Origin of the sequence: Gardnerella vaginalis ATCC 14018 = JCM 11026 (assembly GCF_001042655.1) — a bacterium.
In the GTDB taxonomy this organism is placed as follows: domain Bacteria; phylum Actinomycetota; class Actinomycetes; order Actinomycetales; family Bifidobacteriaceae; genus Bifidobacterium; species Bifidobacterium vaginale.
Map to the genome: position 1 here is coordinate 461,372 of NZ_AP012332.1, position 57,671 is coordinate 519,042.

General features: G+C 41.0%; 38 protein-coding genes, 1 tRNA gene, 2 pseudogenes and 1 riboswitch (2 of these 42 running past the window's edge). Of the genes and pseudogenes, 32 read left to right on the top strand and 9 right to left on the bottom strand.

Features of this window, described 5'->3' with window-relative positions; genetic code table 11:
- The 4 genes from GAVG_RS01715 to murI all read left to right on the top strand — a co-directional run.
- Positions 1 to 820 carry the 3' portion of an ABC transporter permease gene (locus GAVG_RS01715; protein WP_004124746.1) on the top strand. Its footprint begins 188 nt before the window's first position, so only the last 820 of its 1,008 coding nucleotides appear in the window; its start codon lies beyond the left edge, outside the window; it ends in the stop codon at positions 818 to 820.
- A 142-nt stretch (positions 821 to 962) separates the two neighbouring features.
- Positions 963 to 2,711 (top strand): ABC transporter substrate-binding protein, encoded by a 1,749-nt coding sequence (locus tag GAVG_RS01720; RefSeq protein WP_009994617.1) that lies wholly within the window; start codon positions 963 to 965, stop codon positions 2,709 to 2,711.
- A 16-nt stretch (positions 2,712 to 2,727) separates the two neighbouring features.
- The gene (locus GAVG_RS01725; RefSeq protein ID WP_009994619.1) at positions 2,728 to 4,353 is read left to right on the top strand and encodes an ATP-binding cassette domain-containing protein; all 1,626 of its coding nucleotides are present in this window, start codon (positions 2,728 to 2,730) and stop codon (positions 4,351 to 4,353) included.
- Positions 4,354 to 4,403: 50 nt separating this feature from the next.
- Entirely contained in the window at positions 4,404 to 5,186 is a 783-nt protein-coding gene (murI, locus tag GAVG_RS01730) for a glutamate racemase (RefSeq protein WP_004115668.1), read from the top strand.
- A gap of 77 nt (positions 5,187 to 5,263) precedes the next feature.
- Here the strand turns inward: murI and GAVG_RS01735 are convergent, their stop codons facing one another.
- Positions 5,264 to 5,968, bottom strand: coding sequence for a vitamin K epoxide reductase family protein (locus GAVG_RS01735; RefSeq protein ID WP_004112337.1), 705 nt, complete (start codon positions 5,966 to 5,968; stop codon positions 5,264 to 5,266).
- Positions 5,969 to 6,049: 81 nt separating this feature from the next.
- On the opposite strand from GAVG_RS01735, the gene GAVG_RS01740 reads away from it, so the two are divergent.
- The gene (locus GAVG_RS01740; RefSeq protein ID WP_004116862.1) at positions 6,050 to 6,937 is read left to right on the top strand and encodes a PHP domain-containing protein; all 888 of its coding nucleotides are present in this window, start codon (positions 6,050 to 6,052) and stop codon (positions 6,935 to 6,937) included.
- 8 nt (positions 6,938 to 6,945) lie between these two features.
- Here the strand turns inward: GAVG_RS01740 and GAVG_RS01745 are convergent, their stop codons facing one another.
- Both GAVG_RS01745 and GAVG_RS01750 read right to left on the bottom strand, forming a co-directional pair.
- On the bottom strand, positions 6,946 to 7,170 hold the full coding sequence (locus GAVG_RS01745; RefSeq protein ID WP_004112344.1) for a DUF3107 domain-containing protein: 225 nt from the start codon (positions 7,168 to 7,170) through the stop codon (positions 6,946 to 6,948).
- 82 nt (positions 7,171 to 7,252) lie between these two features.
- Positions 7,253 to 8,797 carry a phosphotransferase gene (locus tag GAVG_RS01750; RefSeq protein ID WP_004112347.1) on the bottom strand — a complete coding sequence of 515 codons (1,545 nt, stop codon included), beginning with the start codon at positions 8,795 to 8,797 and terminating at the stop codon, positions 7,253 to 7,255.
- Positions 8,798 to 8,948: 151 nt separating this feature from the next.
- Here GAVG_RS01750 and GAVG_RS01755 point away from each other — a divergent pair, with 151 nt between their 5' ends.
- Complete coding sequence (locus tag GAVG_RS01755) at positions 8,949 to 10,532, top strand: ATP-dependent helicase (protein ID WP_004112350.1); 1,584 nt, start codon at positions 8,949 to 8,951, stop codon at positions 10,530 to 10,532.
- 125 nt (positions 10,533 to 10,657) lie between these two features.
- Here GAVG_RS01755 and GAVG_RS01760 read toward each other — a convergent pair whose 3' ends face one another.
- Positions 10,658 to 12,484 carry a zinc-dependent metalloprotease gene (locus GAVG_RS01760; protein ID WP_009994621.1) on the bottom strand — a complete coding sequence of 609 codons (1,827 nt, stop codon included), beginning with the start codon at positions 12,482 to 12,484 and terminating at the stop codon, positions 10,658 to 10,660.
- 219 nt (positions 12,485 to 12,703) lie between these two features.
- Between GAVG_RS01760 and GAVG_RS01765 the strand changes: the two genes are divergently transcribed.
- The 4 genes and pseudogenes from GAVG_RS01765 (at position 12,704) to GAVG_RS01780 (ending at position 23,066) form a co-directional block, all read left to right on the top strand.
- Entirely contained in the window at positions 12,704 to 13,645 is a 942-nt protein-coding gene (locus GAVG_RS01765; protein ID WP_009994622.1) for a S16 family serine protease, read from the top strand.
- Positions 13,646 to 14,311: 666 nt separating this feature from the next.
- Positions 14,312 to 19,783 (top strand): annotated as a pseudogene (locus GAVG_RS01770) (Rib/alpha-like domain-containing protein).
- Between the two features lie 282 nt (positions 19,784 to 20,065).
- Positions 20,066 to 21,718 (top strand): SpaH/EbpB family LPXTG-anchored major pilin, encoded by a 1,653-nt coding sequence (locus tag GAVG_RS01775; RefSeq protein ID WP_048653142.1) that lies wholly within the window; start codon positions 20,066 to 20,068, stop codon positions 21,716 to 21,718.
- A gap of 196 nt (positions 21,719 to 21,914) precedes the next feature.
- Positions 21,915 to 23,066 carry a class C sortase gene (locus tag GAVG_RS01780; protein WP_013399497.1) on the top strand — a complete coding sequence of 384 codons (1,152 nt, stop codon included), beginning with the start codon at positions 21,915 to 21,917 and terminating at the stop codon, positions 23,064 to 23,066.
- 118 nt (positions 23,067 to 23,184) lie between these two features.
- Here GAVG_RS01780 and GAVG_RS01785 read toward each other — a convergent pair.
- Positions 23,185 to 23,258: transfer RNA gene (locus GAVG_RS01785), tRNA-Val, on the bottom strand.
- A gap of 148 nt (positions 23,259 to 23,406) precedes the next feature.
- Here GAVG_RS01785 and GAVG_RS01790 point away from each other — a divergent pair.
- From GAVG_RS01790 to GAVG_RS01815, 6 genes are all read left to right on the top strand, one after another.
- Positions 23,407 to 24,933 carry a DivIVA domain-containing protein gene (locus GAVG_RS01790; protein ID WP_009993812.1) on the top strand — a complete coding sequence of 509 codons (1,527 nt, stop codon included), beginning with the start codon at positions 23,407 to 23,409 and terminating at the stop codon, positions 24,931 to 24,933.
- Between the two features lie 46 nt (positions 24,934 to 24,979).
- Complete coding sequence (gene recO / locus GAVG_RS01795) at positions 24,980 to 25,714, top strand: DNA repair protein RecO (RefSeq protein WP_004112365.1); 735 nt, start codon at positions 24,980 to 24,982, stop codon at positions 25,712 to 25,714.
- A gap of 121 nt (positions 25,715 to 25,835) precedes the next feature.
- Positions 25,836 to 25,938, top strand: a riboswitch (TPP riboswitch).
- A gap of 35 nt (positions 25,939 to 25,973) precedes the next feature.
- A complete protein-coding gene (locus tag GAVG_RS01800; RefSeq protein WP_004112368.1) occupies positions 25,974 to 26,594 on the top strand; it encodes an ECF transporter S component in 621 nt (206 codons plus the stop codon).
- 190 nt (positions 26,595 to 26,784) lie between these two features.
- Positions 26,785 to 27,708, top strand: coding sequence for an ABC transporter substrate-binding protein (locus GAVG_RS01805; protein ID WP_009993809.1), 924 nt, complete (start codon positions 26,785 to 26,787; stop codon positions 27,706 to 27,708).
- Between the two features lie 129 nt (positions 27,709 to 27,837).
- Entirely contained in the window at positions 27,838 to 29,055 is a 1,218-nt protein-coding gene (locus tag GAVG_RS01810) for a phosphotransferase enzyme family protein (protein ID WP_009993807.1), read from the top strand.
- A gap of 104 nt (positions 29,056 to 29,159) precedes the next feature.
- On the top strand, positions 29,160 to 29,954 hold the full coding sequence (locus tag GAVG_RS01815; protein WP_004112377.1) for an isoprenyl transferase: 795 nt from the start codon (positions 29,160 to 29,162) through the stop codon (positions 29,952 to 29,954).
- A 26-nt stretch (positions 29,955 to 29,980) separates the two neighbouring features.
- Here GAVG_RS01815 and GAVG_RS01820 read toward each other — a convergent pair whose 3' ends face one another.
- Both GAVG_RS01820 and GAVG_RS01825 read right to left on the bottom strand, forming a co-directional pair.
- Positions 29,981 to 31,210, bottom strand: coding sequence for a M20 family metallopeptidase (locus GAVG_RS01820; protein WP_004122184.1), 1,230 nt, complete (start codon positions 31,208 to 31,210; stop codon positions 29,981 to 29,983).
- 64 nt (positions 31,211 to 31,274) lie between these two features.
- Positions 31,275 to 31,649, bottom strand: coding sequence for an MTH1187 family thiamine-binding protein (locus tag GAVG_RS01825; protein WP_004112383.1), 375 nt, complete (start codon positions 31,647 to 31,649; stop codon positions 31,275 to 31,277).
- A 170-nt stretch (positions 31,650 to 31,819) separates the two neighbouring features.
- Between GAVG_RS01825 and GAVG_RS01830 the strand changes: the two genes are divergently transcribed.
- The 13 genes and pseudogenes from GAVG_RS01830 to GAVG_RS01890 all read left to right on the top strand — a co-directional run bounded on the left by GAVG_RS01830 (position 31,820) and on the right by GAVG_RS01890 (position 48,649).
- Complete coding sequence (locus GAVG_RS01830) at positions 31,820 to 33,340, top strand: glycine--tRNA ligase (protein ID WP_009993551.1); 1,521 nt, start codon at positions 31,820 to 31,822, stop codon at positions 33,338 to 33,340.
- A gap of 69 nt (positions 33,341 to 33,409) precedes the next feature.
- Positions 33,410 to 34,564 (top strand): tRNA dihydrouridine synthase DusB, encoded by a 1,155-nt coding sequence (gene dusB / locus GAVG_RS01835; protein ID WP_009993550.1) that lies wholly within the window; start codon positions 33,410 to 33,412, stop codon positions 34,562 to 34,564.
- A 226-nt stretch (positions 34,565 to 34,790) separates the two neighbouring features.
- Positions 34,791 to 35,993, top strand: coding sequence for a cell division protein FtsZ (gene ftsZ / locus GAVG_RS01840; RefSeq protein ID WP_004112391.1), 1,203 nt, complete (start codon positions 34,791 to 34,793; stop codon positions 35,991 to 35,993).
- A 24-nt stretch (positions 35,994 to 36,017) separates the two neighbouring features.
- Complete coding sequence (locus GAVG_RS01845) at positions 36,018 to 36,485, top strand: cell division protein SepF (RefSeq protein ID WP_004112394.1); 468 nt, start codon at positions 36,018 to 36,020, stop codon at positions 36,483 to 36,485.
- A 185-nt stretch (positions 36,486 to 36,670) separates the two neighbouring features.
- Positions 36,671 to 36,967: a YggT family protein gene (locus tag GAVG_RS01850; protein WP_004116829.1), complete on the top strand. Its 297-nt coding sequence runs from the start codon at positions 36,671 to 36,673 to the stop codon at positions 36,965 to 36,967.
- A gap of 173 nt (positions 36,968 to 37,140) precedes the next feature.
- Entirely contained in the window at positions 37,141 to 38,457 is a 1,317-nt protein-coding gene (locus GAVG_RS01855; RefSeq protein WP_004112400.1) for a DivIVA domain-containing protein, read from the top strand.
- Between the two features lie 48 nt (positions 38,458 to 38,505).
- Positions 38,506 to 39,002, top strand: a pseudogene (locus GAVG_RS01860) (signal peptidase II).
- Positions 38,995 to 39,927, top strand: coding sequence for an RluA family pseudouridine synthase (locus GAVG_RS01865; RefSeq protein WP_004112404.1), 933 nt, complete (start codon positions 38,995 to 38,997; stop codon positions 39,925 to 39,927). Before GAVG_RS01860 ends, GAVG_RS01865 begins: the two are co-directional and overlap by 8 nt.
- Positions 39,928 to 39,979: 52 nt before the next feature.
- A complete protein-coding gene (gene dnaE, locus GAVG_RS01870; RefSeq protein WP_004137938.1) occupies positions 39,980 to 43,531 on the top strand; it encodes a DNA polymerase III subunit alpha in 3,552 nt (1,183 codons plus the stop codon).
- Between the two features lie 61 nt (positions 43,532 to 43,592).
- Positions 43,593 to 44,288, top strand: coding sequence for a hypothetical protein (locus tag GAVG_RS01875; protein ID WP_004116818.1), 696 nt, complete (start codon positions 43,593 to 43,595; stop codon positions 44,286 to 44,288).
- 153 nt (positions 44,289 to 44,441) lie between these two features.
- A complete protein-coding gene (gene glnA / locus GAVG_RS01880; protein ID WP_004112411.1) occupies positions 44,442 to 45,779 on the top strand; it encodes a type I glutamate--ammonia ligase in 1,338 nt (445 codons plus the stop codon).
- Between the two features lie 399 nt (positions 45,780 to 46,178).
- Positions 46,179 to 47,135 carry a nucleoside hydrolase gene (locus GAVG_RS01885; protein WP_004112414.1) on the top strand — a complete coding sequence of 319 codons (957 nt, stop codon included), beginning with the start codon at positions 46,179 to 46,181 and terminating at the stop codon, positions 47,133 to 47,135.
- A 110-nt stretch (positions 47,136 to 47,245) separates the two neighbouring features.
- On the top strand, positions 47,246 to 48,649 hold the full coding sequence (locus GAVG_RS01890; RefSeq protein WP_004112416.1) for an MFS transporter: 1,404 nt from the start codon (positions 47,246 to 47,248) through the stop codon (positions 48,647 to 48,649).
- Positions 48,650 to 48,749: 100 nt separating this feature from the next.
- Here GAVG_RS01890 and hrpA read toward each other — a convergent pair whose 3' ends face one another.
- Both hrpA and GAVG_RS01900 read right to left on the bottom strand, forming a co-directional pair.
- A complete protein-coding gene (gene hrpA / locus GAVG_RS01895; protein WP_009994825.1) occupies positions 48,750 to 52,817 on the bottom strand; it encodes an ATP-dependent RNA helicase HrpA in 4,068 nt (1,355 codons plus the stop codon).
- Between the two features lie 28 nt (positions 52,818 to 52,845).
- On the bottom strand, positions 52,846 to 53,547 hold the full coding sequence (locus GAVG_RS01900; RefSeq protein WP_004116812.1) for a class I SAM-dependent methyltransferase: 702 nt from the start codon (positions 53,545 to 53,547) through the stop codon (positions 52,846 to 52,848).
- Between the two features lie 169 nt (positions 53,548 to 53,716).
- On the opposite strand from GAVG_RS01900, the gene hflX reads away from it, so the two are divergent.
- From hflX to GAVG_RS01915, 3 genes are all read left to right on the top strand, one after another.
- Positions 53,717 to 55,186: a GTPase HflX gene (gene hflX / locus GAVG_RS01905; RefSeq protein WP_013399502.1), complete on the top strand. Its 1,470-nt coding sequence runs from the start codon at positions 53,717 to 53,719 to the stop codon at positions 55,184 to 55,186.
- Positions 55,187 to 55,319: 133 nt separating this feature from the next.
- Positions 55,320 to 56,282 carry an L-lactate dehydrogenase gene (locus GAVG_RS01910; protein ID WP_004112440.1) on the top strand — a complete coding sequence of 321 codons (963 nt, stop codon included), beginning with the start codon at positions 55,320 to 55,322 and terminating at the stop codon, positions 56,280 to 56,282.
- 158 nt (positions 56,283 to 56,440) lie between these two features.
- Positions 56,441 to 57,671, top strand: the 5' portion of a protein-coding gene (locus GAVG_RS01915; protein WP_013399503.1) for a SufS family cysteine desulfurase. It continues 116 nt past the right edge of the window; the window shows 1,231 of its 1,347 coding nt (coding positions 1-1,231); its start codon is at positions 56,441 to 56,443; the stop codon falls past the right edge of the window.

Here is a 57,671-nt window from a genome sequence, read left to right on the forward strand (position 1 = left end):
GTATAGTCAGCTTTTTAACTATTTGCAGGGTATTTTTGTTGGCCGTACTTTTGGCGATTCTGCATCTGCCAGCGCAATTGTTTGCGCGGCTCCTTGCTTAGGATGGTCTTTTGCGCTTAATGAGCCTGTTACTGGTTTGATTTTTAGTCGTTTTCCAGTTACAGCATCAATCGCCATTGGCGCTGCTGTTTTGTGGATGATAATTGGCGTATTTGCAGGCGTTTTGCAAGCTGTTAAGCGTGATTCGTGGATTGACCGCTTAATTGTAGCAATATCTTCGATTGGTATTTCGTCTCCTACCTACTTAATTGGTTTGCTGGCGATTATTGCTTTTGCGGTTTACATTCCCGTTTTTCCTACGGGTGGATATGTTAGCTTCTTTGCTAATCCTTTTGACTGGGCTTGGCATCTGCTACTCGCTTGGATTGTTTTAGCGTTGATAAATGGCGCTTTTTATGCGCGCATTACTCGTTCTACAATGATTAGGGAATTTGGTAAAGATTATGTGCGAACTGCAAGAGCAAAGGGCATGCCCGATTCACATGTTGTAGTAAATCATGCTTTGCGAAATGCGATTTTACCAATATTTACAATGTTTGGTTTAGATCTTGGCGGTCTTCTTGGTGGAGCGGTTATAACTGAGCGTGTGTTCTCTATGCACGGGTTGGGTTCGCTTCTTTTAGACGCTGTTAAGACTTTTGATTTGCAAGTTTTGGTTGGAGTTACGCTGTTTTCGGCCGCTCTTGTAATAATTGCAAATCTTATTGTTGACGTCTGTTATTGTTTGCTTGATCCTAGAGCGGCTAAAGTCGCCCTTTAAAGTGGTGATTAGTGAGCGATTAAAATCGCCAGCAAAATCGCCATTAAGGTTGCAACTAAAGTCGCTACTAAAGTCTTCTTTAAATCACAATAATAAAAATTTTTAATAACTTTATAACTTTATAAAAAATTAAGGAAAAATCATGCAAAATACACAAAATATACAAAATTATTATCAAATCATCAAAAAATTTAATCGCGGTTTTGCTCTAAATACATTAAGAGCAATTGCTGTAATTCTAGTGTTTTCGCTGGTTTATGCATTTTCTGCTTGCGGAACTGCTGTGCAAAGTGGTCAAAACCTACAAAAAAGACTACCAAATGCTTCTGTGCTTAATGGCAATCCAAAAAAGGGCGGAACGCTTACGATTCTAAGCTCTGAATCAAAAATGGATTTTGATCCTGCAAGAAGTCAGGGTTTGCCAATAACTTCTAATAGCCTAGTTTTCCGCGCTTTAACAACGTGGAAAGTAACGCCAAGTGGCAAAACGCGTGTTGTTGCCGATTTAGCAACAGATACGGGAACTGCTTTAGACGGCGGAAAAACTTGGAAGTACACTCTTAAAAAAGGCATTAAATACCAGGATGGAAGCCCAATAACGTCTAAAGATATTAAATATGGTCTTGAGCGTTCTTTTGCAAACTCGCTTACAGGCGGATTCGGTTACCACAAAGCGCTTTTGGAAGGCGCTAAAGACTATGCCGGTCCGTTTAGTGGCAAATCTTTGGATTCGATTGAAACTCCAGACAATCAAACAATCATTTTTAAACTAAATGCTGCTTTTGCTAATTGGCCTTGGGTTGCGTCTTTGGCGGCCTTTGCTCCCGTTCCGTTAAATTCTGGGAATGCGCAGGATTATGGTAAAAGCCCAGTTGCTTCTGGACCGTACAAAATTGTTGAAAACGAAGTTGGCAAGCAAATTGTTATGGTTAGAAACATTAATTGGGATTCCAGCGCGGATTCAATTCGAGCTAATTACCCAGACAAGATAATTTGGAAGTTTGGTGTTGATCCTTCTGTTGCTGCCCAATCTATGATTCAAGGCAATTCTGGCGCAGACAATGCTATTCTTGCAGATTTTGTGCCTCCAGCTCAACGCGCACAAGCTAAAGCAAGCTACAAGTCGAGCAATCTTTTAGTTACAAGCGGTGACGGAGCGTTGGAATATTTGGCCATGAACAATCGCCGTATTAAAGATGTTAAGATCCGAAAGGCGATTCAGTACGCTGTAGATAAGCAGTCGTATCAGCGAGCAAAGGGCGGTGCGGTTGCTGGCGGTTTTGCAACAACGCTTATTACTCCAGGCGTAAGCGAGCGCAAAGTCTATAATCTCTATTCTGCAAATCCGCGTGGGGACGTAGAAAAGGCTAAACAATTATTAAAGGAATCGGGTAAATCTAAACTAAAGTTTAGTCTTATTGCTCGCCCAGATCAGGCGCAAGTGGCATCTTCTATTCAAGCAAGCTTAAAGCGCGTTGGAATTGATGTTTCTATACGAACTGTGGATTCGCAGATTTTTACCGATATGATTACTGGCGATTCTGGCGACTACGATTTAGCTTTGTCTAAATGGCAGCCTGATTTTCCTTCTGCGTATGCAAATATTGGTCCGCTTTTTGACTCTTCGCAAATAGGCGGCGGCAATTGGAATATATCTCGCTACTCGAATCCAAAAGTGGATTCCTTGATTCGTCAAGCTGTTGGCGTTATAGATAAGTCGCGTGCAGATTTGCTTTGGCAGCATGTTGATAAAGAGATTATGCGCGATTCTCCAATCGTTCCGCTTATTTACTCTAAGAACACTTATATTCACGGAAGCAATGTGGAAAACTTCTTTGTTGGGTCTTTCCCGGCTTATCCAAACTATGCGCGAGTTTCGCTTAGAAACTAGAAAAGGATTTAAGAAAATGTTGGAAAATCGCGAAAACCCAGTGCTTAGCGTTAGTAACTTGTCTATTGCGATTGGCAAAAATCAGATTACGCATAACGTATATTTAAACTTATATGCGGGCAAAATTAGTGCGCTGGTTGGCGAATCTGGTTCGGGAAAGTCCTTAACTTCGTTGGCATTAATGGGTCTTCTTCCAGACGATTTTAGTGTTTCTGGCAAAGCGGTTATTAATACAAGCGCTAATGACAGTTTGGATTTACTAAGCAATAATGCTCCGTATTCTTATATTCGTTCGGGGCTTATTTCAATGGTATTCCAAGAGCCATCTACCGCATTTAATCCAGTTATGCGCATTGGCAAGCAAATTGAAGAGTCATTAAAATATCATCCCGAAAAGTTTGGCAAGACGAGCGCTCGCGCTAAAAAATCGCGAGTTCTTGATTCCCTTAGCGAGGTTGGCCTAAAGGATGTAAATCGCGTTTATAGGTCTTATCCGCACGAACTTTCTGGAGGGCAGCTTCAGCGCGCAATGATTGCAATGGCAATTATTAATCAACCTTCTTTGCTTATTGCAGACGAGCCTACAACAGCTTTGGATGTTACAACTCAGCGTAAGATTTTGCAGCTTTTGCGCGATTTAGCTAAAAAGCATAATATTGCGGTTTTGATTATTACGCATAATATGAGCGTTGTTAAGGCTGTTGCAAACACAGTTTATGTTATGAACAGTGGCAGTATTGTTGAAAGTGGGCTAGTTAAAGATGTGTTTTCTAATCCTAAAAACAGCTATACGCGATCTCTTTTAGACTCTATTGTTGATTTTGATATTAGTAATTTAGCTAGCGAATCAACTAGTTCGGAGGCTGGCGATTTTTGCGTAAACATTCAAAATGTTTCTGCTAAATATGATAAGTATTCTAAAATTTTCAACCCTTCTAAATACGCAATAAGTGATTTGAACCTTAATATTTTAAGGGGGAAAACGCATGCGCTGGTTGGCGAATCTGGTGCTGGAAAAACAACGATTGCAAAGCTTATTTCTGGTCAGCTTAAGCCAGAATCTGGCAGCATAAGCATAGAGGGTCTTAATTTATACTCCGATTGCAAAAAACGCGCAAATCGCAAGATTTTAAGCAATATTGGGTTCATTTTCCAAGATTCTGGCTCGGCGCTAAATCCTTTAAAAACTGTAGGTTGGAGCATTGCCGAGCCTCTTATTGTCAATAAAAGTCTTAGCGAAGAAGAGCGCAAAAAGCGCGTGGAGCTTGTTCTTAATCAAGTGCATTTGCCATTAAGCTTAATAAACAGGTTCCCGCACGAGCTTTCTGGCGGTCAAAAACAGCGAGTTGGCATTGCGCGAGCGTTAATAAATCGTCCTTCTTTGATTATTGCAGATGAGCCAACTTCGGCGTTAGATGCAAATCATTGCCTAAAAATCCTAAATCTTTTAAGTAGCTTGCAAAAGCAGTACAACTTTTCGTGCTTGTTTATAACGCATGATTTGGCTTTAGTAAGCCGCATTGCTAGCCAAGTTAGTGTTATAAAAGGCGGAAGGATTGTTGAGCAGGGAAGCGTTAAAGATGTATTGCGTTTACCTAAAAATCCATACACGCGCAGTCTTATTGATGCTGTTTTGCAATGATTATGTTTGTGCTAAAAAGTACCATTGTAAGAGTTTATTAGGAGGTTTTTATGTCTTCGTGCGCTCCAATAGGTGTATTTGACTCTGGGTTAGGTGGTATTTCTGTAGTTCGTGAGCTTCGAGAAGCAATGCCAAATGAGCGCATTATATACTTTGGGGATTCTGCTAATGCTCCATATGGCATAAAAACTCCGCAAGAAGTGCGTGAGCTTAGTTTTAAGATTGTTGAGCATTTTGCAAGTCTTAATGTTAAAGCTATTGTTATTGCTTGCAATACTGCCACTTCTGCTGCTGTTAAAGATTTGCGTGAGCACTATAGTATGCCGATTATTGGCATGGAACCTGCTCTTAAGCTTGCTTGCGATTTAGGTGGCGGCAAGCCTCAGCGCGTGATTGTTGCTGCTACTCCTTTAACGCTTAAAGAGCGCAAGTTTGCGGAACTTATGAATCGTTTTACGCAAGATCACCAAATTTTTTCTAGACCGTGTCCAGATTTGGTAGAAATTGTGGAAAATGGTGATTTAGGCAATAAAAATATTGTTATGAGTGCTTTGCATAAGTATTTTGATTCTTATGATTTAAACAATATTGATTCAGTTGTTTTAGGCTGTACTCATTTTGTGTTTTATAAAAGTTATTTTCGCGAGTTTTTGCCTGATTGCGTGAAGATTGTAGATGGTAATGCTGGCACTATTCATCATCTTAAAAGCGTCTTAGATTCAATGAATCTTCTTGCGGATAAAGATGACGAGGGGAGTGTTTTGCTCACTAACTCCGATTCAAGCGATCGTATTGCTAAGCTATCGCAATCTCTGCTTAATAGTGACTGCTGATTATAACTTTAATTTAAATTGCAGCTTATAAATATGTGATGAAATATGTGATGAATTTAGTTGTATAAGCTTTTGATTCAACTAAATATAGCATGACCGTATTTGCTTAAAATTAATAGCACGATTACGAATATCCATAGTGAGTCTACGATTAAATCGTAGTTAATTCTGTAATACGCGTTTAGAATTTTATTTTTTAATCCAATTCCTTGCGCGCTAACTGTTGCGTGGCTAAGTGACATGAATTGTATAGTAGTGCAAAACATTAGTACTAAGCACCATGGGCAAAGAACTTGTATTACGAACATTGATTGAGAAAACAGCCAATACGCGTACAAGAGTGCGCATAACCCGCCTACCCAACTAAATATCGCTAGCCATTTTGGAAGTTTTACTTTTGCTATTCCAATTACAGCAAGTGTTACAAATACGCTTTCGGCGGCTATTCCAAAGAAGGCGTTAGGGAAGCTTAGTTCGCCAAATCGTATGAATTCTGCTTGCCATGTTTGAGCTACTTTAGAGCATGATATGAGAGTGTTTATATCGCATCCAAGCGCTTTGTGCGGTGTGCGCGCAAGAGCTAAAGTTTCAGAAGATAATATTAGAGATGTTAGAAGGGCTATTGCAGAAGTAACTAGCATAATAGCGTAAACCCAAGTAGCAGAATGTCTCCAGCCTTTTAATGAGTTTGTTTCGTAAAGTGTTTTTTCGTCTACATTGTTTTCCGTTTTAGATAGCTCATTTATATTAGTGAGTTCTGTTTGTGAATTACAGCTATCCATAAGTACTCCTGTAAACGCTAATAATGTAGGGATTAATCGTTTATAAGATAAACGTTACATGCCACAGTTTACGATAATTGTATGACTGTAACTAGCACTAGCGCTGATATTGATTTTTTTGCAAACCCTGATGAGAATAATTCTGGTTGGGATTTGCATTGTCATACCTTTTATTCCGATGGTACAAAGTCGCCAGAAGATTTGGTAAATGAAGCTAAAACTATTGGTCTTAAAGGTGTGGCTATTACAGATCACGATACTACTGCTGGTTGGAGTGATTTTAAAGAAGCTGCTAATATTGCGGATTTTCCAGTTATTTTTGGATCCGAAATCACATCTGTAGAAGGTAATATATCGGTTCATATGCTTGCTTATCGTTATAATCCAAACGACGAGTGCATTATTGAAATGTTTGATTTAACAAGGAAACGTCGTTTAAATCGTACGCGTAAAATGGTGGAGCTTATGTCGCACGATTTTCCGATTACTTGGCAAGATGTTCTTGATCAAGCAGGTAAAGGGAATCTGACTACGATTGGCAGACCACATATTGCAGATGCATTGGTTTCTGCAGGTGTTTTTGAAACAAGATCTCAGGCTTTTGCAGGGCCAGTAGCGCCTCATGGACCTTATTACATTCCTACGCCTTCTCCCAGCGTTGATGAAGTTATTAAAGTTATTAAACATGCTGGGGGAGTGAGCGTTATTGCACATCCTGCGGATTATAGTAGGAATCCTGTTATTCTTTCAGACTCTCAAATTGCTTATTACGCTAGTTTAGGTCTCGATGGTTTAGAAGTGTATCATCGTGGTAATTCTTTAACGCAAAGACAAAGACTATTTGGATTAGCAAAAGACTTGGATTTGCTTGTTACTGGCGGCTCTGATTGGCACGGAAGCGGGAAACCAAATAGTCTTGGTGAAGAAACAACTAGCGACGAAGTAGTGAGTAAAATCCTAAATCGCTAGTTTTGTAATTACAATGCGTTGAAACCAACAGTGTGTGTTGGGGTATCTCCGATTATTGCATAGGCAAAAGAGTTGCTAGGTACAACAATTTTCCTGTTATTTTTATCTGTAATGGTGATTAATTTTTCGTCTTTGATTGCATTGGTTATAATATTCTGCACGTCTTCTTCGCTTTGTTCTGATTCAAAGCTGATAGTGTCGTTTACGTGTTTAACTCCGATTGTTACCTTCATTTTGTTTCCTTTAATACTTTTGATACTTTTAATAATTGGTTTCTTTGATTTTACTTAATATTTAGCATCTAATATTTAGCATTTACGAATTACTCAGTTTGTCTTTAGCATCTTTAATAGCTTGATCTGCATCTTTTAGCATTGGGATAATAATAGTTGCTGGCTTATCTAAATCTTCATTGTTATTTTTGCCAGTATTTTCTACATTGTTATCTTTGCTTTCGATGCTGTTATTGCTCTCAATCTTGCTTTCGATGCTTCCGTCACTATTCTTGTTACTATTATCGGCGTTATTGATAATGCTATTTATAACTTGTGTTTCTAGATTATCAGCAACAGATGTAGTTTTAGTAGCATTCGTATTATCAGACTCTTTGTAAGAATCTTCTTGCGCTTGTGAATTTGAATAGTTCACTTTTGTAGGGTTTTCACTCGTGCTGTCGTTATTGCTGTTTAAAGCAATTGTCTGACTTTTAGCACTTATATTGCTCTCATTTGTGGCATCAGAAGATTCAATAGTATCGTCTTTAACTATATCTCCTACAGTTAGAGAAGACGCAGGATTTGCGCTTGAATTGTTGTTTTGATTAGCATTTGCGTTTCTAGAATTGTTTATACGCGTAAGCTCGTGAGCAAGACGTTCTACTTGTGCTTTAAAGCGCATGATCCCAGTTGTATCCGCACGCTGCAAAGCTTGAACAAAGTCGCCAACCTGCTCCATTTGAAGCCATAGGTTTGCGCGAAGCATAATCATGCTGTCTAATCTGGCTCCTAGCATTCTTCCGTAAGCGCTAAGAAGTGCATTCCTATGCTGTTCATTAAGTTTTGCAAAAATCCACGCTAAATCTCGCGCAGGATCGTTGATTTGCATGCTCTGCCAATTGGTTATTGCAGTAATCGTAGATCCAGAAAATAGAAAATCTCCATCTTTAAAACCGCCGTGAACAGGGCAAGTGTCAAATGCCCACAATCCATCGGTTTCAAGCACTCTGGACCAGTTATCGGTGATTTCAGTAGGAATGTGACCAGCTTGACGTAGCCTTTTAATCCAAGATGTTAATTGTGCGCGAATCTGACCAGTAGTAAAAGTCGGGTAGCCGCCTTTTGTTAAAAATGCTGGGCTTAGTCGGTGAATCGCGCCCATGGCTGTGCCAGCGTTTACGCAATCGTCTGTTGTAAGAAGGCTTAATTCTCTAGCGCTTCCGTTTAAATGCGGGCAAATCAATACTGTTGGATTATTAAAATCTGCCTGTCCAAGTCTTTCGCCATATAAGCTGTTTGAATCAGATTGGTTATTTTCTTGAGCAGATTGTGTAGATTGTGTAGATTGCGCAACTTTTGTATTTTGCGTATTTTGATTGTTCTGGTTTGAAAGAGAGCCAGGAACAAACTTAAGCATTTCTTCGTGTGCAAATCCAAGAGCTGCAAGTCCTTTGGTTTTTTGCAGCACCCATGCTGCTCTCGCTCTGTCGTGTAAGCGTTTTTGCCCTTTTTCCTCGGAGCTTACAAAAATGTCATAAAGGTTACCAGAAACGTCTTGAATAACGGCATGAGATATTCCCGCAGCGGCATCGGTGGCGTTTGCCTGCTCACTTTGGCGGGTTCCGGCGAATTGTACTTCTGGCATGACCGATGAGGCCAGCGCTACCAACTTGAATCTGCTTATCTGTGTCACAGTTCAACAGTAATACAAAGCAGCGAGATATAGTCAAATAACCTTTAACCACATTTGTGTTTTAATCTTTTATTTTTTCTTTGTTTGCTGTAACAATAGAAATATGATTTCTTCTCCAGAGTCATTATTGAATGATTTAGATGATTCACAGCGTGCAGCAGCCATGGCATTAAATGGTCCTGTTCGCATTGTGGCATGCGCTGGTGCTGGTAAAACTCGCACTATTACACGCAGAATAGCGTATGCGTGTGCTAAAGGAGAATGGGATGAAAATCGCGTTTTAGCGGTAACTTTCTCTGTAAAGGCTGCTAAAGAAATGCAAGAACGTCTTAAAAAATTAGGTGTTAATAATGCGACTGTTGCAACTTTTCATTCTGCAGCATTAAAACATTTACGTAAGGTATGGGATTCAGTGTGCTCAGCTCCTTTTCCAAGAATAATGGATAATCCTAAAGAAGTTACAGAGCAAGCATTGATTCATTACACAGATCTTGCAAATATGACGTCTGTGCAAATAAGAGATATTATTTCAGAAATTGATTGGGCGAAAGTTTCGCTTATTGCACCAGATGATTATGCGAAAGCATATGCTTGTGTTCATAGAGAACTCCCTGCGGGCTTAGATGTTAAACAATTCGTAGAAGTTTATAAAGCGTACGAGATTGAAAAAAATACGCGTAATCTTATTGATTTTAACGATTTGCTCCTTTTAACCTGTCATATTTTAAGATCTTTCCCTAATGCTGCTAAACAGATTCGCAGTTTAATAGGTTGGGTTACTGTTGATGAATATCAGGATGTTTCGCCATTGCAACATGAGCTTCTTGTACTATGGTTGGGCGATAACCGCAATATTTGCGTTGTTGGAGATCCTGCACAAACCATCTATTCTTTCGCTGGCGCTAGTAGTTACGATTTACTTGAGTTTCCAAACGAATTTGCACCAATCTACGCGGATATTAGTTTGAATACGGATTACAGGTCTACAGAACGTATTGTTGGTCTTGCTAATCGTGTTCTTTCACAATCTGCGTGTAGGCGTGATTATTTAAAATTAAAATCAAATATTAGGGGTGGCGCTCGCGTTTCCAAAAGTATTTATAATACTGATTACGATGAGGCTCTTTCTGTTGCTCAGCAGATTTCTAAAGCTGTTAAATCGGGGGATGCGCTTCCTACGGATTTTGCTATTCTTACGCGCACTAATGTTCAGCAGAATATGTTTTGTAGAACATTAGGTAGCTTGGGCTTACATTTTTCTGTTAAAAAAGATGCTGGTCTTCAACCTGATGTGCTCGATAATAATATAGATAATACAGAAGTAAGCAATTCCAATTCATCGGTTGCTGGCGACTTATCCTTTGCTGATACAGATAATAAGTTTGTAGATAATGTTTCCGAAAAGAAGCATGTTGATTTAATTAAAAAATCTTTACTTCCTGTAACTATATCTACAATTCACGCGTCTAAAGGTTTGGAATTTAAACACGTTTTTTTGGTTGGCTGTTCTGAAGGTCTTCTTCCTTTTGGATCTTCTGTTAGTAGAAGTGAAGATGAGGATGAAGAAGAACGCAGACTTATGTATGTTGCAATAACAAGAGCGGAAAAAACCTTGCATATTTCTTACGCTCTTTGCAAGGATTATGGAAGTGGTATGCAAAGAACTGTAAGTCATTTCTTAGAATAATTTGTTTAAAATAATTCTAAGAAAATCGCAAGTTTTTCCGCTCTGTTTTATTATTTCTATTCATTTATTATTCACTTATTATTTATTTATTGTTATTTATTATTTATTTATTTATTATTCACTTATTATTTATTTATATCTGAATCGGGATTTGAATCAGAATCAGTTTCACCGTTATCTGAATCTTCGTCAGCATTGTTGTTTGCGTCATCAGATTCGTAGTCAGACGTGTCATTAGATGCTAACAGTTTGCTTAATTCATCGTCCCAATTCACATCTTTGAGTTTCTTTTCTAAATCTTCACTATTCTTGAAGTCTTCCAAATTAGGCATATTTATGCTTGATTCTTTTGACTCTTTATTTGTTTCAGTTTCCGATTCAGAATTAGACTCAGCATTAATTTCAGCATTAGCCTCAACATTATCATTTTTCTTATTTTCATAAGAATTTTCATGTTCAGACTTGTCGTTATCAATCTTAGAAGCTGACGACTCTTCATTATCTGTAGAATCAGCCTCATAGGATTTGCTTGCCTCATCTTTGTTTGTAGAATCTGCAGAATCTATTTGCTTATTATTATCTGTGCTATTTTCATCTGTAGTATTCGTTTTTTTATCACTTGCGTTTGCCTCATCCTGAGACTCTGGTAAATCAGGCAAAAGATCAGGATGATTCCACATAGAGTCTCGCTCCTCAATGCCTTTTTCGCTTGTGATTGAATCCCATAATGCTGCAGCTTCTCGCATTCTGCGCGGTCTTAATCTCAATCCGATAAGGGATTCAAAAGTTATTTCCGAAGGTCCACCTGCAGCGCGCTCGCGTCTCATCATCTCTCTAAGTTGATCGATGTGTGGAATATGTGCCATTCCAGCACGCCAAATAACGCAATCAACCCAGCCTTCTGTAAGAGCAAGAAGTGTTTCCAATCCTCTAAGAGCCTGTTTTTGACCCTCTGTGTCTGTATCTGCAACTTTAGAAATATCTACCGCTCCAGAAACAGCTTCTGGATCCATTTCTTGAATATCTCTAAGCTGGTCTTCTACAGCATCTAAGTCAATAGAAATACCATCTGCATACTTTATAATCAGAGCTTCAAAACGTGGCATAAGCCATGGTACAGACGCAAACAAGCGAGCGTGTGCAAGTTCACGTAAGGCAAGATAATTCATAACTTCTGTTACGTCTAATCCCCAGGTTTTTGCATAATCTATGCAATTGTACGGAATGAGACCTCCAGCTGGATTGTTAAGTAGTGCTATACCTTGATCGAAGCTTCCATGAACCTCGTGAGATAATGCTCCAGCAGCGTATCCTAGTTGCATCGCAAAAGATGTATTTCCGAGCAATCTCATAAACTGGTCAGGTTGTTTTACCTCATCTGGCATAGGGATTGGCATAATTCCATCGTATATGCCATCCACTTCTGTATCTTGTGAATCGCCAAATTTTGCGGATATTACGCTTGTAAACGCCTCGCACACAGATTTTGCAACAGGGTTCGCGAATTTAACCCACGAATCTATTGTTCCTTCAATCCAATCAGATCTAGAAAGAATATCAGGTGTTCCTGGCGCAGGATTTAAGTTGCAACTTGTGTCTAGCCACAAGTTTGCTTGGCTAAGTGCTCTTCTGGCACAGTCTGCAACTTCAGCGTTTACGGTTCCTCCGTCGCTTGTTGATCTTTGAATAGCGATAGATTGTGCAAGCTTTTTATTTATTGGACCGTCTTCGAGAGTCACTCTCATTTCAAGAGGATTGTTTAATCCTCCTGTAGAAAAAGCTTGCATCATGGCGTGAACTTCGCCTGGTGTCGGAAGTCCTCCAATTCCACACCTTTCCTTGATGTGTTCGCGTATGTCAAAAGGGAGGTTCTCAAAGTTGTGCCATGCTTTTTCGCCTTGTTCAGAACCAAAGCAGTCGACGAGCCACTGGTGAATTTCTTCTTCGCTCATAGTTAAGTCCTTACAGTCTTAGTTAAAAGTCATCTAATATTTTCTACGTTATTTCGTATTCATTTATTAGTGTGACTTTTTGCAGCTTATTACAGATTCTACCTGATATACGGCAATTTTCATTCAATAAATCAATAATTTAAGTAACTTTTTTAATTTAATATTTTGAATGAATCCTAATTCCGTTATGCGTATGGCTTGAGTATAGAATTATTTCTTATGACTAATAAGATATTTGCTGTTTTTAATAATGGATGTATGACTGTTATAAGTTTTACGAGTAGAGTTTTTAATTATTTTGTTAAATATTTTTCTTCAAAATCCGTGCAGTATTTTATTGGACTAATCATTGGTATTCTTGCGATTATTGTGCTTTTTCTTCCTAGCGCATATGTTGTTGAAGAACCAGGACCAACTCAAGACGTTTTAGGAAAATCTTCTGGAAAATATGTGATAAACGTAGATAATCCTAATAATCCTAATAATCCTAATAAAAAAGCTGCTTCAGCTGTTTCGGGTTTAAAATCGCATTCAAAAAGTGGCAAATTGCTTTTAGTCACAGTAAATACATCTGGAGTGCCAGGGTATGAGATTCCAAATATTTACGCTGTTTTATCTTGGTTTGATTCAAAAAAGCAGATTTTGCCGCGTGAGGTGTTAGTACCTGTAAATCAAAATGCAAGTGATTATAAAAAAGAAACAAATAAGCAGATGACTTCCTCGCAATCTTCTGCGCAAGTGGCGGCTTTGGATTATGCGAAGAAACATCTTAATGTGAATGTAAAAAACGTAAAAGTTAAGATGCATATAGACGATATTGGCGGTCCTTCTGCAGGAATGATGTATGCTTTGGGTATTTTAAACAAGTTAACTGGCGTAGATTTGGCTGGCGGCAAAACAATAGCAGGCACGGGAACCATTGATAATAATGGGAAAGTTGGGGCAATCGGCGGAATTCGTTTAAAGATGATATCTGCTAAAAGAGATGGTGCAAGATGGTTTCTAGCGCCAAATAGCAATTGTGATGAGGTGGTTGGCAATATTCCGCAAGGTTTAAACGTAGTAAGCGTTAAGACTTTAGATGATGCGTATAAAGCGTTGGAGAAAATTAAGGCTGGTAAAAGTATAAAGTCTTTTAAAACGTGTAATGCGAAGATGTAGAAGATGTAGAAGATGTTGCTTCATTTTTAACTCTTTATTTCTTTAACTCTTTATTTCTTTAACTCTTTATTTCTTTAACTCTTTATTTCTTTAACTCTTTATTTCTATTATCGAAAATCCTATATTTAGTATGTTTTATTATGCAAAGTGCTGCATATTGTGTTTTAAGACACGCCGAGTGTGATAATTTCGATGCTAAAAGCGAAAAATATAAAGTTTCCAATATATTTTTAACGTATTTTATGGTGATCTTTATAGAATCTAGGAATTTTTACGAATGTTAAAAAATGTGTAGATTTTCCTTGAATTTTCCTATGGGGGGGGGGGTACAACTGTATACGTGCTTTGCAGTAGTGCACTGTATTATTTTGCATTTGAGCGTTTGGCGCGAATTTAACTACTGGTTTTGTGGAAGCTAGGTATGCTTACGTTTATTTAACGCTTGCACGCTAGTTTTCATCGATAGTTTCGAGTCGGCTTACGTTTATTTACGTAACTTGATTGCGCGCTTTTTGCTTGCAATGCAGTGTTCTGCACCCCGGGCAATGCTTGTTGGCTTATAAAACCAACAAGCATGAGTATTCGAGCAGCTTTTAGATTTTAAGAAATCGAGGCGTTAGAATGTCACGGCTTCATGGCTTATTGAACTTGCGTAAGCAGTTTAGAATGCTTAATGCTTCCTCTTCAAATAGTTGCAGCCGTACTCTCTCAAAGCGTTACGTTTTCCGCGCGCTTTTAGCAATGCTCGTTGCCGTCGCCACCATAGTAACCATGCTCATCGTGCCGCCAGTACAAGAAGCTAAGGGTTATGCAGATGGTAAAGCACCGATTCACGCTTGGTGGAATAGTTTTGGTACAGGCTTTGTGTCTGGTTCTGGCTTTGGAATAGGGGATGCTCCTAATCAAATTGCTTCTAACGTTGAAGTTGTGCGCAATGTTTATGACTCTTCTACTGGTAGAAATAGAACTCAGATTAAATGGGAAGTGTTTTTCAATACTTATTCTCAAATGTACGAGAGTATTGTAACAGGTGAACCTTATAGCGGTAAGCAAGAAGATAAAGCGTTTGGTGGTAAAAGACCTCTTCTTATGGCTTGGCTTCCAAAAGGTATTGATAGAAAGAGTATAAGAATTAGTAGAAGGAAGTCTGGTAATAGAGCTGGTTACCGTAACTATGGCTGCTGGCCTGAAACAGACAAGTGGTATAGCGCGTTTCCAAAAGATAAACAGTTTGATAAAACTGATAACGGTCGTGGATGTAGAGCAATCCAGTATCAAGAGCCTATTGTTACAATTAATAAAACATTAGATGAGTTTGTTAACAGTAGTTCTAGATGGGCTCATTCGTTCGATGGTAATTTGTATGAAGGTAAAGCTGGTAAAGAGGGTGCTGGTAAAGATCAACAGCTATTTAACTCTTATTGGGATAATGCTTTAGGTACTTCCAGACTTACATCGTATTGCGATTCGAACGATAAGCATGACATGTGCGAAATTAGAAACTGGAAGAATGATTTCTCTACTGTTCTTGCTGACTGGGAAGTTTCAGGTAATACGGCTTTTCAGTGGAATATCACTGCGTTTGTTGATAGTAGTATGGAAAATCGCTCAGATTTAGTATTGAAGAATCTTCCGTTCTCAGCTGGATGGAACTCTGGCAAAGGTACATATTCCGAAAGCGATTTTGGAGATTTAGAAACGAAGAAAAATGGTGCTGTAGAAGTTAGAAGTAAGTGGACTTTTATTGGACCTTTCGATAGTGATGGCGATGGTATTCCAGATTCTATGGAAGGTTATGACCATAAGAATCCTGATGCTTTGCCTGATTTTAGTAATAGTGATCAGCCGCATACTGTTTTGAATAATATTACTGATCCAAATGGTAAGACTGAAATCAAGTATCCTCAATATTCGTCTAGCATGATGAATGATTATGTAAAGAAATTAAATAATCAGAATTTAAGCTCGGACACTACTTATGGTGGCGTAGAGAATGTGCCTGTTACTACGTATGGTACGCCTGTAACAATTAAGCCGTACGTTAATACTGGTTCTTGGCAGGGGTGGGATTTAGGCGACTGGGACGGTCAATATTCTCTACAAAACCATTATGGCGGTCACTATGTTGCAGGAAAAGATACGGATACTACTACTAATATTCCATCAGATTTTCCTAACGGCTCTAGCATGAAGTACGAGCTTACTTCTATTCCACAAGGTATTACGCAATCAAGTAGTTGTAGTACTGGTAAGAATAATTCTGACAAAGGCTGTGTGAGTATAGATAGTAAAACTGGTTATATTACTTATAATCCAGGAAGGTTGGATCGTAAAACCGAAGGTATTACTTTTAAGGTGAAGATTACGCACCCAACTCCTAGTGCCTACCAATACAACTGTAAGTATACGACACCGATGGTTCAGGAAAATGTACCTATAAAAATCAAGGTTGTTTCTAATGCCATGTTGTACAACCCGCAGTACAAGGAAACTACTGTTGCATACGATCCGAATCAGAAGAAGTTTAACCCTACTGATAGCGAAGAGCCTAAGAGTGTACGAGCTAACAAAAAGCCGTGGGTTAGAGTAGGTAATCTTCCTAAAGGTTCTACCTTTAAGTTAGAGAAGTATGGTAAATACGGTTCTCCTGTGCTTGATTGGTCTAAGATTGATTCGAAAAATACAGGAAACGGCAAAGTGACGTTTAGCCCGTCTAAAACACAAGCTGGTAAAAGTGAAAAGACGCCTGTGCTTGTTACGTACCCAGATGGTTCTACGTCTAAAGATAGTGATGCAGGTAATTATGACAAGGTCGTGTATGCTACTGTTAAAGTTGGTGATTTGCCAATTTCAGGCGGTGACTTGAATCTTGGTTTATATGACGGGAATAGCATAAATAATAATGGTTTCTGGGGCTTTTCCTTTAGAGATAAAACGAATCCTCACGAGATCGATAAGGGTAAGAAAATAGGTCTGTCAGATAAGGATCACAAGAACCCTAATAAGGGTATTGTGTTTGATTCTTGGGCAAAGAATGGTAAAGGTCCTATTACTTTCCGCGTGATATGCCATAGGACGGATGTACCTAATTCTCCGTTCGCGTTGCTTAAGCCTAAAGAAGGAAACAAAGAAGCTAGCGGAGAGATTAACGGCTTGCATTTTGAGGATTTCCGACAGTGGATTCGAGATAACGACAAGCGTTGCAAGGGCAAGGATTGCAGTAACGATAATCTCTACCTTCACTCTAGAGAATACGAAAATGACACTATGGAGCGTTCGCGCGCGATGATTGGTGGCACGCCTAAGGAAGGCGGCTCGTACGAGTGTAAAGTGTTTGCTTTCCACGACAAGCCTGATGATAACAAGCTTAAGGACTATAGTGGTTCGTTGGACACATTTGATAAAGCGGCAAAAAATGGTGGTTCTACTGAGTATTCAATACTTTTTGATAACTATGAAAGTATTAAAGCGGCAACAAAAGGCTCAGAGTGGATTACTGACAGTTTCTACTTTAAAATCAAGCTCAAAGACAACCAAAAGTACAACCCGACTTATGTAAAGATGCCAACTATTCAAGCTGGTAAGTCAATTAAGGATGGTAGGTATAGCAGTCCAACAAAAGACAATATCAGCACTGATCAGCCAAAGAGCACTAAAGATGGAAATGATGTTTCGGAGGATGATCGAGCTAGCATTCTTGTTGGTGACCTTCCTGATGGCACGTGGTTTGAGATTAAGAAGCTACTTAGAAAAGTAGATGACAAAAACCATTCTGATAAGTTTACGTTGCAACAAGAGAAGGAAACTTGGTCTAGGTTTGAAGATAGTGAAGACAACGTTACGCGCGATGAGCACGGCAATACTGTTAAGAAGAGTGGAAAAGTAGTTACTTTAGATCAGCCTAATCGCGAATATGGTTCTGTAACTTTCCACCCAGATAAGTGGCAGTCTGCTGGCGAGTATTGGGCGGAAGTTAGAGTTCACTACCCAGACGGCTCTGTATCAGACGGCGAAGGCTCTGTAAACGAGAAGCACCCTGTGTACGCAAAGGTGAAAGTTACGCCTAAGCCTGGCAATAATAATTTTGGTCTTAACTTGTTTAGGTATACAACGGATTCTCAATACAGAACTATCAGCGTTGAAAATGGCATAAACCTTCATCCAGGAGATTTACTCGCTGGTAACGATCGCCCTATGTTTGATTCTTACTTAACAAACGCTATTGGAAATCTTCATCAGCATATGATTTGCTCAAAGCAAGACAAGAATGGTAAGCAAACCGACTACACGTATGGCATTCTTCCTGGTCATGTTAATAATGAGAAGTCGCAGAAAGATAGCGAAAAAGACGGATTGCGACTTTTGGAACCGCAGACGATTTGGAAGCATTCATCACTTAAGAATCAGTTTGAGTGCAATACTAATGGCAAAAAGTGCAAGTCTGATACTTACTTATACGATGATTGGGTTGATAGCGATAAAAGCTATAACACTTTTGAGCGCACGCACGGATCTTTCGGCGGCGTGGCGCAAAAGACCGGCGACTATGTGTGCAAAGTCTACGTTATAAAGGGCGATCAGAAGAAGTCGGATGCGTTTAAGAAAGCTGTCGAGTCTAATATCAAATCTAAGAAGAACGAAGACCCAGTTACAAGCGTTCTTAACGCTAGAGGTAATCCATATGGCAAAGAAGGCGAAGACTACAAAATTGGCGCATTCTCTGTGCATATTCATAAGGACAACCAGCTGTACAACCCGACTTATACAAAGATGCCAACGATTTTGGCGGGTAGTACTTTTGACAAGAACCTTAAGAATCACAAGGCTGACATAAGCTCTGACACTCCGCGAAGCAAGAAGATTGTTAAAGACAGCAATAATCATGACGTTAATGCTAACGGCGTTCCAAAAGAGGATTTGGTTAACGTTAAGGAAGGCGCTCTGCCTGCTGGCACTTGGTACGAGATTAAGCGCTTTGTTAAGGCTGGCGATATTAAAAACTCGAAAGCAAAGAGTTTGCCTTGGGCTAACTTTGAAGACGGCGAAGATAACAAAGCTGATGGCAAGTTGGAAGCAGCCAGCAAGGACGCCACCGGCAAAGGCTCCGTCACCTTCCGCCCAGATAAGTGGCAGGATGAAGGCGAATATTGGGCTGAGATTAGGGTTCACTACCCGGATAGCTCTGCTTCGGATGATAAAGATTCAATCAACAAGGATCACCCTATCTACGCAAAAGTGGAGGTTACTAGACCAGATATTAGCGCTGGCGATTTGCATGTTGACGTGTACAAGTACTTTGACCATACAGCGTATAATTCCGATACCAATAAAGGCAGAGTCGACTCCGCAGATAACATTGCGAATGTTGACAACAAGGTTGGCGTTACTGTTATGCGCGGAATCGGCTTGCTGAATGACCTTGGTGTTGACTCATAGTCTACAAATAAGCGCGGCGGCATTACGCTAAGAACGTTGTGCAGGGATGCGAATGAGCCAGCTAAGGGCAGTGGTAATAAGTCTCAGGTTTGGAGCGAAAATCTAAATAAACTGTTCTTTAAGCTTAACAGCGGCGATAGTCAGAAAGTGTGGGGGCATGCGAACTTCCGACAGCAGGAAACTTGCCGTAAGAACGGTAATAAGGGTGATGGCTGCGTTACTGATGTAGCTAACCCTATGCTTTTTGACAGCACTCGCGGAACTATGGAGCGCTCACGCGGATTTATTTCAAACACTAAAGCGCCTACGGAGACTGGAAAATACTATTGTGCAGTGTTTGCGTTGAAGCCAGATGCTTTGACTGAGTACAAGAATGCTGTGAAGAAAGGCACGATTAGTGTTGTGAATAATAGCGATATTGTTAGCGCTATGAGCTTTAAGGGCGAGAGCGGTATTGACTATGCTGCAAAATTCTTCCCAGTGTACGTGGTGAAACCATTCAAATTGCCAAAGACGGGCGGCATGAATTGGAACATGCTTCTTGGTGGTGTTGTGTTTGTTGGTACTTCTCTGATGCTTATTGCATTATTGCTTGATCAAAGCAAGTGGGGACGTGCGCTCATCGCTGAGATTATCAATATTATCAAAGTTTTTATCCGCAAAACCGCTAGAAAATGGCGCATTGAAAGGTGGCGATGCTGATGAAAATTTTCTGCAGCGCAAAAACTGCAGTGTCAACGTTCCATGTGTCGGCAATGGTATTGCGTAGTTGCGTTACATAGTGACGTTACGCAGCTGCGTTACGCAGTGACGGCAATTATGCCGAAGCATGGTTCGGATTTAATCTTGCTGCGCGCGGCGCAAATCTTATACGCCGACAGCAGAGTTCATGCAGCTTGCAATGGCTCCGCCGACCGTGCGCAACACAAAACAGAAAACTTATCTCTTAAACCTGCTCGAAAGAGCAATAAAAAAGGAGAAATTATGAACAAGATAACTAAGCAATGCGTGGCGGCAATCGCCTCGCTCGCAATGGCTGGCACGCTGTGCGTCGCTGGCGCCGTGGTGGCTGGCAGCTCCGCTTGGGCTGTAACACCTGCAGCATCTAGTACTGATCCTGCACCGTGGGATAAATCTGCTGCCTCCAAGACTGGTACCATTACAATCACCAAGTACAAGGATGAAACCAATGACCAAGGTGTGCAGACAAAGAAAACAAAGGTTACTGGTGCAAAGTTTAAGGTAACTCCAGTTAGCAAAATAGATGGTAGTGCTATTGATCTTAAGAAGTATGATGATTGGCTAAAAGTTGCTGCTAAAGTCCCATCTCTTAACGCAAATCCTAGTTCTTTGAAAGATACTGATTTAGGTGCTGCATTACCAGAACAAACTACCAATGATGGTATTGCAACGTTCAGTAATCTTCAAATTGGCTTATACAAAGTTGAAGAAGTTAGTGTTCCAGATGGATACGAAAAGCTTCCAGAACCATTCTTCATGACTATTCCAGAGATAACCAGTGGCAAAAAAGGCACAGAATATAATTACAATCCAACTGTCGATCCTAAGAATGCATATACTAAGGATGCTATTAAGAAGACTGTTGATACTAAGGGAATGGTTGGCACAAAGGATGATTTGCCATATACCATTTCAACTTCTGTAGTCACAAATAGTGGTACGCCTGTTAAAGATCGTACGGCTGATGATTATCAGGGCTTTGCTGTGTGGGATGATGCGTTGACTAAAGCATATGATGCCAATGCGAACGTTGTGCAGAAAGTTAAGATCGGTAATTCTGAAATTACGAATACTAAAGGCAAAGAGGATAAGTATATAGTAGCAGTTAGTAATACGCCTGATGATAATAATCGTAAGCGTATTACCGTATCGTTTACAGATACAGGTCTTGGTGAAATTGCTACGGCTCTTAAGACTTCGCCAAATGCAAAGTTAACTGTTGATCTTAAATTCACTCTTAAAGAAGGAGTTGATTCTGGCGAACTCGTTAACAAGTATGGTTATCAGCCAGGATATAAGAAAGGTACTCCTGAAAATGAAAAGCCAAAGCCTGTTAACCCAAACCCAGGTTCAGATTCCAAGGTAACTCTTGTTAAATTCAAGATTAAGAAGGTAAGCAGTACTAACGCAACTGAAGGTCTTAGGGGTGCTAAGTTTGCTGTGTTTGCAAAGAAAAATGATGCTGACGCTTGTGCGGCTGATGTTTCTCGTGCAGATGATAAGTGCAAGAGTAAGTCTTCTAAGGGCTTTGCTGATACTGAAACTGCTGATAAGACTGGTTTGACAGCAGATGGGTTTAAGGCAAAGGTTGGACAAACGTTCTACGTTGTGGAAACTAAGGCTCCAGACAACTATGTTTTGGCTCCAAAGGTTGAAGAAGTTAATATTCCTACGGAGTATACAAAAGATGCTAAGTATGATACTCAATCGCAGACGTTTATTTACTCGTTCAAGGATGTTCCAACGAGCAATAACATCGACCACTGGTTCAAGCTTCCTAAGACTGGTGCTTACGGCGTGATTATCTTCGCCATCATCGGTTTGGGCTTGGTTGGCGCTGGTACATTCATGTACATGCGCAACAATCGCAAGAAGGAAGAAGAACAGGCTGCCTGATTTGCTCAGTTTGATGAGTAAATCATAAACGATTGAGTCTATAACGATTGAGTCTATAAACGATTGAGTCTGCATAAATTGAGTCTAGGAGTAAAATCCTAGACTCAATACTATGTAGTGCGTTTGTTACCTTTTTGGTCGATTTGGGGAACAAAATCGGGAATTATTTCCATAAATTCTTTAGCTTGGAGGAGTTATGAAGCTAGCCGATATTAGCAATTGGTGCCGCTTGTTGAGCGAGCGCGCTGTTGCTAAATTGTTTAAGAATAAGGCGAAGCGTACCTCCAGTGTGGCTAGCACGAGCAGTGTGGCTAGCACGAGCAGTGTGGCTAGCACGAGCAATGTGGCTAGCACGAGCAATGTGGCTGGTGCGAGTGGCGTGGCTGCGGAAAAGTCGCTAGCAACCGAAGAGCAAACTCCACGATCCAACTCAAGCCAAAAAACACAGAAAAACTTAAAAACACAGAAAACTTTTATACATCGCATAATTGAGCCGATTGCGTTAGTGCTAGCAGGCGTATTGTTCTTCAGCTACCCAGTGGCGTCAACACTGTGGAACAACCACGTGTCTAAACAAATTTCCATAGATTACGACAAAGTAAGCTACAATCAGGCCGCTGGCGTGCGAGAATCTATTCTAAGAAGTGCGCGAAAATACAATGCGCGCAGAAAAAAATTCTTTACAGCCGACCCGTATGACGGCAGTGACAATTACAAAAAAACAGTAGACTATAAGTCATATATCAAACAACTAGACGAACCAATGGGAATTATGGGAATCATAAAAATCCCGAAAATTGGCGTAAAACTACCAATTTATCATGGCACTTCGCGCGATGTTCTAGCTCGCGGAGCAGGGCATTTGTATGGTACAGATTTACCTGTGGGCGGCAAAAACAGGCATACCGTTATTACAGCTCATACTGGTTTGCCTACGGCAACTATGTTTGACGGTTTAATCGACATGAAGCGTGGAGACTACTTCTACATTGATGTACAGGGCGATACAATGCGCTACAGGGTGTTTCGCATTAGTGTTGTAGACCCGCAGGATATCAGTTTGCTGCAGCGTGAGCCTGGGCGCGATTTGGCGACTTTGCTTACATGCACGCCGTATGGTGTGAACTCGTATAGGCTACTGGTTACGGGGTATCGCGTGCTGCCGGACCCAGCGCACGCTCCAGAAGATCATCTTCAGTGGCCCCTTTGGATGACGCTGTTTGTAGCTGCTATGATTCTTTCGCTGTTGATAATTTCAATCATGGTAACTGGGTACTTACAAAAGCGTAAGAATAAATCAGATTTGCGCGGCAAACACATACTGCGCGAGACCTGCCTTCGCGATTAAAGCGTAACGCGCGAACGATTTTCCCGAGATTGTTTACGTATTTGGTGGTTTTGGGAACAAACGCGGGGAAAAAATAAACAAACATGGGAGAAGTACGCTAACCAAGAAAAGCGGAAAGTGGGCGATGAGGGACTCGAACCCCCGACATCCACCGTGTAAAGGTGGCGCTCTAGCCAGCTGAGCTAATCGCCCGCTTGAAACAAGATACAGTATGGTGTGTACTAGATGCGTGATTCGCGATTTGCGTGTGTCTTTCAGAGTTTGTGTTTTGCGTTTTGAAGCGTCTTAACAATCGCGTAGAGTATATTCAATAATGATATGTTCAGGAGGTCTATTGTTTATGGCAAGTAAACCCGATACTGCGCGTAATTCTTCTGGTATTGAGCGCGTAGGTAAGCGCAAGAAGGGTTACAGCGTAGAGCAAGTTAATGATTTTCTTGAGCGTGCCCATTCTTTGTATGAGTCCGACGACATTCGTCTTACACAAAAAGATATTCAAGACGTGTCCTTCGATTTAGAAGATGAAGGATACGCTATTCCTCAAGTTGATGCGGCTCTTTCTAGGTTGGAACGTGCTGTTGTAGATAAAACAACCGAATACGAAATTTCTCATCGCGGTAGAATCGTTTGGAAAGCACAAGCCGATAGTGAATACCGTGTTTTGCTTAATCATTCTCAGCGTGATTACAAGATGCGTTTTGATTCTGGTCAATCTCGCAAGCCTTCGTATGATAAAAAACAGGTCGATAATGTTGTTAATAAGACCTTAGATAAGATTTCTATTCTTCTTGGATATAAGCCAACGTGGGGTAATAGTTCAAGCGATCTTGATGGCATTGACGCAATGTTTGTTTCTAACGTGTTGTTTACACAGCGTTCTGGTAAACATGGATACGATGAGCGTCAAGTGGATTATTATTTGAACGCTTGCATACGATTGCTTAGTAGGCTTGAATCTTACGATCGTGTTTCTAAGTACCTAGATTTTGATTCTAATGGTGCTGCCGCATCTTCTGTTAACGCAGCATATAGTCAGACGACGCCACAGCCTGTGCAATCTGCAAATCCTATGCCTCCATCTGTTCCCGTTGAGCATAATGCGGATTCGTTTGTAGTAAATCCTGTTCAAAATACTGTTGAAGCAGATAATCCTGTTGCAAATGATATTTTTTCTAGAACTACAGTTGATGAAGTAGATTCGCATCATATTAGTGCAGATAGTGTGCCAGTCGTTGAGCATGTGGCAGATAGTGATAATAGTTCTGCACAGCATATTGAAGATATGCCTCAAGATAGGCAAAGCATTTTCGCACCTGTAGACAACAGTGTTGATAACAATAGTGGTGCTTCTCTTAACGATTTGCACCATGGGGATAGGGCTATTTTTACGCCTCATTCTGCTAATGTAGAGCCTAATGATGATACTGATGACGAGATGTCTCAGGCTTCTACTGTTATGCCTCCTACGTTCCCGCCATCGTATGCTCCGAAAGATTCCTATTCGCAGACTTATACAAGAGACAGTGCTATTCCAGCTGCACCTAGCCAAGATTCTTATAGTCAGAATCATGTTAATGCTGCTAATGCTAATGCTGTTAATACTAAAGATGATGATAAGAATGATTCAAAGAATAGTGCTTCAAACCCTGTTGGTGATTTGAATTTGTCTCTTCTTGCATCTCCTAAATTTGAGCCGTCGCAAAGTCTCAATCTAGATATTCCAGATCTTTCATTCCCAGTTATGAATCATTTTAATGCTTCTTCTGAAGATTTTAATGCTAACAATGCTGGCAATAATGATTCAGATGATTTGGATGATACTGGCGAATCTAATTTCGGTGGTTTTGTGAATACAAGCCACAACTGATCTATAAAAATACTTTGGATTAGCAGATTAAGAGTTTTTGATTTTCATGCCGTTGTATAACGATGAGGCTGTAGTTCTTAAGACTTTTCCTTTAGGAGAAGCGGATAGAATTGTAGTTATGCTTACTAAAAAGCATGGTAAGATTCGTGCTGTTGCAAAAGGTGTTAGGAAAATAAAATCTCGTTTTGGGGCGCGTTTAGAACCTTTTATGCGTGTGAATGCACTTTTTGCTACTGGAAGAACTTTTGATGTTGTTTCTCAAGCGGTTTTAGTTTCTGCTTATGCTGAGAGTATTTGTGCTGATTATGATTTGTATAGTCGTGCTAGCATGATTGCGGAAATCGCAGATGATTTGGTTTCGTCTTCTGCACAGTATCAGGATTCTTGTATGCAATACAATCTGCTTGTTGCAGCCTTATCTGCTCTTTCTAGGGGATTGCATAGTGCTGATTCAATTGGATTCTCATATGTTTTAAGAGCGTTAAAACTAGCTGGCTGGTCTCCTATGCTTAATGAATGCGTAGTTTGTGCAACTAAAGATGATTTATCATATTTTTCCTCTTGTTCTGGAGGAGTTATGTGTTCTAAAGATCATGATTTGCAGTCAATTAAGTGTAATGGTTTAGCACGTTTTCAAATGATTTCTTTGATTAATGGCGATTGGAAGAATATAGACGGAACAGATATTGATTATTTAACGTATAGATGCGTTGAGCAGTGGTGTGAATATTATCTTGAGCGTCCAATTAAATCAATGCATTTATTAGAAAATAATATGTGATTTAATATAGCTTTTTTAGCGTCTTATTTAACGTTTTTGTGAACGTTTTAGTGAGCGTTTTTGTTAATTTTTTGTTTGAATTTTATAATAATTGTCCTCGCTGTCTGATGCAATAATGATTGATATCAGACACGGGTGCTCTTTCAAAGAGCTGAGAAGATTACTGTCTAACCGTTTAACGTGATTCGGTTAATGCCGACGTACGGAGTTTTCTGCAGGGTCGCCTTTGTTTGATAACTGATAATGAAAGGAGACCCTAATGGGTGCATCTGTTGAAGAAGAAACCGTGCGTCCATCTTTGCGATGGAATGTAGCTGATATTACGCTCACGGTTGTTGTAGCTGTAGCTTCTGGTATTATCTTCTGGGGTATCGGTTTGATTAGCGAGCCTATTTCTGCTGCTCTTAAGCTTATTCCAGTTCCAGGAGTCAGCGCATTGTACTACGGTTTGTTCTATTTTGCTGGTCCTTTGGCTGCTATTATGGTTCGCAAGCCAGGTGCAGCATTGTTCGGTGAGTTTATTGCTGCAATGGTTGAGTTGACTGTTGGAAGCCACTGGGGTGGTATCGGTACCGTTCTTCCTGGATTTGTTCAGGGCTTGTTCGCTGAATTTGCATTCTTGTTCTTCATGTATCGCAAGTGGAATGTTGGCTTAAGCGCACTTTCTGGCGCATTAGCTGGTTTGGGTGGAATCGTTTCAACCTACCCGTTCTACTATGCAGGTGTTCCAATCTTTGGTTCATTCATGGTGATTCACACTATTTGCAGCATGATTTCTGGTGCTGTAATCGGTGGCGTTTTGATGTGGTACTTGTATAAGGGTATTGCTGCCACTGGCGCATTGAGCCGCTTTGCTTCTGGCAAAGAAGTGCGCGCCTGATTTTACGGGTAAGATTACAAGTAAAATCAACTTATAAATTTGATTTGTGGGCGGGGATTAATTACCTCGCCCATTTTTGTAAAGTCGCAAGTTAAATCGCAAGTTAAATCGCAAGTTAAGTTGCAAATAAAAGTCAAAATAAAATCACAAATAATAAAATCACAAATCACTATAAAACAAAGGAGTTAATATGCTAAGAGTACGTCTTGAATATGTGCATCCATGGACGAATCACGCAGGTATGTATCTTGCAAGAAAGCGCGGATTGTATGCACAATACGGATTAGATGTAGAGTTTACAAGCACAGATACAGAGCGCGGCGATGTTCCAGCATGTTTGGAGCGTGGAGAAGTAGATATAGCTCTTGTTCGTTTAAATCAACTTTTGGCTCATCAAAATGGTGCAAACAGGCTAACGTCGTTTGCTGTAATGAATCAATCGCAAATTGGTGGAATCATAACAAATAAAAACACGGGCATTACGCGATTTAAAGATCTAGAAGGAAAGCGCGTAGTAATTCCTATGGGCGTTAAGCGCCTATACACGGAGCTTCAGCAGGCGGTTGCTGCCGACGGCGGCGATTTTAGCAAGCTGATTACAATTGACCCAGGCCCATGGGAGCCAGACATTCGAGCCGTAGAACGCGGAATGTGCGATGCTTTTATTAACGTAGCTTGGTGGGAGCCATACCAGGGTTCGCTTCCATTTGATCAAGTTGTTGTTCTTCCATTCGATTCTATTGGCGTAGCGCCGCATCATTCTTACTATGTTTGCGCTCGCCAAGAGATGATTGAGCGAAATCCGCAATTAATACGTAACTTTGCAAGCGCAACAGTTAAGGGCTATGAGATGGCAGGAAAAGACCCTCAGGCTGGTGTTGATGCTTTGCAGAATGCGCTTTGCCATATTAGCCCAGAGGCTTTGCGTGCCTCGCTAGACGAAGTGATTCCGTCTTGGTACGACAAGAATGGTCGTTGGGGCACGGCAGACATGGCTTTGGTGGAAAACTACACTCGTTGGATGGGTGAAAATGGCCACTTAAGCGTGCCTCTTGATTGCGCGCTAAAAAGTTTAGAAAACGGGTGCGTAACAAACGAGTATTTGCCAGAATAGTCGTTAGTTTTGCATAAGCAAAGTCGCCAGCAGCCGCACATGAGCTGGTTTAGCGTTAAATAATCCCGCAAAAAATGCTCGAAAAACAATGAACCTGTAGTTAAATATTTGTATAAATATGGAGCGAATATGGAAAACGAAAGCAACGACCCTCAACTAGATATTGTTGCTCAAAGATGGGCAAATGTTGATTTATATGATGCAAATACTGTGTGCTCGCTTTTAGAGGAGCCGCTAGAAGTAGATTGCGTTTTAAGCCATAGTTTGCGCCCGATGGCTGCAGGTTCATTGCTTCGCGCGCATTACAAAGATAATGCATCAAAGCAATCTAAAAGTTTGGACGTTTATATTAAAAGATGCAGCACAAAAGTGAGGCAAGCTAGCACAATTAGACCGTATCATCGTTTTGCGGAGCATCTTTTACAAAACAAAATAAGCACACCAAAGTACTTGTATTTTAATAAAAATAGCGAGTATTTAGGTTTAGAAAAGAATACTTCTGGCGATATTTGCGTAGACGGAACTCTTCTTGTAATAGGCGATTGCGCTTACGAAGTTACTTTAAAAGCTAGTGGAGAAGACCGATACAAAGACGCGTACACTTGGGATCCGCCTAAAACGTGCGAAGAAGCCAAAAATCTTGGAGCGATGATGGCAAAAATCGCCTTAGCTTCACAAAGTTTTGACGAGCCAAATCCTAAGGAAATCAACGCTTTTCAATCAAGATTTAGTCTTTGTGCAAGCGAAGACGTGCAAAGTGATGCCGAAGTTTGGTTAAAAAATAGGCCCGATTTAGCGAAATTCTTAAAAGAACAGAATCGTGATTTTGTAAAAGATTTAAGCGAATTTGCTCCAACATGCAAAAAAATTTACGATTTGGGGTACGCGAATCTAAGAAAGCAGTGGACTCATGGAGATCCGCATATATCTAATTTTATGTGGGAAGGTAGCGCTCCAAGCGCAGTATTTGACTTTGGAATGGCGTATAGAAACACAGCAATCTACGATTTAGCAATGACTTTAGAACGCAACACAATTCAGTGGGTAGATATTGCGAATGGCAAAAAAGATTCATTTAGAACGGATTTAGTTAAGTCAATTTTGCAAGGATATGCTAGCGTTCGGCCATTAACAGATGTTGAAAAAGAGTTGCTTCCGTTTGTTCTTAGCGTAAGTCAAATTGAGCAATGCGTAGAATTTGTAGACTATTATTTAAAGTCAAATGGATCTTACGACTTTAAAATTTGGGGCTACGATACTGGGTTCTTAGAGCACGCTAGATGGTATAAATCTAGTTACGGAGAGCAATATTTAAACGCTTTAATAGAGATTTTGCGAGAAATATAAATATAGAGGATTTTGGCGGATTTTTTATCTGATTTAGCTGGCTTTTATTAAGCTTTGCAAAACGGGTTTAAGTATTCGTTCAATGGGGTTGTTAGATTTTAACTATGAGTTTTGAAAACGTTGACTACACTTCGTTAAATATTCCAGCAGCTCCATTTAGTGATCCTAGCCGCGTGCCAGATTTTCCTAAAGGCAAAGTTCCTCGACATGTAGGCGTGATTATGGACGGCAATGGCAGATGGGCTAAAGAGCGCGGAATGATTCGCACCGAAGGGCATAAAGCGGCGGAGCCAGTGGTTTTCGACACTATTGCAGGAGCCATAGAAGCAGGTGTTCGCTATTTGAGCTTGTACACGTTTTCTACGGAAAATTGGAAAAGATCTCCTCAAGAAGTGCATTTTTTGATGGGATTTTCTAGAGATATTATTCACCGCAGGGTTGCGCAAATGAACGAGTGGGGAGTGCGCGTGCGCTGGGCCGGAAGACGGCCAAAATTGTGGAAGTCTGTTATTGACGAGTTGGAAAAAGCTCAAGAGATAACGAAAAATAACACTACGATTGACGTTGTTTTTTGCTTAAACTATGGTGGTCGCGCGGAAATCGCAGACGCTTGCGCGGCAATTGCTAGGGAAGTTAAAAGCGGCAAAATTAAGGGCGATCGCATTAGTGAGAAGATGATTGCTGAACACTTGTATAACCCAGATATTCCAGATTGCGATCTTGTGATTCGCACTTCGGGAGAGCAGCGCACTAGCAACTTTTTGCCTTGGCAAGCGTCTTATGCTGAGCTTGATTTTGTGCCAGAACTTTTCCCAGATTATGGTCGCGAAGCGCTGTGGAGGTCAATTGACCGTTATGCGCATCGCGACCGCAGGTTTGGTGGCGTAAAAAACGCTTAAACTTATCTGTTAGTAGAATTAATTTATTAGTCGCAAGCTAGCCATGCGCAAGCTGCTACAACAGCTGATTCAAGTCCACGATTTAGAGTTGGTTGCAAATCTGGAGCAAAAGCTGGATTGTGATTTCCAGGAGCATTTTTCATGTCTTCAAATCCACCTAATCCCCAGTATGCGTAAGGTGTATTGAAAGCGTTCGCGACTATAGAAAAATCTTCCGAAGCAGAAGCGCGCGAAATATTTACAGAGTCTTCTCCAAAGTATTCATCAAAAGCTTTACGCACGCGCAAAGACGCATTCTTATCATTATTCGTAAGCGGATAGCGGTCATAGTATGTAAATTCTGGTTTCTTAGGACATCTTGCAAGCTCGCACTCTCCACGCACAATTCGTTCAATAGCATTGTGTACAAATTTTTGAGTATCTTCGCTATAAGTTCTTGTGTTAATTAAAAGCTCGGCATCATCAGGAATAATATTCGACTTACTTCCTGCATTAAGCGCACCAACTGTAACAATTGCGTAATCTTTAGCTGCAAGTTCGCGAGAAACAATCGTCTGCAATTTCAACACAATAGACGAAGCTAAAACCACAGGGTCAACGCTTAATTCTGGCATAGATCCATGTGAACCTTTACCAAAAATGTGCACGCGAATCGAAGCTGCAGTAGTTAAGAACGCGCCCGAACGAATACCGACTGTTCCTGCAGGAATAGCACCCAACACATGCTGACCAAGGTAAACGTCAGGCTTTGCAATCATGCTCGTAATGCCATTTTCCACCAAGTATTTTGCGCCTTGAGCTGTTTCTTCTCCAGGCTGAAAAACGCCAATGTACGTTCCTCTCCAAGCATCTTTATGCTTGTTAAAAGCCTTCAAGGCGCCAAGTAGGCTGGAAATATGAAAATCGTGACCGCAAGCGTGTGAAACTCCAACCGTTTTGCCATTTTCGTCTTGCGTGCTAACTGTTGAAGTATAATCTTTCCCTGAATTTTCTTTAATTGGAAGCGCATCAATATCCGCTCTCATAGCAACAACAGGACCTTCGCCGTTTTTAATCTCTGCCACAATGCCTGTCTTGCCAACTCGCTTTGTTTCAATCCCAGCCTTGCTAAGAATATCAATAATTGTTTGAGCTGTATGATCTTCTTTCATTGACAGTTCAGGATGTTGATGAAAGTATTTGTATTGTCTTTCTCGTTCTGATTGGGTTTCATCTAAATCGGATAATATCTTCTGAACTGCCGTAAGTTGCAGCATAAATTCCTGCTTTCTTTTGTTTTATTATAACTTTGTTGAGTTTTGAGATTATTTGATTTTAGTTTTATTTTTCTTTATTTCGTTCTTCGAGAATCTTGTCTACAAGAGCAGCTTTTGCGTCGATTTGATCGCTAAAACCAGGACGAATGTCTAACTTTAAAATAACGCCTGTGCGATAGCCTTTTTCAACAAGAACCATAGTTGCGTCTTTTACAACGCGCATAACATCGTCGAATTCGCCTTCGATATTTGTAAACATTGCGTTCGTTTCGTTTTTTAATCCAGAATCACGAATCACTTTAACGCAATCTGCTACATATTCGCTAAGTTCTTCGCCAACTCCGCTAGGAGCAATGCACAATGCTGCAACTGTATTAGTTTTGTGGCAATTCTTGTTATTGCAAGTATCGCAAGTATTGTTATCAGTGTTTTCGCTCATTTTAAATCCTCTCAAAGTGAAAAATATGTGTTGCAAAATTATGCTTACACTTTATTGTATTCGTTTAGCTTATATATGATGCTTATATATGTTGCTTTAGCGTCACAGGGTTTTTCTATAATAAACACCGTTTTCACCCAAATTTTCTAGATTTACGAAAAAGGTGTATTGTGGCTGTTTCAAAGCTTGATGAAGTCGTATCCTTGGCTAAGCGTCGAGGATTTGTGTTCCCAGCTGGCGAGATTTATGGTGGTACGCGTTCTGCTTGGGATTATGGTCCTTTGGGCGTTGCGTTAAAAGACAATATTAAGCGCGAATGGTGGCGTTATATGGTCACTACGCGTGGCGATGTTGTTGGAGTGGATACTTCTGTTATTTTGCCTTCCCAAGTTTGGGTTGCGTCTGGTCACGTTTCTGTGTTCAATGATCCTTTGATTGAGTGCTTGAATTGCCATAAGCGTCATCGTGCAGATAAGCTCGAAGAATCCTATGCCGAAAAGCACGGCGACAAAATGCCAGAAAATGGCTTGAAAGACATTGCTTGCCCAGATTGCGGCACTCGCGGAAACTGGACGGAGCCTCGCGATTTCAACATGATGCTTCGCACGCATTTAGGACCAGTTGAAGACGAAAACAGCTTGCACTACTTGCGCCCAGAAACAGCTCAAGGCATTTTTGTTGACTTTAAGAACGTTATGACTGCTACACGCCAAAAGCCACCATTTGGCATTGCGAATATTGGTAAGTCTTTCCGTAATGAAATCACTCCTGGAAACTTCATCTTCCGCACTCGCGAGTTTGAGCAAATGGAAATGGAGTTCTTCGTAGAGCCTGGAACAGACGAAGCTTGGCATCAATATTGGATTGATACACGCGTAAATTGGTATGTTGATTTGGGTGTAAAGCCTGAAAATTTGCGTATGTATGAGCATCCTAAAGAGAAGTTAAGCCATTATTCCAAGCGCACTGTAGATATTGAATACAAATTCGGCTTCCAAGGATCTGACTGGGGAGAGCTTGAAGGTATTGCAAACCGTACCGACTACGATTTGTCTGCTCACGCTAAGCATTCTGGCGAGGACTTGAGCTACTTCAATCAGGCTACTGGCGAAAAGTATGTGCCTTACGTTATTGAGCCTGCTGCTGGCCTTACGCGTTCGCTTATGGCATTCTTGGTTGATGCTTACGACGTTGACGAAGCTCCAAACACTAAGGGCGGAGTCGACAAGCGTACTGTTCTTAGACTTGACCCTCGCTTGGCTCCTGTTAAAGCTGCAGTTTTGCCTTTGAGCAAGAAGCCAGAATTGCAGGCTGTTGCTCAAGATTTGGCTGCGGATTTGCGCCAGCACGATTGGGTTATTGATTACGATGAGTCTGGTGCTATTGGTCGCCGCTATCGTCGTGAGGATGAAATTGGTACTCCTTTGTGTGTAACAGTTGATTTTGATACTTTGGAAGATCATGCTGTAACGATCCGCGAGCGCGACACTATGCAACAAGAGCGCGTTTCCTTAGACAAGGTTGCAGATTACGTAGCAAGCCGCATTAACGAAAAGCGCGTTAAGTATCCGCAAGGTCCTGTAGAGATTGTTGGTACTCGCGCTGCAGATGGTGGTGTGGATGTTTCTAAAGAAAACGGTGTTGATGAATCGCAGCCTGTAAAGATTGCTCAGGCTGGCGGCTTGTATTAATACTCGTATAGTGAAAAATCGCTAATAAACAAAAACAAAATATATTAAAGTGAATGGAGTTAAAGCAATATGGATTTTTCTATTAAACCAGTAGATTTAGGGAAAATTCATATTGCAACTCCTGTTGTTTTATCTCCAATGGCTGGTATTACTAACTGGCCTTTTCGAGTGATTTGCCGCGAATATGGTCCGGACGGGCTTTACGTAGCAGAAATGATTACAGCTCGCGCATTAGTTGCAAGGAATCCTAAAGCCTTGCGTTTATGCCGTTTTGCGCCTAACGAAAAAGTGCGTTCTTTGCAACTTTACGGAGTAGATCCTTCTATTGTAGAGCTTGCTGCTCGAATTGTTGTTGATGAGAACATGGCGGATCACGTTGACTTAAACTTTGGATGCCCAGTTCCTAAAGTTACAAGGCGCGGCGGCGGTTCTGCTCTTCCTTGGAAAACAGATTTGCTTCAGGAGATTTTGCATCGTGTTGTTTCTGTTTGTGATCCAGCAGGAATTCCTGTTACAGCTAAGTTCCGCGTTGGTATTGACGAAAATCATGAGACTTTTATGCAAGCTGGTCATATTGCGCAAGAAGAAGGATGTGCTGCTGTAACTTTGCACGCGCGTACCACTGCAGAATATTATGGTGGTCATTCTGATTGGAGTCGTATTGCTGAGCTTGTAAATGCTTTGGATATTCCTGTTTTTGGTAATGGCGATATTTGGGGTGCGGATGACGCTCTTGCAATGTTTAAAGAAACAGGATGCGCAGGCGTTGCTATTGGCCGCGGATGCCAGGGGCGTCCTTGGATTTTTGCTGATATTCGTTCTGCTTGCAATGGAAGCGACGATCGCGTTAATCCAAGTCTTGGGCAAGTTTGCAAGGTGATTTTAAGACATCTTGAGCTTTTAGTCGAGTTTTATGATGGCGACGAGCGAATGGCTGTTCATGACTTGCGCAAGCATATTGCTTGGTATTTAAAGGGGTTCCCTGTTGGAGGTGGAACTCGTAAGAATTTTATGGAATGTGAGTCTATTGAGGATGTCCAGCGTAATATTGATGCGTTAGATTCTTCGCTAAAGCTTCCTGAGCAAGTTTTAGACACGCCGCGTGGGCGAGTTCGTTTTGCAAAAAAAGTTCATTTGCCATATGGGTGGTTGGATTCTCGAATAACATCTCATAGTGAGCGTGAGGAGTTGTTTGGCGATGATCCAATGGATGCAAGTTACTAGGTTTTACTAGTGTTTTCTAGGGTTTTTGAGTATATAAAACATAATATAAACTACTGCTTAATATTTTAAACTTTTGTTAATAAAACGCATTAATGATTTGCGTATAGCACGGTGTATTATCGAATCGGTGACATTTTTTCAGTTTTTATTCATAAAACGCCGCCATTATCGAGCGTTTTGCGCTAAAGTAATGCGTAAACGTGCGTGTGAGTGACAGGAGACAACGGTGAGCGAGATTGCCCAGACTGACAATTTCAACGACAAAACCATAATCAAGGTAGTCGGCGTCGGTGGAGCCGGTGGTAACGCCGTCAACCGAATGATCACCGAGGGTTTGCAGAACGTAGAATTTGTGGCTATTAACACTGATGCCAAGGATTTGTTGCGTTCTGATGCTGACGTGAAGATTTCATTATCTGACGCTTCGAGTCGAGGATTAGGAGCAGGTGCTGACCCAGAAAAAGGCGCTAAAGCTGCTCAAGATCATCAATCTGACATTGAAGAAGCATTAAAGGGCGCCGATATGGTGTTCGTAACCTGCGGAGAAGGCGGTGGAACTGGTACGGGTGCAAGCCCTATTGTTGCCCGCGCTGCACACCAGCAAGGTGCTTTGACAATCGCAGTAGTTACGCGTCCATTCGGTTTTGAAGGACCTCAGCGTGCTGCATCAGCAAAACTTGGTATTGAGAATCTTCGTAAAGAAGTAGACGCTTTGATTGTGATTCCAAACGATCGTTTGTTGGAAATTTCAGATCGAACCATCGGAATTATTGAAGCTTTTAAGACTGCAGATACCGCATTGCTTGCAGGCGTTCAGGGTATTACAGATTTGATTACCATGAATTCTTATATTCATGTTGATTTCTCTGATGTTACCGCTGTTCTTCGCGGTGCAGGAACTGCGCTATTTGGTATTGGTGCAGCGAAGGGTGAAGACAGAGCTACGCAAGCTGCAGAAATTGCTATTAGCTCTCCATTGCTTGAAGAAAGCATTGAAGGTGCTCATGGTGCTTTGATAAATATTGCTGGTCCAAGTGATTTGAAGCTTCAAGAAGCAAGTGCTGCAACAGAGCTTGTTCGTAAGGCAATACATCCAGAAGCGCAGATTATTTGGGGTCTTTCTTTGGACGATTCTTATGGAGACGAGGTTCGTGTTACTGTTATTGCAGCTGGTTTCGATTCTCATCCTAAGTCTGAAGACAGCAAAGCAGGTGCTTTCGTAGATATGCAGGCAGGAGTCGATCCTGTGGCTCCAGCTCATTCCACTACTACTGCTCCTTCTAAGCCTGTGGACACTGTTGAAACCGCGGAACCTGTTTCTTCTATGTTTGATTCTGTTGATCCAGTTAAGCAATATCAAACACAGGCTACTCAAGTGAAGCCTCAAGACGAACCAGACGAGCTGGATATTCCTGATTTTCTGCGTTAAGCATAACTAGGGGAGGGCATCTTAATGGCTGGTTTTATGAAGAACATGATGTCTTATGTAGGCATGAGTGATGTTCAGGACGACGATGATTTCGTTGATTCTCAAACACAGGATACTTCGTTTGACAACGACCACAGTGTTGCTCCTATGAGCCTTCATAATGGTGATGTTGCACAATCTGGTAATGGTGCTTCTACTCGATCTAATGCAGGTCGTATGAGTCGCATTACTACGATTCATCCAAAATCTTATGAGGATGCGCAATTAGTTGGAAGAGCTTTAAGAGATGGAACACCAGTAGTCTTGAATCTTACGGGTGTTAGTGAATCCGTTGCATATCGCATAGTTGATTTTTCTGCTGGCGTTGTGTTTGGTGTTCGCGGATCTATAGAAAGAGTAACTCCTAGAGTCTTCCTTTTAAGCCCTTCTCAAGTAAATATAAAAGTTGAAGATGCTCCTAATGGCGGATCTGCTCGCGACTTATTCTCCTAAAGCTAAATAACATGAGACTAGTCGCCAGCGACCGAACATTCGATTGCTACGCTTAACTTGTATTTAAGGCAGATATCTTTTAGGTATCTGCCTTAAATTTATACTTATTCTGTACTTATATTTTGGTTTACGATTAACTTAGCTATTGTGTAAAATTATTGAAAATAGTTTAAAGGAAAATCTTAATGAATTTTGTAATACGCTTAATACTAATTTTGAATATTTTCATAAACGCTTATCTAGTAATACTGTTTATTCGCGCAGTTTTAGATTGGATTCCGTTTATATTCCATTCTTTTAAACCAAATGCGATTTTGCAAAAATTCACTCAAATCATATATTTTATGACAGAACCACTTTTAAGATTTGCGCGAAAATTTATACCACCAGCAAGATTAGGTAGCATAAGTTTAGACGTGAGTTTTATGGTAGTGTACTTTTTGTTACTAGTTTTACAAATGTTTTTGAATATGCTTTACTGATGCTTATTAATCACAATTTTTAATGAAGCGACACGATAGTTATTAATTTAGAAAAATATTGGTAGATTTCGTAAAAAAATAATCGCTTTTTACACAATTTTTTCTATAGACGTGATAGCATCGAATAGATATATCAAAAGGGCTGCGCGCCCAAAAGTGAGGTGTAATGCATTATGGCTCTGTTAACGCCTAAAGACATTCGCGAGCATACCTTCCAAATCGTTCGATTCAAGGGAGGCTATGATGTTGACGAAGTTGATGACTTTTTGGATCAGGTTACAGAAACAATAGAAGCGCTTGGTCAGCAGGCAGTGCAGGGGCTTGGAGCTTCCACGCAGTCTCTTGGCGCCGATGTTGCTAGCTTGAACAATAAGATTTCTGATTTGACAAAGCAAGTTGAATCTTTAACAAAAGAAAATAATGATTTACGTGAAGCATCCAGCAGCGCGAACAAGAATGACAATGATCTTGCAGCAAAGCTTAAGGAAGCTGAAGAAAATAATCGTGCATTGAGCGAGCAGAATCAGCAGCTCAAAGAGCAGCTGGATGGTTTAGGTGCTCAGGTAGATCAGCTCACAGCACAGGCTGCAAATGCTGATAATGCTAAGGCAGACGCTGATAAGAAAGTTCATGAAGAGCTTGAAAACGTTACTCGCGAACGCGATGACTTTAGAGCAAGTAGCGAGAATTTGGGTCGCGAATTGGAAGAAGTCCGTCAACAGCTTGTTGTAACACAGCAGGAAAATGCAAAGGTTCAGGATTTGTCTCGTCAACTTGAAGAATCTCATAAGCGCGAAGAGCAGCTTCGTGAGCAGGTTGCTAAGATGGAGCCAAGCACGGAAACAGGTAGCTTGCAAAAGATTGCAGGTGCTGGTGCAGAAGTGGGCGGTTCTGAGCCAGAACGCGCTACAGCAATGTTGACTCTTGCAATGCAATTGCACGATCAGTATGTAGATAAGGGCAAGGCTAAGGCAACTCAGATAGTCGAAGAAAGCCAAGCTCGATATAACGAGATCGTTACTAAGGCAGACGATTATTCTAATCGTACTCGTAGCGAGGCTGATGAATACAATAAGCAGACTCGTGGAGATGCGGATGATTACTCCGTTCGTACTCGTAGCGATGCAGACGCTTATGCTGCTCGCGCGCACAACGAGGCAGATGCTTATTCTGGTAAGGTTCGTCAGGCTGCAGATGATTATTCTAAGCAAACTCACGATCAGGCTGATCAATATGAGTCTGAAGTTCAGCATAGAGCAGCGGATTACGATTCCACTACTCGTACTGCTGCAGATGCTTACGCTCGCCAGGTGCGTGAGAATCTTGAAAAGCAGACTAAGGTTATTGAAGGAAACATTCAAAGCCTCAAGCAGTTTGAAACTGAGTATCGTACTCGCTTGACTGACTTCCTTGGTCAGCTTGTTGCTCAAGTTTCCGATGAGAACACTTACAGTTCTATGGAAAATCAGGATCAACAGGATCAAAAGTAGTTATACTAAATCCAGTTAGATTGGAAAAATACATTGACGCATTGTGATATGCGTGTAGAACGGCTGCGTAATCGCGCAGCCGTTTTTGCACTGATTGCTTTTATTGGAGTGGTTTTAGACCGCATAACCAAAGTTTGGGCATTAGCAGCGCTTAGTGGAGGAAAAAACATTGATATTCTTCCACATTTGCTCTCTTTTACTCTTGTTAGGAATCCTGGAGCATCTTTTGGCTTAGGCTCTTCTTTTACTTGGGTTATTAGCGTGTTAGCTTGCGTTGCATGCGCTGCTATGATTGCGGTTGTTAAGCACACAAAATCTTTATATTGGACTATTGCGCTTGCTTTAGCTTTTGCTGGAGCTTTTGGAAATCTTATTGATAGAGCGCAATATGCTCAAGGCTTTTTGGACGGAAAAGTCGTAGATTTTATAAACTACGGATGGTCCGTTGGGAATGTTGCAGATATTGAGCTTATGTTTGCAGGAATTGCAGTTATATGCCTTATTTTGATTGGGATTCCTCTTTTATAGAGCGCGCTGATGAGTGATATTCGTTTTACAGTTACGAGTCAATTTGCTGGATGCAGGTTCGACGTATGTTTGTCGAAACTTATGGGAGTATCGCGTGCAAACGCAATATCGCTAATCGATAGTGGCAAAGCAAAAATCTTAGATAGAAAATCACAAAAATCCTCCACTTTACAAGATGGGGATGTGATTGTTATAAATCAAGAGGAAGTTGATGATCAAAAAGAAAAGTCAACTAGCAAATCCACTATATGCAATATTCCAATAGTTTATAACGATGAAGATATTGTTGTAGTAGATAAGCCTGTTGGAGTTGCAGCGCATTCAGCAAAAGGCTGGGATGGTCCAACAGTGCCAGAATGTCTAGAGGCAAGCGGTGTTGAAATAAAAACAACCGTGTGCGATGAATCCAGAAAAGGAATCGTAAGCAGATTAGACGTTGGAACAAGCGGATTAATGCTGGTTTGCAAAACAGATTTTGCGTATGAAGAAATGAAAAAACAGTTCGCAAATCATAGTGTGAAGAAAATATATCACGCTTTAGTCCAAGGAAATCTTAAACAAAATAAAGCTACAATTGATGCACCAATTGGGCGAGCAAAAGTTTCAGATTTTCGTTTTACAATAACTAAATCAGGTAAGCCTGCAATTACGCATTGGGATGTTATAGAGCGTTTTAAGGGAGCGACTTTAGTGAAAGTCAATCTGGAAACTGGCAGAACACACCAAATTCGTGTGCATTTTTCGTCAATAGGACATCCGGTAGTGGGTGATCCTATGTATGGCGCAAATCCTCAATTAAGTGAAAAATTAGGGCTTTCTAGACAGTGGCTTCATGCAATGAGTCTAAAATTTAAACATCCTCGAACGGGAGAACTTATTAAAGTTGAATCGAAGTATCCGTTAGATTTGCAACACGCTTTACACGCCATACAAGAATTGTAAAAGTAGAGTTATTTAGTAAAACAGGTCATATTGCATCTATAGAATAGCCACTATGGCTAGGTTGGAAACAAACTTCGTACACTTACATAATCACACGCATTATTCGCTTTTGGATGGTGCTTCGAAGATACCAGACCTAGTTGCACGTGCAAAAGAATTAGGTATGCCAGCTGTGGCTATTACAGACCACGGAAATATGCATGGTGCATACGAAATGTGGAGTACTGCTGTAAAAGCTGGAATTAAGCCGATTATTGGAATCGAAGCTTATGTGACCCCTGAAACAGCCAGACAAGACAAGAGCAGAGTGCATTGGGGAACTGAAGCGCAAAGAAGCGACGATGTTTCTGGCGGCGGTTTGATTACGCACATGACAATGTGGGCTGAAAATGATGAAGGCTTAACAAATCTACTCAAAGCGTCTTCTATAGCTAATTTAGAAGGTCGCGTAATGCGATACCCTCGAATGGATAAAGATGTGTTATCAAGGTATTCTAAAGGGGTTATAGCGTCTTCTGGATGCCCATCTGGTATTATCCAAACGCGTCTTCGTTTAGGTCAATTTGATGAGGCTTTACGCGCTGCAGGCGAGTTTCAGGATATTTTTGGGCGCGATAATTTCTTTATAGAATTAATGAATCATGGGCTTTCTATCGAAACGCGCGTTACTAAAGATTTGCTTGAGATTGCTAAGCGTCTTAATGCGCCTCTTCTTGCTACAAACGATTTGCATTACGTGCACGAAGAAGATCGCGAAGCGCAAGATGCAATGCTATGCATTAATTCAGGATCGCGCTTGGATGATCCAGACCGTTTTAAGTTTGATGGCTCTGGATACTATTTAAAATCTGCCGAGCAGATGCGTGAATTGTTTAAAGAGTTTCCAGAGGCTTGTGACAATACGCTAGAAATTGCCCGTCGTTGTAACGTTATGTTCGACGATGGTGAAGATGGCGCTTTTATGCCGCAATTTGATTGCCCTGAAGGTTGGGATGAGACTTCGCTATTCCTTAAAAAAGTTGAAGAAGGATTAGAGCGTAGATATAACAACAATGTTCCTATGGAAGTCTTAAAACAAGCAGACTACGAGTGTGGTGTTATATGTCAAATGCAGTTCTGCGGATACTTCCTAGTTGTTGCGGACTACATAAATTGGGCAAAAGCACATGGTGTTATGGTTGGTCCTGGACGTGGTTCTGCAGCAGGCGCAATGGTTGCGTATGCTATGGGAATTACTGAGCTTGACCCAATGAAGCATGGTCTGATTTTTGAACGATTCCTAAACCCAGAGCGAGTATCTTTACCAGATATTGATGTTGACTTTGACCCAGATGGTAGAGCCAAAGTTTTGGAATACGTCGGTGAAAAATATGGAAGAGATAAAGTAGCTCAATGCGTGATTTATGGAACGATTAAAACAAAGCAAGCATTGAAGGATTCAGCTCGAATAATGGGCTACGAGTTTTCCGTTGGAGAAAAAATTACAAAAATTCTGCCTCCTCCAAAAAACGGAAAAGATATGAGTTTCCACGATATTTTTGATGAAAAATCAAAGAGATACGCGGAGGCGCGCGAGTTTCGCGAAATGTATGACACTGATCCAGATACGAAGCGAATTACTGAAGAAGCAAAAGGTATTGAAGGTTTGATTCGCCAAACTGGTGTTCATGCTTGCGCAACAATCATGGGCTCGGAGCCGATTACTGATACTTCGCCTCTTTTGGAGCGTACTGATGGAACAATAACAACAACGTTCGAGTATCATACTTGCGAAACGTTGGGCTTAGTGAAAATGGACTTTTTGGGTCTTTCCAACTTAACAGTTATTAGGGATACGCTTAAAAATGTTGAGCATAATGGTAAAGAGCCTATTGATTACACTAAAATTCCGCTTGACGATAAGGAAACATATCAGCTTCTTGCTAGGGGAGACACTTTAGGAGTCTTCCAGCTTGATTCCGACGGTATGCGTGCCCTTCTGCGCACACTTAAGCCAGATAACTTTAACGATATATCGGCTTTGATTGCACTTTATAGACCAGGTCCTATGGATATGGATTCTCACACTAACTACGCCAAGCGTAAGAATGGTTTACAAGAGATAACGCCTATCCATCCTGAAGTTGCTGAGCCGCTAAAAGATGTTCTTGGCGAAACATATGGTTTGATTGTTTACCAGGAGCAGGTGCAGTCAGCTGCGCGTATTTTAGCTGGGTATAGCCTTGGTAAAGCAGATGTTTTGCGTCGAGCAATGGGTAAAAAGAAGCCAGAAGTGTTGGCTAAAGAAAAAATCCCGTTCTTTAAAGGCATGAAAGAACATGGTTATTCAGAAGAAGCTGCACAAGCTGTTTGGGATGTTCTGGTTCCTTTTTCTGGTTACGCGTTTAACAAGGCTCATTCAGCCGCATACGGTTTGATTTCTTATTGGACTGCGTATTTGAAAACGCATTATCCTGTGGAGTTTATGGCTGCATTGCTTCAAAACGAGCGCACGAATAAGGATAAGACAGCGCTCTACTTGGGTGAAGCTAGACGCATGGGTATTCGTGTTTTGCAGCCAGATATTAACGAGTCTGTTCTTGAATATTCTGCAGTTGGAGATGTAGTTCGTTTTGGACTTGGAGCTGTTAGGAATGTTGGTGATAAAGCCGTTAACGATATTATTAGCGAAAGGGAAAGCGAGCGCGGAAAGTTTATTGATTTTAAGGATTTTGTAAACCGTGTATCTTTTGCCGCTTTGAATCGTAGACTTGTCGAATCTCTTATTAAATCTGGTGCTTTTGATTCAATTAATCCTTGTAGAAGAGCTATTTTTGAAATTTGTGAACCACTAATTGACTCTGTTATTTCTATTAAGCGCAGACAGGCAGGTGGTCAGTTTGATCTTTTTGCTGATCTTGATGATTCCGATAGTGATCTTGGAGATGCTCAAATCAACATTCCAGATGTTGAAGAATGGGATAAAAAAACGAAGCTAAACTTTGAGCGAGAAATGCTTGGGCTTTACGTTTCGGATCATCCTTTGAGTGGTCTTTCTGCTGTGCTGGCTGGTCTTAGGGAAATGTCGATTGCTCAGCTTTTAAATCGCGCTAAAACTATGGGCGAAAATCAGCAGGTAACTCTTGCAGGCCTTGTGACTAGCGTAGACAGGCGAGTATCTAAAAAAGGTAATGCTTGGGCGATTGTAACTATTGAAGACATGGAAAGTTCAATACAATGCATGTTCTTTGGTAAGGTCTATGAGTCATCTGCTGCAGAACTTGCGATTGATCAAGTTGTGAGAATTAGGGGACAGGTAGAGGTTCGAGACGAAACAGTGTCTTTAAGAGCAACTGAGTTTGAAGTTCCAAGCTTAGAGGCGGAAGATGCTCAGCCTGTTACAATTGTTCTTCCTTTGCAAGCATTAGAAAAGTCACGTATAAAAGAGCTTGAAAATATTGTTACAAGACATCCTGGTTGTTGCGAAATGAATCTTGCTTTGATTGATTCTAGAGGATGCGCAAAAGTGTTATCGTTTGGAGATAGATTTAGAGTTAAGCGAGATACGTCACTTTTTGCAGAGATCAAAATATTGTTTGGTCCTAATTGTTTGCCAAGCGCGTAGATTATGCTTAAAGTGTTTTTAAGTGGCGTTAACTAGCTGTTTAATAAGTTAGGGGTACAAAATGTGTGCAGATCATGAAGGTTTGAGTGAAGATAGTAGCTACAAAAACTTTGCGAATAATGGGAAAAATTCCAATAATTCTTCTAATTCCAAAGAGTCGAAAGAAGTTCGCACATCTTTTACTGATAAAGAGCTTGAAGATGCGTTACTTGGATTTGAAAAAGAATTTAGCGATGAACAAAAACATGATTCTGTCGATGATGTTGTAAACAAAATTGAGCAAGCAAACTTTGAAGAAGATTTGGAAGGTTTGCTGGGTAAAAAAGCCAAGTGTGCTCTGTTTCTAACTGTTATGGAACCAGGGGAGCTTCTTGCTGCTTTTTGTAAAATGGCTGGTATTAGAGCTAAATGTTTTAGTGACGAGAACGGTGGAGTCGCCGTTTTATGCGATTTAGACGAGGATAATCCAGAAAAATCTGTTAAACGATTCACAGAGTATTTTCGCGGTATTCCAGCGATTTTAATGGTGAATCGAGCTAATAAAATTGATGCAAAAGTCTACGAATATAAAAAAGAAGTACAGGATGCTATTCCTCCCATGGTTCTTACCATGTCTGCTAGATGTGTGGAAGATCTTATGATTTGTTATGCGACAGTTGAAGATCTTAAAGAGTCTGGGATTGAGGTTACTTATACGGATGATTTAAGTGATGAGCAAGCTAAAGAGATTTTTTATAAATATGGCAAAAAAATGTGAGCCTAATCTTGCAAATACGCTAAATTAAAAGTAAGTAAATTCATTGCTATATTTCTAAATAAAAACTAAATATAAGAGATAATATAGTCATTGCGTTTTGCTCTAAAAACATGTTGAAAAATATAAGACTTGAATACTGATTGGACTGTAGATATGGATAGACAACAAGAGTTCGCTTTGCGTACGGTTGAAGAGCGTGATGTCCGTTTTATTAGACTATGGTTCACGGATGTTCTTGGAACTCTTAAATCGGTTGCTATTGCTCCAGCAGAGCTTGAAGCTGCGTTTGAAGAGGGTATTGGCTTTGATGGGTCTGCGATTGAAGGCATGACTCGCGTTTTAGAAGACGACATGATTGTTAAGCCAGATCCTTCGACTTTCCAACTTTTGCCATGGCATGGCGGCCCAGAGGGTACGGCACGCATGTTTTGTGATGTTTTAACGCCAGACGGGGAGCCGTCTCTTGGAGACCCTCGTCATGTTCTTAAGACTGCGCTCGCAAAAGCTAAAGAAAAAGGCTTTACTTTTTACGTTCATCCAGAAATTGAGTTTTACTTATTTGAAACGCAAGACGATTGGTCTAAAGCACCTGTTCCTATTGATGAAGGTGGGTATTTCGACCACGTTCCAAGAAGTTCGGCAATGGACTTTCGTCGTAGTGCTGTGAGCATGCTTGAACAGATGGGTATTTCTGTTGAGTATTCTCACCACGAAGGTGGCCCTGGTCAAAACGAGATTGACTTAAGATATGCAGACGCTCTTACTACTGCAGATAACATTATGACTTTCCGCACTGTTGTTAAGGAGATTTCTCTTGAGCGCGGAATGTATGCGAGCTTTATGCCTAAGCCTTTAACGGATCAGCCTGGTTCTGGTATGCACACGCATTTAAGCTTGTTTGAAGGAGATTCCAACGCTTTCTACGAGGCTGGGCAAGAGTTTAATATGTCGCTTATTGCGCGCCAATTTGCGGCTGGTATTTTGCATCATGCTGCGGAAATTTGCGCTGTTACCGATCAGTATGTGAACTCTTATAAGCGCTTGTGGGGTGGAGCGGAAGCGCCTAGCTATGTTTGCTGGGGTCATAGTAACCGTTCTGCGCTTTTGCGTGTGCCTCAATATAAGCCAGGCAAAGGTAATTCTTGCCGTATGGAGTTTCGTGCTTTGGATCCTGTGGCGAATCCGTATCTTGCATACTCTGTTTTGTTGGCTGCTGGTTTAGATGGTATTGAAAAGCAGATGATTTTATGTGAGCCTACGAGCGATGACGTTTGGGAGCTTACGGATGCTGAACGTCAGGCTATGGGTATTCAGCCACTTCCTGAGTCTTTGGATGAGGCTTTGAAGATTATGGAGAAGTCTGATTTTGTGGCTAGCGTACTTGGTGAGCATGCTTTTGAGTATTTCTTGCGTAATAAGCATCAGGAATGGGAAGAGTATCGTCGTCAGGTCACTCCTTTTGAATTGCAGAAGTATTTGCCTAGACTTTAGTTTTCTTTTGTATTGCTTTCGCGCGTGTCAAATCTAAATTTTTGGATATTTTTGGATATTTTTCAAATGTTATTATTTGTGATTGTTGACACGCGTTTTAATTTTTTGTATTCATATGTTTAATTTATGGCTGAGCTCACAGCTATAATCTAAACATATGTTTATATATATTAACGTTTGTTGAAAATTATAACATTTTATAACAAAATTCGTGAATATTAACAATTAAAGCAACATTATGTCTTCTTGCTTCTATTTAAATATGCCATTGCTTTTCGAGATTATAATAATAAAATTTTTAAATTGGTGATACTTAAATATCAAGTTAGATATTCAATTACACCCATGATTTACAACGACTGTAAGCCATGCCTAAATATAAGAAGGAAGGTAACTCAAGTGAAGAAGCTGATTCTTGATCTTGATACTGGTGTTGACGATACTCTCGCTATATCTTATGCTCTTGGAAGCCCCGAAATGGAGCTTATTGGCATAACTGGCACATACGGTAATGTTTTAATGGAGCAAGGTGTTCGTAACGCGCTTGCAATCACAGATTTACTTGGGCATCCAGAAGTAAAAGTTTATAAAGGTCTTTCACACGCAAGCACAAAAGATTCGTTTGAAGTGCTTCCAATATCTGCTTTTATTCATGGTGACAATGGAATTGGCGATGTTGAAATTCCAGATTCTCCTCGCAAAGCAGAAGATGAATCCGCTGTTGATTTCATTATTGATTCCGTAAAGAAATATGGCAAGGACTTAGTGTATGTTCCAACCGGTCCAATGACCAATATTGCTGCTGCATTGAAGAAAGCTCCAGAAATCAAAGACGAAATCGGAAAGATTGTTTTGATGGGTGGAGCGCTCACCATTCATGGAAACGTAAACGCTTGGACTGAGGCGAATATTTCCCAAGATCCAGATGCTGCAGATATTCTATTCCGTTCTGGTGCTCCAGTGACAATGATTGGTTTGGATGTTACCTTACAGACTTTGCTTACTTACAAGGAGACAAAGCAATGGCGTGATCTTAACACCAAGGCTGGCAAGTTCCTTGCAGATATGACTGATTTTTACATCAAAGCTTATGAAACCACTGCTCCGCACCTTGGTGGATGTGGTTTGCATGATCCTTTGGCTGTTGCTGTTGCAGTTGATCCAACGCTTGTTACAACGCTTCCAATTAACATGCAGGTTGATGTGGAAGGTCCAACTCGCGGTCGTACCATCGGTGATGTTACGCGCTTGAATGACCCTGTTAAGACAATGCAAGTTGCTGTTGGCGTAGACGTTCCACGATTCTTGAACGAGTTTATGACGCGTATTTCTGGTTTGGCAAAAATCGCTGGCTGAGATCATATTGTTTGTGTTGCGCAACATTTTGCGACCTTCTACGCTTCTTGTTGCACAACATGCTTTATGCGTAAATGTAAAAATTAAAAATATTTATTGATCGGATTATTATGACTGAAATTGCAAAATCTACTGCGGTAGATCCATACGAGGATCCAAAAACCCGCGACAAAGTGGCGATTTACTCGCTGATTTTGTTGCTTATAACCTTTATTCTTGGAACATTATGTTTGCAGGGATTTAATCTTGTATTCGACCAGATTGGCAAGGCTGTTGGTGCCCCTGATCAAGCTTCGCTTATTACAAGCTTGCCAATTATTGTTCTAGGTATCGTGTGCTTTATATACGGTTCTCTAGGTGACTTTGTTTCTCTTCGCAGACTTATAACAATCGGTCTTGTAACACTGTTTGTTGGTTCCTTGTTTGGTTTTATTGCAAACTTCTTCTTTACTCCAAATTTGTGGACTGTTATTATTGCTCGCATTATGCAAACTGCTGGTGAACAGGTAGCAGGTTCTTCCTTCCTTGTTATTGCAACTAAGTATTTGCGCAATGATTTGAAAGTTATTTTCTTTGGACTCTTTACTGCCGCATATCAGCTTTCTGCTTCTATCGGCGTATTTGCTGCTGGTGCTCTTAGCTCTATTGCTTGGCAATATTTGTTCCTTATTCCTGCGATAACCATTCTGTTCTTGCCAGTACTCGTTAAATGCTTACCGACTAAGAATGGTATTGGTGGAAAGATTGATAAACTCGGCTTTACCATATTCGGTATTGCTGTGACATTGTTGACTTTGTTCTTCTCTTACAAAGTTTGGGGATTGTTACTTGGATCCATCGTCCTGTTTGTTGTGTTCGCTGGATACATTATGAAGGCAAAGAACCCGTTTGTGACTCCTGCATTCTTTAAGAATAAGCGTTGGCTTTCGGGCATTGTTTTGATATTCATCTTCTACTTTACTAACTATTGCATGCCTCCAATTTACAATGTAATTGGCGGTGCTTTATACAAGATGGATACTTCTCAGGTTTCTTCTTACCTTGTATGGGCATTCGTCGTAGCAGCAGTGTTTGGCACTTGTTCTGGAACAATCATCGGTTTCATTGGACGTAAAGCTGGTATTATTACAGCTGCTGTTCTTATGATTCTTGGATGGGTTGGTGCTGCTGTATTCATCAATTCTGGGTTCCTTACATTAACACTGTGCGCATGCGTTTACTACGCTGGGTGCGGACTTATGTATTCGCCAATCGTTTCTACTGTTCTTAGCGCATTGCCTGTTGAAGAGTCTGGTCGTGGCTGCGGTATGAACGATTTGGTTATGAACGTTACAGCTTCTATTGGTATTTCTATTTTCAGCGGATTCTTTGCTGGAAATCTGTTCAAAGGATTCTCCTTTGCGAATATTCAAGGATTAGCTGCAGGATACTCAAACTTGCTTATGATGGGCGCTATTGTAGCCTTCATAGGTTTGGTGGTTTACATAGTTCGTAGCGTTATGGTTAAAGAGTAATTAATCTTTACCCAATATATTAGTGGTCACTATCTTGCAGTCATCTTTGGCTGCGTGGATAGTGGCCACTTTTTGTAGTCTTATGCCGCGCATTTTTACGCTAACATAGTTTTTTCATACGCTGAATACTAATCGGGTATGCTGTTCCAAGTTCTTGTGCCCAAAGAGAAACATAGAATTCTTCGCACATCCACTTTAGTTTTTGAGCTTTTTCTTGAGCCTCATCTCTATTAGGTCCAGCAGGCAAGCTTTCTGCTCTATTTTGAGCTTCTAGCACAAGCTTATGAGCTTCATCTGCTTGCCAAGCCCATCGTACATCTCTATCCTTATTTGTTTTAGCTTTATCAAGTCTAATTAAATCAGCATGCAAGTAGCGTTCTATTGAACTAAGTGCGCTAGAATCTGCTTTTGCAATAAATCCAGGAAAAACAAGTGAGGCTGCGTGTTCTCTAATCGATTGAAGAACGCTAAGCATTGGCAAGTCGGCTTTGCCGCCAACAGCAGTGCTAACTTTAGCAAAACGCTTCAAAATAGCAATCACATCGTGCGCAATACCATAAACTGTATCTTCGTATACTTCGGCAATATTTCCAACAGCTTCCTTAAGCTCAACATCGTTAGTAATTTTTTGTGTATCTGGTATAAGTCGCTTAATAGCTGCCATTTGCAAATCTTGGGCCAAATCTTTAGAAGACTTATAAGGTGCAGAAGCAAGTATCAGAGCCTCACTTCCGAGCCATCTAGATGTAATACGTTTATCATCTAAAATAAGCATATTGAGCGCGCCCTGCCAAACCATTTGAGATCTAGAAAGATTAGTTGCACCAGACTTGTGTAACAAATCTGCTCTCTCAACAACATTTCCAGCTTGTGCAGCTTTAATCGCTTTGCTATTAACAACATTTAATGCACACTCTTGAGCTGATTTTGCAAAGCGATGCTGAAGACTTATTAGCGATTTATCTGTTCCTAAAACAGTAGGCTTAATGCGCTTTTTGCTTTGATTATGGGAATTGTTTGATTTATTTTGATTAGCTTTCTTTTGCTCAACGCTAAAAGTTATGCGCAAATAAGGAGATAGCCGTTGCAACTGTTCATCGCTTAAAACTTCTGGGTGGATTTGTGCTCCAACAACACTAATCGCAGCTTTAGTAAAGACTTCGCTAAAATCTTGCCAAATAAAATCTTCTTGTGGATTTTCGTTTATTCCTGGAAGATAGTCATAATTGTCATCTATCCACTCACGGATTTTACGAGCAGTATCTGGAGCTGGAACGAATTGTACTCGCAAAGTCTTAGGAAGAGACTTAATCATGCCAATAATAAGCTCGTCTAATAAGCCTGGCACATTCCAAGTAAACTCTTGAGGTTTAAGTCGCAAAAGCGCATGAAGTGGAACGTGTACAGTTACACCATCTAAAGGATCATGCGGATCATAAATGTAGCTTAAATGCAAGTTGATTTTCTGACCGTCTGTTCCAATCGTATGCCAAGTATCTGGGTAATCTGCCAAATCAGTGTCATTTGCGTATTGCAAGCGCTCAACACAATCTGGGTTAAAATCAAGAAAATGCGGGTCTTGGAGCCTGTAATTTTTCCACCATTTAGCTAAATCTGCAATAGTCGTAGCTTCTTGAGGAAGTTTATTATCGTAAAAAGTAAACAAATCCTCGTCGTTTACAGTTTCGCTTGCCTGTCTAGTGCGATTTGTTTGATTATCGGCATCGTTTAAAATGTTAATATTTGAGGAGATAAAATCGTTGAATGGAAAACGCTGTTGAACGTTTCCTTCGACTAAGCCTTGACGAATCATTAACATTCGAGATTCGTAAGGGTTGATTTTAGACCATTGAACAGTGCGATTTTGCACAATAGGCAAGCCGTACAAAAGCACCTTCGATTGGGCGATTGCTGCACCTTTGCTTGCGCTCCAATGAGCATCTGAATATGTTACGCGAGTAAGATTCTTAGCTAAAGACTCTGCCCAAGCAGGGTCGATTTGCGCGCAATACCTTGCCCAAAGTCTAGAAGTTTCAACTAATTCCGTACACATAATCCAAGAAGGAGTTGTTTTAGAAACAGATGAAGCTGGAAAGATTGCAAACCTTGTGCTTCTAGCACCCTGATAATCGTTTTTTGCCATTTTTTGAGCGCGCTTAATAGCGCGAATTTTGGCTGTTCCGCGAAGACCTGCAAAATCCGAAGCCTTAGGCTCGCGAATAACTTGCATGCCAATCATAGAAAGCAAGCCAGAAAGCATAGAAGCGTGGATTCCTTGGTAATCCCAAGTGCAGCAAAGACTGTGAGCAGCTTGCTGATTATTTGGTAATTGGCGGATTTGCAAAGGTGCGCGTTTAAGTGGTAATGCTTCGCCAACATTATAATGAAGTTCTTTGCATAAATCTTTAAGCTGATTAACTAAATCTTTCCACTGTTTTAGGCGTAAAAAGTGGAAAAATTCCTCTTTGCAAAGTCGCCTTAGCGCGTTATTGCTTATTTCGCCATCCGCTTGGAATATGCGATCCCAAATATTCAATGCCGTTAAAAAGTCACTTAACTCGTCTGCATAACGATTGTGTAATCTATCTGCTTCATCGCGTTTATCTTCCGGACGTTCGCGCGGATCTTGCAAACTCAAAAACGCCACAATTACCAGCACAGCAGCAAGAGTATTAGGAGTGGTTTTACGCGCAGCTTCAATAATCATGCGTCCTAAACGAATGTCAATCGGTAGTTTAGAAAGCTCGCGTCCAATATGAGTTAAAGTGATGAAGCCTGATTTTCTGCTTATTGCACCAAGTTCACTAAGCTCGTTAAAGCCGTCGCTTACAGCCTTAATATCTGGAGGATCAATGAATCCAAAATTCGTTATATCTTCGCCAGTTTTAGCAACACCAACAGAGAGCATGTGTAAAACAACAGCGCCGAGTGAAGTGCGTAAAATCTCGGGGTCGGTAAAGCGCGGGCGAGTTTCGTAATCTTCCCTAGAATACAAGCGAATAGCAATGCCATCTGCAATTCGCCCACAACGACCAGAGCGCTGATCTGCACTTGCTTGAGAAATAGGTTCTATAGGAAGACGCTGAACTTTAGCAGACTTAGAATATCTAGAAATTCTAGCAAAACCAGGGTCTACAACGTAGCGAATCGAAGGCACTGTAAGAGAAGTTTCTGCAACATTAGTGGCGATTACAATGCGCTGATGTGTGTGGTGTTCAAAAACGCGATGCTGGTCTTTAGAAGAAAGACGTGCAAAAAGTGGAACAATCTCAATGGCGTCACTACGATTCATGTCGCTTGCACGCGCACCGAAATAAGAACGCAACGATGCTTCAAATTCTCGAATATCGCGCTCGCCAGAAGCAAAAACCATAATATCGCGCGCGCCTTGAGTGTGGTTTGAATGAATCACAAGTTGCGCGCATGCGCGAGTTACAGCAGAAGCAATGTCTTCGTCGCAAATATCGCCGCTTTCCGAAAGACTTTGGCTTTGCGCAACGCTTTCATCATCCATAGCAATATCGGCAAAACCTGGAACGTGCCTCATAAGTGAAGGCGCGCTTCCAAGCGGCTCGTAAAGTACGCGCACGGGGTATGTTCGCCCCGAAACCTCTATAACAGGCACCTTAATGTGCAGCGCTTGCTCAAAATGGTCTTTAAATTTTGCAGAATCTATTGTTGCAGAAGTGATAATAAGTTTTAAGTCTTTGCGCTTTGGCAAAAGAGTTGTTAAATATCCAAGCAAAAAATCAATATTTAGGCTACGCTCGTGAGCTTCATCAATGATAATAGTGTCATAGCGCGTAAGAAGTGGATCGCGTTGAATTTGAGCGAGTAGAATACCATCCGTAACTATCCGAAGCTTTGTTTTAGATGAGCTTTCGTCGTTAAAACGTACCTGATAGCCGATTTCTTCGCCAAGCTTAACACCCATTTCGCTTGCGATTCGTTCGGCAACTGTGCGCGCAGCAAGTCGTCGAGGTTGTGTGTGAACAATTTGCTTTCCGCGACCACCTCTGCCAAGTTCCAAAGCCATTTTTGGGATTTGAGTGGTTTTGCCAGAACCAGTTTGACCAGATACGATTATAACCTGCGACTCTTTAATGGCTTCAATAATCTGGTCGTGTGCAGCACAAATCGGCAGTTCACTAGGATAGTCAAAGTTCATATTCAATCCTGTTAAATTTTGCTAAATCTTATTTTCTTAAAACTTCTATAATCCTGTATCCCTTAGAGCTTGCGTATTTTTCAACGCTAAAATCTTCCCCAAGAGTTTTAGAAAGCCAAGTGATTAAGGAATCGGAGCCAAGATTTTTTTGAACAACTAAATAAGCAGCTCCACCAACTTTTAGGCGAGGAAGCCAGGTGATCAAAATATTGTGCAAAACGTCTTTTCCAACGCGGATTGGAGGATTAGACCAAATAAGATCAATGTCTTTTAGCGCATCTTCTTTTAATGCATCTTCTACAAGATAAGTGTGAATGTTGTTTAATCCAGCATTCTTGGCATTAATATCAGTAAGATCTAGAGCACGTTCATTAACATCTACAGCATAAATTTGCGCATTAGGGGATTCAAAACCTAAAGCCAAACTAATAGCACCCCAGCCGCAACCGATGTCGAAAAATCGCCCATTTTCTGGAGGCTGTGGAGCGTGTTTAAGTAGAACTGCAGTGCCTAAATCAAGCTTAGAGGAGCTAAAAACTCCATTAGAAACCTGCACGCTAACCTCGTGACCACGCAAATCAACATGCAAAGTTCGTCTTAAGTCTAAAGAGTTTGGATTAGCGGAAAAATACTGTTCGCCGCCAGTTTTAGCTTCTTTAGTATTTTTGTTTGTTTTAGTAGCATTAATGCTGCTCGTCTTTTTAGTTTTATTAAAAGTGTTAATAGCCATTTTAGTGTTGCGTTAAAAATTATGTCTTCTAGATTCACAATAATAAAACAAACGTTGTAAATCGTGTATTAACAGGGGATTTAGCGTTAGTAGTTAAAGCAAAATAGCAAAGGGCATAGTTTTGGTAGATACTTTAGCAAACAGCAATTTGGCGAGTGGTGATAATAATATGCCTGAGCATAAAAATGAGCATAAAGACGTTCTTTCAGGACATTCCGAAGTACTACTAGATTCCACAAACACTGGATCAAGCCTAGAAAGTAACGATGAAGCTTGGCAAGAGCGCGAATCAAGAAACGCCTTAAAACGAGTTGCGGGTCTTGGAGAATTACAAGACGTAACCGAAGTAGAATACAGAAAACTAAGACTAGAACGCGTTGTTTTAGTAGGAGTATGGTCTAGCGCTCGCGGAACTTTAAGCCAAGCAGAAGAGTCCCTTAGAGAGTTGGCGGCGCTTGCTAAAACAGCTGGCGCAGTAGTATGCGACGGCATGTTGCAGCAAAGATACAGACCAGATGCAGCAACGTATGTTGGTTCTGGAAAAGCGCGTGAACTTGCAGCGGTTGTGGCGCAAAATGATGCGGATACGATTGTGGTAGACGACGATCTTCCACCAAGCCAAAGAAGAGCTTTGGAAGATGCCACTAAAGTCAAGGTTGTAGACAGAACGGCTGTTATTCTAGACATTTTCGCTCAGCATGCAACAAGTAGGGAAGGAAAGGCACAAGTCGAGCTTGCTCAGCTTCAATACATGCTTCCGCGACTTAGAGGTTGGGGTGCTGCTCTTTCTAGGCAGGCTGGTGGTCGCGCTGCAGGAGATGCAGGAATAGGCTCTAGAGGCCCTGGAGAAACAAAAATCGAAATGGATAGGCGCGCAATTAGGAATCGAATTTCAAAATTGCGTCACGACATTGCACTAATGGCACCAACTCGCGAGACAAAGCGCGGATCTAGGCGTCGTCAAGATATTCCAACTGTTGCAGTAGTAGGGTATACAAATGCTGGAAAATCTTCGATTATAAACAGACTTACAGGATCTAAAGAACTTGTAGAAAACGCGCTTTTTGCAACTTTGGATACTGCTGTTCGAAAATCTTTAACTAAAGATGGTCGCGCTTATACACTTGTAGACACTGTTGGCTTCGTTAGAAGGCTGCCTACTCAGCTAGTAGAAGCGTTTAAATCAACTTTGGAAGAAGTTGGTAATGCAGATGTAATTTTGCACGTAGTTGACGGTTCTCACCCAGACCCTGTTTCTCAAATTGAGGCAGTTAACGAGGTTTTAGCTCAAATTGACGGTGTGGAAGATATAGCGCAAATTATTGCTTTTAATAAGTCGGATGTTATGCAAGAACCAATGCGTTTACGCTTGCAATCGTTGTATCCTGATTCTTTAATTGTGTCTGCTGCAAGTGGAACAAATATTGACCGTTTAAGAACGCGTATAGAAAATTTGTTACCTTCACCACATGTTCATGTTAAAGTTACATTGCCTTATAGCGATTATTCTGGGTCTTTGCTATCTAGAGTTAGGGAAAACGGTATTGTAAAATCCGCGGAATATAAGGATTCTGGTGTAGAATTAGATGCTTTTGTTGGCGATTCTTTGGCTGCAAAACTTATGCAAATTGCACTTTAAACAAAATTCCGGTGGTGTGATTAAAGTAAAAACTGTTTATACACATATAGCTCTTAATGTGAGAGCAGCCCTTGTATTTTTCTATTTATAAGTTATAAGGGTCGACTCGGTTTGTGGAAAAGGGGTTTTTCTAATGGTGAGTTCTCAGGTTAAGCCAACTAAGCTTGCGATTATTGGTGCTGGTGCAGTAGGTTCCACGCTTGCGTTTGCTGCAGCTCAGCGCGGTGTTGCTCGTGAAATTGTGCTTGAGGATATCGCTAAGGAACGTGTTGAGGCAGAAGTGCTCGATATGCAGCATGGTTCTAGCTTCTATCCAGCCGTTTCTATTGATGGCTCAGATGACGTTGAAATCTGCCGTGACGCAGACATGGTTGTTATTACTGCTGGTGCTCGTCAAAAGCCTGGTCAGACTCGCTTGGAGCTTGCAGGTGCAACCATCAACATTATGAAGTCGATTATTCCTAATGTTGTGAAGGTCGCTCCAAACGCTATCTACATGCTTATTACAAATCCTGTGGATGTTGTTACGCATGTTTCTATGAAGCTTTCTGGTCTTCCTGCTAATCAAATGTTTGGATCTGGTACAAACCTTGATTCTGCACGTTTGCGCTTCCTTATTGCGCAGCAAACTGGTGTGAATGTTAAGAATGTTCACGCTTATATTGCTGGCGAGCATGGCGATTCCGAAGTTCCTCTTTGGGCTTCTGCAACTATTGGTGGTGTTCCAATGTGCGAGTGGAATGCTCTTCCAGGTCATGAGCCATTGGATGAAGCTAAGCGCGAAGAGATTCATCAAGAAGTTAAGAACGCAGCTTACAAGATTATTAACGGTAAGGGCGCTACAAACTACGCTATCGCTATGTCTGGTGTTGATATTGTTGAAGCCGTTCTTCGCGATACTAACCGCATTTTGCCAGTATCTTCTCTTCTTGACGATTTCCATGGAATCTCAGACGTCTGCATGTCCGTTCCAACTTTGTTGAACCGTAATGGCGTAAACTCTCGCTTGAACACTCCAGTTTCGGATCGCGAGCTTGCTGCTTTGAAGCGTTCTGCTGAAACTCTTCGTCAGGCTGCTGCAGAGTTTGGATTCTAATTAATATTAGCTGTTCATAAAACGCTAATTATTAAAATTTAAATTTTGAAAGTCGTTCCTTCAATCTTTGTTTTGGGGGAGCGACTTTTAAATTATGAACAAGATTTATAAAATTTGATTGTATAGGTTGTATAAATTTGCTTAAAAGGGGATTTTGAATGTTTAATCATAAAAATCTTGAGACAGATACTGTGTTAATGCACAAGTTTGAAGATTTGAGATCTCAATTTCCAATTTTAGGTAGCAAAGTACATTCAAAACCCTTGATTTACTTAGATTCTGCAGCTACTGCTCAAAAGCCGCAGGTTGTAATCGATGCAGAGAGCGAATTTTATAAGACTATTAATGCTGGCGTGCATAGGGGGGCGCACGAGTTGGCGGCGCTTTCGACAGTTGCCTTTGAAGAAGCACGTGCAAAAGTTGCAAAACTCGTTGGTGCTTGTAGTGAAGAAGGAAACGAAGAGATTATTGTTACGCCTGGTGCTACGGGCGCTCTAAATCTTCTTGCCACTTCTATTGGAAACGCTACGATTAACGCTAGATTAAATCGCAATGGTTTTGCGGAAGATAACTTAACTTTGCGCCAGCATTTTGTGATTAATGAGGGAGATAATATTGTTGTTTCTCGCTCAGACCATCATTCTGTTTTGTTGCCGTTCCAAGAGCTTGCGATTCGATCGGGTGCAGAGCTTCGCTGGATCGATGTAAGTGAAGATGGTCGAGTGCGGGCGGACGCGGATTATTTGAGCACGATTGTTGACGAGCGCACGAAAATCGTTGCAGTTACGCATATTAGCAATGTTACTGGCGCTATTACGGACGTTTCGCCGATTTGCAAGCGTGCGCATGAGGTTGGTGCAATTTTTGTTCTTGACGCCTGCCAGTCCGTTCCACATATTCCAGTTGATTTTCATGCGCTAGATGTTGATTTTGCAGCATTTAGCGCGCATAAAATGTACGGCCCTACGGGTGTTGGGTTCTTGTATGGACGCCGCAATCTTTTGAACAGTCTTCCACCAGCCAATTTTGGTGGATCTATGGTGGAGCTTGCGTGGCTTAACAAGCCAGCGCAATATATGCAAGCGCCTTACCGTTTTGAGGCGGGAACTCAGCCAGTTGCGCAAATGGTTGCTGCAGGAGTAGCTGCGGATTGGCTGCGCGCGTTGGGCATGAACCGAGTTGCAGAGCACGAGCAGGAACTTGCTGCAGAATTGTTGAAATTGCAGGATGTTCCAGGCGTTCGCGTGCTTGGACCGCTTGATTTAAACAACCGTATTGCAACGGTTTCTTTTGAGGTTGAAGGCGTGCATCCGCACGATGTTGGCCAGTTTTTGGATGCGCAAGGAATTGCGATTCGCGTTGGACATCATTGTGCTCAGCCGATTCATC

What these genes read in the sequence shown, in the direction of transcription:
- GAVG_RS01740 (WP_004116862.1), top strand. Translation starts at nt 6,050, where the DNA reads ATGACTGTAACTAGCACTAGCGCTGATATTGATTTTTTTGCAAACCCT.
- GAVG_RS01865 (WP_004112404.1), top strand. Translation starts at nt 38,995, where the DNA reads ATGAGTGATATTCGTTTTACAGTTACGAGTCAATTTGCTGGATGCAGG.
- glnA (WP_004112411.1), top strand. Translation starts at nt 44,442, where the DNA reads ATGGATAGACAACAAGAGTTCGCTTTGCGTACGGTTGAAGAGCGTGAT.
- GAVG_RS01760 (WP_009994621.1), bottom strand. Translation starts at nt 12,484, where the DNA reads ATGAGCGAAGAAGAAATTCACCAGTGGCTCGTCGACTGCTTTGGTTCT.
- hflX (WP_013399502.1), top strand. Translation starts at nt 53,717, where the DNA reads ATGCCTGAGCATAAAAATGAGCATAAAGACGTTCTTTCAGGACATTCC.
- hrpA (WP_009994825.1), bottom strand. Translation starts at nt 52,817, where the DNA reads ATGAACTTTGACTATCCTAGTGAACTGCCGATTTGTGCTGCACACGAC.
- GAVG_RS01875 (WP_004116818.1), top strand. Translation starts at nt 43,593, where the DNA reads ATGTGTGCAGATCATGAAGGTTTGAGTGAAGATAGTAGCTACAAAAAC.
- GAVG_RS01765 (WP_009994622.1), top strand. Translation starts at nt 12,704, where the DNA reads ATGACTAATAAGATATTTGCTGTTTTTAATAATGGATGTATGACTGTT.
- GAVG_RS01780 (WP_013399497.1), top strand. Translation starts at nt 21,915, where the DNA reads ATGAAGCTAGCCGATATTAGCAATTGGTGCCGCTTGTTGAGCGAGCGC.
- GAVG_RS01750 (WP_004112347.1), bottom strand. Translation starts at nt 8,797, where the DNA reads ATGCCAGAAGTACAATTCGCCGGAACCCGCCAAAGTGAGCAGGCAAAC.
- GAVG_RS01790 (WP_009993812.1), top strand. Translation starts at nt 23,407, where the DNA reads ATGGCAAGTAAACCCGATACTGCGCGTAATTCTTCTGGTATTGAGCGC.
- dnaE (WP_004137938.1), top strand. Translation starts at nt 39,980, where the DNA reads ATGGCTAGGTTGGAAACAAACTTCGTACACTTACATAATCACACGCAT.
- GAVG_RS01775 (WP_048653142.1), top strand. Translation starts at nt 20,066, where the DNA reads ATGAACAAGATAACTAAGCAATGCGTGGCGGCAATCGCCTCGCTCGCA.
- GAVG_RS01850 (WP_004116829.1), top strand. Translation starts at nt 36,671, where the DNA reads ATGAATTTTGTAATACGCTTAATACTAATTTTGAATATTTTCATAAAC.
- dusB (WP_009993550.1), top strand. Translation starts at nt 33,410, where the DNA reads ATGGATTTTTCTATTAAACCAGTAGATTTAGGGAAAATTCATATTGCA.
- GAVG_RS01825 (WP_004112383.1), bottom strand. Translation starts at nt 31,649, where the DNA reads ATGAGCGAAAACACTGATAACAATACTTGCGATACTTGCAATAACAAG.
- murI (WP_004115668.1), top strand. Translation starts at nt 4,404, where the DNA reads ATGTCTTCGTGCGCTCCAATAGGTGTATTTGACTCTGGGTTAGGTGGT.
- GAVG_RS01855 (WP_004112400.1), top strand. Translation starts at nt 37,141, where the DNA reads ATGGCTCTGTTAACGCCTAAAGACATTCGCGAGCATACCTTCCAAATC.
- GAVG_RS01805 (WP_009993809.1), top strand. Translation starts at nt 26,785, where the DNA reads ATGCTAAGAGTACGTCTTGAATATGTGCATCCATGGACGAATCACGCA.
- GAVG_RS01735 (WP_004112337.1), bottom strand. Translation starts at nt 5,968, where the DNA reads ATGGATAGCTGTAATTCACAAACAGAACTCACTAATATAAATGAGCTA.
- GAVG_RS01820 (WP_004122184.1), bottom strand. Translation starts at nt 31,210, where the DNA reads ATGCTGCAACTTACGGCAGTTCAGAAGATATTATCCGATTTAGATGAA.
- recO (WP_004112365.1), top strand. Translation starts at nt 24,980, where the DNA reads ATGCCGTTGTATAACGATGAGGCTGTAGTTCTTAAGACTTTTCCTTTA.
- GAVG_RS01810 (WP_009993807.1), top strand. Translation starts at nt 27,838, where the DNA reads ATGGAAAACGAAAGCAACGACCCTCAACTAGATATTGTTGCTCAAAGA.
- GAVG_RS01720 (WP_009994617.1), top strand. Translation starts at nt 963, where the DNA reads ATGCAAAATACACAAAATATACAAAATTATTATCAAATCATCAAAAAA.
- GAVG_RS01910 (WP_004112440.1), top strand. Translation starts at nt 55,320, where the DNA reads ATGGTGAGTTCTCAGGTTAAGCCAACTAAGCTTGCGATTATTGGTGCT.
- GAVG_RS01755 (WP_004112350.1), top strand. Translation starts at nt 8,949, where the DNA reads ATGATTTCTTCTCCAGAGTCATTATTGAATGATTTAGATGATTCACAG.
- GAVG_RS01815 (WP_004112377.1), top strand. Translation starts at nt 29,160, where the DNA reads ATGAGTTTTGAAAACGTTGACTACACTTCGTTAAATATTCCAGCAGCT.
- GAVG_RS01725 (WP_009994619.1), top strand. Translation starts at nt 2,728, where the DNA reads ATGTTGGAAAATCGCGAAAACCCAGTGCTTAGCGTTAGTAACTTGTCT.
- GAVG_RS01845 (WP_004112394.1), top strand. Translation starts at nt 36,018, where the DNA reads ATGGCTGGTTTTATGAAGAACATGATGTCTTATGTAGGCATGAGTGAT.
- GAVG_RS01900 (WP_004116812.1), bottom strand. Translation starts at nt 53,547, where the DNA reads ATGGCTATTAACACTTTTAATAAAACTAAAAAGACGAGCAGCATTAAT.
- GAVG_RS01800 (WP_004112368.1), top strand. Translation starts at nt 25,974, where the DNA reads ATGGGTGCATCTGTTGAAGAAGAAACCGTGCGTCCATCTTTGCGATGG.
- GAVG_RS01745 (WP_004112344.1), bottom strand. Translation starts at nt 7,170, where the DNA reads ATGAAGGTAACAATCGGAGTTAAACACGTAAACGACACTATCAGCTTT.
- GAVG_RS01890 (WP_004112416.1), top strand. Translation starts at nt 47,246, where the DNA reads ATGACTGAAATTGCAAAATCTACTGCGGTAGATCCATACGAGGATCCA.